The organism is Planococcus citreus (genome assembly GCF_003664125.1).
Classification (GTDB): Bacteria; Bacillota; Bacilli; order Bacillales_A; family Planococcaceae; genus Planococcus; species Planococcus citreus.
This window is the reverse complement of the sequence record NZ_RCCP01000002.1, coordinates 288,358-346,028: the sequence shown is the minus strand read 5'-3', so window position 1 is coordinate 346,028 and position 57,671 is coordinate 288,358. Positions and strand designations below refer to the sequence as shown.

Annotated in this window: 55 protein-coding genes and 2 other annotated features (2 of these 57 only partly in view); of the genes, 50 read left to right on the top strand and 5 right to left on the bottom strand. The window is 49.9% G+C overall.

Features of this window, described 5'->3' with window-relative positions:
- The 8 genes from hemA to DFR62_RS09915 all read left to right on the top strand — a co-directional run.
- Positions 1–434: the end of a glutamyl-tRNA reductase gene (hemA, locus tag DFR62_RS09950; RefSeq protein WP_121300173.1), read on the top strand. Its footprint begins 949 nt before the window's first position; the window shows 434 of its 1,383 coding nt (coding positions 950–1,383); the start codon falls outside the window, past its left edge; it ends in the stop codon at positions 432–434.
- Positions 435–595: 161 nt separating this feature from the next.
- On the top strand, positions 596–1,426 hold the full coding sequence (ccsA, locus tag DFR62_RS09945; protein ID WP_101190150.1) for a cytochrome c biogenesis protein CcsA: 831 nt from the start codon (positions 596–598) through the stop codon (positions 1,424–1,426).
- A gap of 18 nt (positions 1,427–1,444) precedes the next feature.
- Complete coding sequence (hemC, locus tag DFR62_RS09940; protein ID WP_121300171.1) at positions 1,445–2,374, top strand: hydroxymethylbilane synthase; 930 nt, start codon at positions 1,445–1,447, stop codon at positions 2,372–2,374.
- A complete protein-coding gene (locus DFR62_RS09935) occupies positions 2,349–3,053 on the top strand; it encodes a uroporphyrinogen-III synthase (protein ID WP_121300169.1) in 705 nt (234 codons plus the stop codon). The genes hemC and DFR62_RS09935 overlap by 26 nt, the downstream gene beginning before the upstream one ends.
- Positions 3,050–4,030 (top strand): porphobilinogen synthase, encoded by a 981-nt coding sequence (hemB, locus tag DFR62_RS09930; RefSeq protein ID WP_121300167.1) that lies wholly within the window; start codon positions 3,050–3,052, stop codon positions 4,028–4,030. Before DFR62_RS09935 ends, hemB begins: the two co-directional genes overlap by 4 nt.
- 1 nt (position 4,031) lies before the next feature.
- Positions 4,032–5,318, top strand: a complete 1,287-nt coding sequence (gene hemL, locus DFR62_RS09925) for a glutamate-1-semialdehyde 2,1-aminomutase (protein WP_121300165.1) — start codon at positions 4,032–4,034, stop codon at positions 5,316–5,318.
- A gap of 425 nt (positions 5,319–5,743) precedes the next feature.
- Positions 5,744–6,811, top strand: a complete 1,068-nt coding sequence (locus DFR62_RS09920) for an AbrB family transcriptional regulator (protein ID WP_241663062.1) — start codon at positions 5,744–5,746, stop codon at positions 6,809–6,811.
- A 21-nt stretch (positions 6,812–6,832) separates the two neighbouring features.
- Positions 6,833–7,050: a binding site (T-box leader), on the top strand.
- Between the two features lie 81 nt (positions 7,051–7,131).
- Positions 7,132–9,765 carry a valine--tRNA ligase gene (locus tag DFR62_RS09915; protein WP_121300163.1) on the top strand — a complete coding sequence of 878 codons (2,634 nt, stop codon included), beginning with the start codon at positions 7,132–7,134 and terminating at the stop codon, positions 9,763–9,765.
- A 268-nt stretch (positions 9,766–10,033) separates the two neighbouring features.
- Here DFR62_RS09915 and DFR62_RS09910 read toward each other — a convergent pair whose 3' ends face one another.
- On the bottom strand, positions 10,034–10,828 hold the full coding sequence (locus DFR62_RS09910) for an ATP-grasp domain-containing protein (RefSeq protein WP_121300161.1): 795 nt from the start codon (positions 10,826–10,828) through the stop codon (positions 10,034–10,036).
- Complete coding sequence (locus tag DFR62_RS09905) at positions 10,825–11,688, bottom strand: ATP-grasp domain-containing protein (RefSeq protein ID WP_121300159.1); 864 nt, start codon at positions 11,686–11,688, stop codon at positions 10,825–10,827. Before DFR62_RS09905 ends, DFR62_RS09910 begins: the two co-directional genes overlap by 4 nt.
- A 73-nt stretch (positions 11,689–11,761) precedes the next feature.
- Between DFR62_RS09905 and DFR62_RS09900 the strand changes: the two genes are divergently transcribed.
- The 15 genes from DFR62_RS09900 (at position 11,762) to DFR62_RS09830 (ending at position 27,162) form a co-directional block, all read left to right on the top strand.
- The gene (locus DFR62_RS09900; RefSeq protein WP_121300157.1) at positions 11,762–12,949 is read left to right on the top strand and encodes a bifunctional folylpolyglutamate synthase/dihydrofolate synthase; all 1,188 of its coding nucleotides are present in this window, start codon (positions 11,762–11,764) and stop codon (positions 12,947–12,949) included.
- A 46-nt stretch (positions 12,950–12,995) separates the two neighbouring features.
- Entirely contained in the window at positions 12,996–14,699 is a 1,704-nt protein-coding gene (locus DFR62_RS09895) for a sensor domain-containing diguanylate cyclase (protein ID WP_121300154.1), read from the top strand.
- 222 nt (positions 14,700–14,921) lie between these two features.
- Entirely contained in the window at positions 14,922–15,440 is a 519-nt protein-coding gene (locus DFR62_RS09890) for a type IV pilus modification PilV family protein (protein ID WP_158290783.1), read from the top strand.
- Positions 15,440–15,898 (top strand): prepilin-type N-terminal cleavage/methylation domain-containing protein, encoded by a 459-nt coding sequence (locus DFR62_RS09885; RefSeq protein ID WP_101805384.1) that lies wholly within the window; start codon positions 15,440–15,442, stop codon positions 15,896–15,898. Before DFR62_RS09890 ends, DFR62_RS09885 begins: the two co-directional genes overlap by 1 nt.
- A 10-nt stretch (positions 15,899–15,908) precedes the next feature.
- A complete protein-coding gene (locus DFR62_RS09880; RefSeq protein ID WP_121300150.1) occupies positions 15,909–17,441 on the top strand; it encodes a hypothetical protein in 1,533 nt (510 codons plus the stop codon).
- Between the two features lie 33 nt (positions 17,442–17,474).
- Positions 17,475–17,888 (top strand): hypothetical protein, encoded by a 414-nt coding sequence (locus DFR62_RS09875; RefSeq protein ID WP_121300148.1) that lies wholly within the window; start codon positions 17,475–17,477, stop codon positions 17,886–17,888.
- A gap of 1 nt (position 17,889) precedes the next feature.
- Positions 17,890–19,323 carry a VanW family protein gene (locus tag DFR62_RS09870; RefSeq protein ID WP_121300146.1) on the top strand — a complete coding sequence of 478 codons (1,434 nt, stop codon included), beginning with the start codon at positions 17,890–17,892 and terminating at the stop codon, positions 19,321–19,323.
- A gap of 22 nt (positions 19,324–19,345) precedes the next feature.
- A complete protein-coding gene (locus DFR62_RS09865) occupies positions 19,346–21,004 on the top strand; it encodes a GspE/PulE family protein (RefSeq protein WP_175578501.1) in 1,659 nt (552 codons plus the stop codon).
- A gap of 1 nt (position 21,005) precedes the next feature.
- A complete protein-coding gene (locus DFR62_RS09860) occupies positions 21,006–22,058 on the top strand; it encodes a type IV pilus twitching motility protein PilT (RefSeq protein WP_121300144.1) in 1,053 nt (350 codons plus the stop codon).
- The gene (locus DFR62_RS09855) at positions 22,059–23,270 is read left to right on the top strand and encodes a type II secretion system F family protein (RefSeq protein WP_121300142.1); all 1,212 of its coding nucleotides are present in this window, start codon (positions 22,059–22,061) and stop codon (positions 23,268–23,270) included. It begins immediately after the preceding gene.
- Positions 23,271–23,405: 135 nt separating this feature from the next.
- Positions 23,406–23,873, top strand: coding sequence for a prepilin-type N-terminal cleavage/methylation domain-containing protein (locus tag DFR62_RS17585; protein WP_121300140.1), 468 nt, complete (start codon positions 23,406–23,408; stop codon positions 23,871–23,873).
- A gap of 34 nt (positions 23,874–23,907) precedes the next feature.
- Positions 23,908–24,843: a type IV pilus biogenesis protein PilM gene (gene pilM / locus DFR62_RS09845; RefSeq protein ID WP_121300137.1), complete on the top strand. Its 936-nt coding sequence runs from the start codon at positions 23,908–23,910 to the stop codon at positions 24,841–24,843.
- 2 nt (positions 24,844–24,845) lie between these two features.
- On the top strand, positions 24,846–25,580 hold the full coding sequence (locus DFR62_RS09840; protein ID WP_121300135.1) for a PilN domain-containing protein: 735 nt from the start codon (positions 24,846–24,848) through the stop codon (positions 25,578–25,580).
- Positions 25,577–26,332: a pilus assembly protein PilO gene (locus tag DFR62_RS09835; protein WP_121300133.1), complete on the top strand. Its 756-nt coding sequence runs from the start codon at positions 25,577–25,579 to the stop codon at positions 26,330–26,332. Before DFR62_RS09840 ends, DFR62_RS09835 begins: the two co-directional genes overlap by 4 nt.
- Positions 26,333–26,406: 74 nt before the next feature.
- On the top strand, positions 26,407–27,162 hold the full coding sequence (locus DFR62_RS09830; RefSeq protein WP_121300131.1) for a prepilin peptidase: 756 nt from the start codon (positions 26,407–26,409) through the stop codon (positions 27,160–27,162).
- A gap of 158 nt (positions 27,163–27,320) precedes the next feature.
- On the opposite strand, the gene DFR62_RS09825 is transcribed toward DFR62_RS09830, so the two are convergent.
- On the bottom strand, positions 27,321–28,871 hold the full coding sequence (locus DFR62_RS09825; protein WP_425273630.1) for an AbgT family transporter: 1,551 nt from the start codon (positions 28,869–28,871) through the stop codon (positions 27,321–27,323).
- A 352-nt stretch (positions 28,872–29,223) separates the two neighbouring features.
- Here DFR62_RS09825 and DFR62_RS09820 point away from each other — a divergent pair, with 352 nt between their 5' ends.
- The 14 genes from DFR62_RS09820 (at position 29,224) to pheA (ending at position 40,006) form a co-directional block, all read left to right on the top strand.
- Complete coding sequence (locus DFR62_RS09820) at positions 29,224–29,835, top strand: Maf family protein (RefSeq protein ID WP_121300127.1); 612 nt, start codon at positions 29,224–29,226, stop codon at positions 29,833–29,835.
- Positions 29,825–30,517, top strand: coding sequence for a RadC family protein (radC, locus tag DFR62_RS09815; RefSeq protein ID WP_121300125.1), 693 nt, complete (start codon positions 29,825–29,827; stop codon positions 30,515–30,517). Before DFR62_RS09820 ends, radC begins: the two co-directional genes overlap by 11 nt.
- A 94-nt stretch (positions 30,518–30,611) precedes the next feature.
- Positions 30,612–31,640 carry a rod shape-determining protein gene (locus DFR62_RS09810; RefSeq protein WP_121300293.1) on the top strand — a complete coding sequence of 343 codons (1,029 nt, stop codon included), beginning with the start codon at positions 30,612–30,614 and terminating at the stop codon, positions 31,638–31,640.
- Positions 31,641–31,686: 46 nt separating this feature from the next.
- Positions 31,687–32,574, top strand: coding sequence for a rod shape-determining protein MreC (gene mreC, locus DFR62_RS09805; protein ID WP_121300123.1), 888 nt, complete (start codon positions 31,687–31,689; stop codon positions 32,572–32,574).
- Positions 32,571–33,101, top strand: a complete 531-nt coding sequence (gene mreD, locus DFR62_RS09800; protein WP_058380998.1) for a rod shape-determining protein MreD — start codon at positions 32,571–32,573, stop codon at positions 33,099–33,101. The genes mreC and mreD overlap by 4 nt, the downstream gene beginning before the upstream one ends.
- Complete coding sequence (gene minC / locus DFR62_RS09795; RefSeq protein ID WP_058380997.1) at positions 33,101–33,790, top strand: septum site-determining protein MinC; 690 nt, start codon at positions 33,101–33,103, stop codon at positions 33,788–33,790. Before mreD ends, minC begins: the two co-directional genes overlap by 1 nt.
- A gap of 1 nt (position 33,791) precedes the next feature.
- On the top strand, positions 33,792–34,595 hold the full coding sequence (minD, locus tag DFR62_RS09790; protein WP_058380996.1) for a septum site-determining protein MinD: 804 nt from the start codon (positions 33,792–33,794) through the stop codon (positions 34,593–34,595).
- 1,098 nt (positions 34,596–35,693) lie between these two features.
- Positions 35,694–35,767 (top strand) — a sequence feature (ribosomal protein L21 leader region).
- A gap of 14 nt (positions 35,768–35,781) precedes the next feature.
- Entirely contained in the window at positions 35,782–36,090 is a 309-nt protein-coding gene (rplU, locus tag DFR62_RS09785) for a 50S ribosomal protein L21 (protein WP_068488425.1), read from the top strand.
- 2 nt (positions 36,091–36,092) lie between these two features.
- A complete protein-coding gene (locus DFR62_RS09780; RefSeq protein WP_121300121.1) occupies positions 36,093–36,422 on the top strand; it encodes a ribosomal-processing cysteine protease Prp in 330 nt (109 codons plus the stop codon).
- Positions 36,423–36,434: 12 nt separating this feature from the next.
- The gene (gene rpmA / locus DFR62_RS09775) at positions 36,435–36,725 is read left to right on the top strand and encodes a 50S ribosomal protein L27 (RefSeq protein ID WP_068461850.1); all 291 of its coding nucleotides are present in this window, start codon (positions 36,435–36,437) and stop codon (positions 36,723–36,725) included.
- 127 nt (positions 36,726–36,852) lie between these two features.
- Complete coding sequence (locus tag DFR62_RS09770; protein WP_244201656.1) at positions 36,853–37,311, top strand: Spo0B domain-containing protein; 459 nt, start codon at positions 36,853–36,855, stop codon at positions 37,309–37,311.
- Between the two features lie 56 nt (positions 37,312–37,367).
- Positions 37,368–38,657, top strand: coding sequence for a GTPase ObgE (gene obgE, locus DFR62_RS09765; protein ID WP_121300119.1), 1,290 nt, complete (start codon positions 37,368–37,370; stop codon positions 38,655–38,657).
- Between the two features lie 16 nt (positions 38,658–38,673).
- Entirely contained in the window at positions 38,674–39,126 is a 453-nt protein-coding gene (locus tag DFR62_RS09760; protein ID WP_058380990.1) for an ACT domain-containing protein, read from the top strand.
- Between the two features lie 19 nt (positions 39,127–39,145).
- Positions 39,146–40,006 (top strand): prephenate dehydratase, encoded by an 861-nt coding sequence (gene pheA / locus DFR62_RS09755; protein ID WP_121300117.1) that lies wholly within the window; start codon positions 39,146–39,148, stop codon positions 40,004–40,006.
- 52 nt (positions 40,007–40,058) lie between these two features.
- Here the strand turns inward: pheA and DFR62_RS09750 are convergent, their stop codons facing one another.
- A complete protein-coding gene (locus DFR62_RS09750; RefSeq protein ID WP_121300115.1) occupies positions 40,059–40,592 on the bottom strand; it encodes a transcription repressor NadR in 534 nt (177 codons plus the stop codon).
- A 398-nt stretch (positions 40,593–40,990) separates the two neighbouring features.
- On the opposite strand from DFR62_RS09750, the gene ruvA reads away from it, so the two are divergent.
- The 13 genes from ruvA to dtd all read left to right on the top strand — a co-directional run bounded on the left by ruvA (position 40,991) and on the right by dtd (position 56,089).
- Positions 40,991–41,587 (top strand): Holliday junction branch migration protein RuvA, encoded by a 597-nt coding sequence (gene ruvA / locus DFR62_RS09745; protein WP_058380987.1) that lies wholly within the window; start codon positions 40,991–40,993, stop codon positions 41,585–41,587.
- A 16-nt stretch (positions 41,588–41,603) separates the two neighbouring features.
- Positions 41,604–42,602 carry a Holliday junction branch migration DNA helicase RuvB gene (ruvB, locus tag DFR62_RS09740; protein WP_058380986.1) on the top strand — a complete coding sequence of 333 codons (999 nt, stop codon included), beginning with the start codon at positions 41,604–41,606 and terminating at the stop codon, positions 42,600–42,602.
- A gap of 23 nt (positions 42,603–42,625) precedes the next feature.
- Positions 42,626–43,678: a tRNA preQ1(34) S-adenosylmethionine ribosyltransferase-isomerase QueA gene (gene queA, locus DFR62_RS09735; RefSeq protein WP_135449348.1), complete on the top strand. Its 1,053-nt coding sequence runs from the start codon at positions 42,626–42,628 to the stop codon at positions 43,676–43,678.
- The gene (tgt, locus tag DFR62_RS09730) at positions 43,675–44,817 is read left to right on the top strand and encodes a tRNA guanosine(34) transglycosylase Tgt (RefSeq protein ID WP_121300110.1); all 1,143 of its coding nucleotides are present in this window, start codon (positions 43,675–43,677) and stop codon (positions 44,815–44,817) included. The genes queA and tgt overlap by 4 nt, the downstream gene beginning before the upstream one ends.
- Before the next feature lie 40 nt (positions 44,818–44,857).
- The gene (gene yajC, locus DFR62_RS09725) at positions 44,858–45,115 is read left to right on the top strand and encodes a preprotein translocase subunit YajC (RefSeq protein ID WP_121300108.1); all 258 of its coding nucleotides are present in this window, start codon (positions 44,858–44,860) and stop codon (positions 45,113–45,115) included.
- Between the two features lie 420 nt (positions 45,116–45,535).
- Positions 45,536–45,856 (top strand): post-transcriptional regulator, encoded by a 321-nt coding sequence (locus tag DFR62_RS09720; protein WP_121300106.1) that lies wholly within the window; start codon positions 45,536–45,538, stop codon positions 45,854–45,856.
- Between the two features lie 63 nt (positions 45,857–45,919).
- Positions 45,920–48,196: a protein translocase subunit SecDF gene (gene secDF, locus DFR62_RS09715; protein ID WP_121300104.1), complete on the top strand. Its 2,277-nt coding sequence runs from the start codon at positions 45,920–45,922 to the stop codon at positions 48,194–48,196.
- Between the two features lie 107 nt (positions 48,197–48,303).
- Positions 48,304–48,744 (top strand): LapA family protein, encoded by a 441-nt coding sequence (locus tag DFR62_RS09710; RefSeq protein WP_121300102.1) that lies wholly within the window; start codon positions 48,304–48,306, stop codon positions 48,742–48,744.
- An 84-nt stretch (positions 48,745–48,828) separates the two neighbouring features.
- The gene (gene recJ / locus DFR62_RS09705; protein ID WP_121300100.1) at positions 48,829–51,171 is read left to right on the top strand and encodes a single-stranded-DNA-specific exonuclease RecJ; all 2,343 of its coding nucleotides are present in this window, start codon (positions 48,829–48,831) and stop codon (positions 51,169–51,171) included.
- Positions 51,162–51,674: an adenine phosphoribosyltransferase gene (locus tag DFR62_RS09700; RefSeq protein ID WP_058380980.1), complete on the top strand. Its 513-nt coding sequence runs from the start codon at positions 51,162–51,164 to the stop codon at positions 51,672–51,674. Before recJ ends, DFR62_RS09700 begins: the two co-directional genes overlap by 10 nt.
- A gap of 89 nt (positions 51,675–51,763) precedes the next feature.
- Positions 51,764–53,317, top strand: a complete 1,554-nt coding sequence (locus DFR62_RS09695; RefSeq protein WP_121300098.1) for a glycosyl hydrolase family 28-related protein — start codon at positions 51,764–51,766, stop codon at positions 53,315–53,317.
- A gap of 117 nt (positions 53,318–53,434) precedes the next feature.
- Entirely contained in the window at positions 53,435–55,627 is a 2,193-nt protein-coding gene (locus tag DFR62_RS09690; protein ID WP_121300096.1) for a RelA/SpoT family protein, read from the top strand.
- A 9-nt stretch (positions 55,628–55,636) separates the two neighbouring features.
- Entirely contained in the window at positions 55,637–56,089 is a 453-nt protein-coding gene (gene dtd / locus DFR62_RS09685) for a D-aminoacyl-tRNA deacylase (RefSeq protein ID WP_121300094.1), read from the top strand.
- A gap of 415 nt (positions 56,090–56,504) precedes the next feature.
- Here the strand turns inward: dtd and DFR62_RS09675 are convergent, their stop codons facing one another.
- Positions 56,505–57,671, bottom strand: partial view of an N-acetylmuramoyl-L-alanine amidase family protein gene (locus tag DFR62_RS09675; protein WP_121300090.1) — the 3' portion only. It continues 402 nt past the right edge of the window; the window shows 1,167 of its 1,569 coding nt (coding positions 403–1,569); its start codon lies beyond the right edge, outside the window; the stop codon is at positions 56,505–56,507.

Genomic DNA, 57,671 nt, shown 5'->3' with positions numbered 1-57,671 from the left:
CGGCGAAACAAATCACCGGCATGATCGAGCAAGAAGCAGAGCAGTTCAATGACTGGCTTGGCACGCTCGGCGTCGTTCCGGTCATTTCCGCACTGCGTGAAAAAGCGCTCGGCATCCAGGCGGAAACGATGGAAAGCATCGAGAACAAAATGCCGGATTTGACGGATCGTGAGAAGAAGATCCTCAACAAGCACACGAAATCGATCATCAACCAATTATTGAAAGAGCCGATTTTGCAGGCCAAGGAAATGGGTACGGCCAAGAAATCACGCGAACAGCTTGAATTGTTCATGCAGATTTTCGGCATTGAAGATGAAGTCGAAGAACAGCGTGAAAAACAAGCGCTTGCGACGCGCCAAAAAGCGGAGCGTGCACGCCTTGAAAAGCAGCAAGAAGCACTGCAAGGACAAGAAAATCCAGGCTATACTGTATAAAAGCATTTCCAATTGGCGTGGATTTTCATCTCCATCGCCGTAAATGACCCAACTGGGCCGCGAAAGCGGGATAGAGCTATCTTATAATGAGGCGTTTTCGAATCTATATGTTAAAATGTAGAGGCGAAACGCCTTTAATTATGGAAACGAAGGGGAATAGGATGGCTGATATAACAATGGCAAGGCTGCATGAAGCTATGGTTATACTATATGCTATCAGCCTTGTCTTTTATTTTGTCGATTATTTATATACTACGAAAAAAGCCATCCGGATCGCCATGTCACTTCTTGGGGCCGTGTGGTTATTGCAGACCGTGTTCCTGGTGCTCTATATCATAGAGACGCAGCGCTTCCCGGTACTGACTTTGTTTGAAGGCATTTATTTCTATGCGTGGCTATTGGTTACGCTATCGCTCGTCTTGCGGATTTTCTACCGCTTCGACTTTGCGGTATTTTTAATCAATATCATCGGATTCATCTTTATGGTTATCCATACTTTTGCGCCGGTCCAGATCGAACGGTCGCCGGTCGGGGAAGCTTTGGTGTCGGAGTTGTTGTTCATCCACATCACGTTCGCGATTCTGTCCTATGCGGCGTTTTCTCTGTCGTTCGTCTTTTCCGCGCTTCACTTGCTGTTATACAGGCTGTTGAAGCAGAAAAAATGGACAAAGCAATGGAGCAGCTTGCCGTCACTCGGGCAGACCGAACAGGGCATGACCATTTCCATCCTGGTCGGGATCCCGATGCTGTTTGTCTCGCTCGTTCTCGGCTTCCAATGGGCAGTGGTATCATTGGAGGAATTTTCCATTTTAGATGTAAAAATCGTGGGTTCGTTCATCCTGTTGATTGTCTATAGCTTCATTCTATGGCGTCACCGGCGGGGGAACTTGAATGGCATGAATTATGCCTGGGCCCATTTGTATGCATTTTTGTTATTGCTGCTTAATTTCTTTTTCGGCAGCCGGTTATCGGAATTTCATTTTTGGTATTAATAGAAAGGTAGGATTCAGTTGAGAAAAATCATTGTAGGGTCAAGAAGAAGTAAGCTTGCGTTGACGCAAACCAACCAATTCATCGAGAAAATGAAAGCGGCAGGTGCGCCGTTTGAATTCGAGATCAAGGAGATCGTCACTAAAGGCGACCGCATCCTGGATGTCCAATTGTCGAAAGTGGGAGGCAAAGGGCTGTTCGTGAAAGAAATCGAGCAGGCGCTTTATGCCAAGGAAATCGATTTTGCCGTCCACAGCATGAAAGACATGCCGGCTGTTCTTCCCGAAGGTTTTGTCATCGGCTGTATCCCGGACCGTGAAGACCCGCGCGATGCATTCATCGCGAATGATCATGTGAAATTAATGGATCTGCCAGTCGGCGCTGTCGTCGGCACAAGCAGCTTACGCCGAAGCTCGCAGCTTCTTTTACTACGCCCGGACCTCGATGTCCAGTGGATTCGCGGAAATATCGATACACGCCTTGCTAAGCTCCATGCAGGGGATTTCGATGCCATCATCTTGGCAGCAGCCGGATTGAAACGCATGGGCTGGGGCGATGACATCGTCACTGAATTCATGGATACAGAAGACTGCCTGCCGGCGATCGGCCAAGGCGCACTAGCTATCGAATGCCGTGAAGACGATGAAGAGCTTCTTGCGGAACTCGCAAAAGTGAACGATAAAAAAACAGAACTTGCCGTCACGGCGGAACGTAAATTTCTGAAAGACATGAACGGCAGCTGCCAAGTGCCGATTGCGGGATACGCAACGGTTTCAGGTGATGAAATTTCGTTCACAGGATTAATCTCAGCTCCAGAAGGCGACCAAGTGTATAAAGAATCAGCGGCCGGCAAAGACCCGATTGAAGCGGGTCGTATCGTAGCTGAAAAAATCAGTGCACAAGGCGGATATGATTTGATCCAGCGTGTCATCGCCGAAAGCAATGTGTAAGAAAAAACCGGTCATCATTTTTACCGGCAGCCGGCTGCCGAAAGAAGCGGTAGAGCTGGCGCTGCAGAACGGGGCGCAAGTGGAATATTTTCCGTTGATCGAAACGGTGCTTCGAAAAACGGATGCGCCTGATTTCGGGCGCTACGGCTGGCTTATTTTCACGAGCCGCAATAGCGCAGAAGCTTTTTGCAAACTGCATCCCGAAACGAACGCGAAAATAGCGGCTGTCGGCGACAAGACCGCTGAAATGCTAGAAGAACACGGCTATACGGTCGATTTCATCCCATCAACGTTCAGTGCCGATGTCTTTGTCCAGGAATTTCCGGACATCGCCGGCAAGGAACGCTGTTTGTTTGTCCGGGGGGCTCTCGCCAAAGACACGATTTTGTCGATGCCGCTTGCGATTGATGAATGGACCGTCTACGATACCGTCAAAAAGAGCAGCAATGCACAAGCGCTCGCGGGCATGTCCGATGTCACGATTATTTTCGCCAGCCCTTCGGCAGTTTCCGCTTACACGGATGCGGGCGGAAATTTCAAGGACATCCAGATTGCCGCGATTGGGCATATTACCGAACGAGCCATCATGGAAGCGGGGGGAGAGGTTCATTTCCGCCCTGAAACCTATACGTATCTTGAAATCATCCAGACAATAGCGAAAGGAAGTTGCAACTTATGAAAGACTTGAAATTCGATCGCCACCGCCGATTGCGCGGTTCTGCGAATCTTCGTGCAATGGTCCGTGAAACCTCGGTACATAAAGAGGATTTCATCTACCCGATTTTTGTCGTGGAAGGCGAAAACTATAAACAAGAAATTTCTTCAATGCCAGGCGTCTACCATTATTCAATTGACCGCCTTGGCGAAGAATTGGACGAAGTGGTCGAACTCGGCATTCCGTCCGTCATTCTTTTCGGTGTTCCAAAAGATAAAGACCCAGTCGGTTCGCAAGCTTATCATGACCACGCGATCACTCAAGAAGCGATTCGTTTTACCAAACAGCGCCATCCGGAACTCGTCGTTATCGCCGATACATGCCTATGTCAATACACAGACCATGGCCACTGTGGCGTCATCGAAGACGGCGTCATCTTGAATGACGAGTCGCTCGACTTGTTGGCGCGTACAGCGGTATCCCAAGCGAAAGCAGGGGCAGACATCATCGCGCCATCGAACATGATGGACGGGTTTGTCGCAGCGATCCGCTACGGTCTTGATGAAGCCGGATTCAGCCATATTCCGATCATGTCATACGGCGTGAAATATGCTTCCGCTTACTACGGCCCGTTCCGCGAAGCGGCGCATTCTACGCCTCAATTCGGGGACCGCAAAACCTACCAAATGGACCCGGCAAACCGCATGGAAGCACTTCGTGAAGCGTCATCTGACGTCAATGAAGGCGCAGATTTCATGATCGTCAAACCGGCATTGTCTTATCTTGATATCATCCGCGAAGTACGCGATAACTTCGACATCCCCATCGTCGCTTACAATGTGTCCGGCGAATACGCAATGGTTAAAGCAGCCGCACAAAACGGGTGGGTTGATGAAGAGAAAATCGTTCTTGAAACTTTGCTCAGCATGAAACGTGCGGGCGCAGATATTCTGATGTCGTACCACGCAAAAGACGCGGTACGCTGGCTGGAGGGGAAATAATATGGGATACGAAAACTCTAAACAAGCATTCGAAGAAGCGAAAACATTGATGCCAGGCGGCGTCAACAGCCCGGTGCGAGCATTTAAATCGGTCAATATGGACCCGATTTTCATGCAATCCGGCAGCGGCGCGACCATTACGGACGTCGACGGCAATACGTATATCGATTACGTCTTGTCTTGGGGCCCGCTGATTCTGGGCCATGCCCATCCTGAAGTGGTGAAAGCCATCCAGGAACAGGCAACACTTGGCACTTCATTTGGCACACCAACGACCCTTGAAAACGATATGGCAAAACTCGTCCAAGAGCGCGTGCCGTCAATTGAAATGGTCCGTATGGTATCGTCCGGTACAGAAGCGACGATGAGCGCATTGCGCGTGGCACGTGGCTATACTGGTCGTAACAAAATCTTGAAATTCGAAGGCTGCTACCACGGCCATGGCGATAGCTTGTTGATTAAAGCAGGATCTGGCGTTGCGACACTCGGCTTGCCGGATTCACCAGGCGTTCCTGAATCTGTGGCAAAAAACACGATCACGGTTCCTTATAACGATTTGGAAAGCGTGCGTCTAGCATTCCAGGAATTCGGCGATGACTTGGCTGCTGTGATCGTCGAGCCGGTTGCCGGCAATATGGGCGTCGTCCCGCCAGCTGAAGGGTTCCTTCAAGAACTGCGGAACTTGACTCATGAAAACGGCACCGTCTTGATCTTCGATGAAGTCATGACCGGCTTCCGCGTCGGCTATAATTGTGCACAAGGCCATTACAGCGTCACGCCGGACATGACATGCCTTGGCAAAGTCATCGGCGGCGGATTGCCTGTCGGCGCATTCGGCGGCAAGCGTGAAATCATGGAGCAAGTCGCACCGAGCGGCTCGATCTATCAGGCGGGCACACTGTCCGGAAACCCGCTCGCGATGCGTGCAGGCTTTGAGACATTGTCGCGTTTGAACGAAGCAAGCTACGAAACATTCGTCGAACGTGGTGATCAGCTGGAAAAAGGTTTCCGCGAAGCGGCTGAAAAATACAATATCCCGCATACGGTCAACCGTGCTGGTTCGATGATCGGCTTCTTCTTCACGAATGAGGAAGTGACGAACTTTGAAACGGCTTCGAGTTCCGACCTTGAGTTGTTTGCGGAGTACTATCGTTTGATGGCGGAAGAAGGCATTTACTTGCCACCATCCCAGTTTGAAGGCATGTTCCTATCTACTGCCCATACACCTGAACATATCGAACGCACAGTTCAAGCATTCCATAATGTGTTTGCGAAACTAGCGAGATAAATGAAACAAATCGTCCTTGAAGGCCATTATGAATGGCTTTTGGGGGCGTTTTTTTGTAGTTGAGTTAAATTTTAATCATGGCTTGTGCATTAATAATAGAGAGTGTGGGGTTTGGAGATTGCGCTTCAGGGGCACGCTTTCCGGAGGGCTCGCATTGAGCCGCTTCGTCACTACGTTCCTGCAGGGTCTCAATTGTCTCGCTATTCCTCCAGGAGTCGGCCCCTTCCGCTCCATCTCTGTATGTAAAATAAACCATATCGTTGTTTTATTCAGAGTTTAATTTTATTACGTACATACCATGATAAAAAAGCTGATTCGGAGTTGCTTCAATCGATATTCTCAAATCTAATACGCTTCAATATTTTTGAGAAGTGCATTTTCTGTCTAATAGTCTGGTAATATAAAACTAATGGAAATTTTAATTAGTGAAAGTTGGTAACGCATTGAAACGTTTTCTGGTAACTTTGGCCATCGCGCTTGGCGCTGGCTTTTTGTTCAGCTTGACCGGCTTGTTCCTGCCGTGGCTGTTGGGTCCGATGGCGGCTTTTCTCATTTTGCGGCAAGTGACCAATATGAAGTTCCACTGGCCGAAAGTGTTCCGGACGCTCGGGCTTTTGTTGCTCGGCGTCCAGATCGGCGCAGCTTTTACGCAGGAGTCGGTATTGTTGATGGCGGCGGATCTGCCGTATATGTTCATCATGACGATCGCGGTCGTGGTATTTTCTTTGGGGCTCGGCTTTGTGTTCCAGCGCATGACGCGCGTGACGATGTCGACGGCGTTGCTCGGTTCGATGCCCGGTGGTTTGTCGCAAATGGTGCTCATTTCTGAAGAAGTGAAATCCGCCAATGTGACGATCGTGTCGGTCATGCAGACTTTTCGCATCCTGCTCATCGTCTTCACCGTACCGCTCACTGCAGGACTCCTGTCGGGGCGTGCTTCCGGTGACATCACAGAGACGGCCTTCCGGTTCTCGCCGTATGCATTCGGCATCGCGCTAGTCTTCGGTTACGTCTTGTACTGGATCATGAAGCGCATTTCTTTTCCAGCGCGCGAATTGATGGCGCCGGTTCTTGCGATGGCTGTCGTCCAGACTTTGACCGGCAGCGATTTAATCGATTTGCCGGGACTCGTCATCATCATCGCACAAGTGTTGATCGGGACGCATCTCGGCTTGTCGATGGAAAAGCTCGGCGATTCCTTGGACGGGCGGATTGCAGGGGCAGTGTTCCTCAATACGGTACTGCTTATCGCATTTTCCGCGGGTCTTGCCTACGGGTTGGAACTGCTATTGCCGGAGTATCTATTCCTCGACTTTTTCTTGAGCGCAGCCCCTGGCGGCATGGCCGAGATGACCATTACTGCGCTTGAAGCGGGGGCGGATGTGCCGCTGGTGACGAGCTTCCATCTGTTCCGGCTGTTCTTCATCCTGCTCGTTGCGGCGCCGCTCGTGTCTTACTACGTGAAAAAGCTTGACGCTAAATCAGGCTATTGAGTACAATAAGCTTAACAGGATATTGATGCGTTGATGAGGATAGTAAAGTGTCCGGGACATTTCAGAGAGGAAGCCGAGTGGTGAGAAGCTTCCATGTTCCGCATTTGAATGTCACCTCGGAGCAGTTGCCGTGAAATGAGTAGCGGGAACCGGATGCGAATCCGTTATCGAACTTGAGAGCCAGGCGAATTTTGCCTGTGTATAAAGGTGGTACCGCGAAAAACTCCTTCGTCCTTTACGAGACGACAGGAGTTTTTTTGTATTCATTTTCAAGTTCGACAGTAAACAGAGCCGAATGTTGGCCAAGAGGAGGAATTTGGATGAGCAAGCAATTATCAACGAAATACGAACCGCAAGCAATCGAACAAGGGCGTTACGACTGGTGGGTGGACAATAAATTCTTCGAAGCGAAACCGGAAAGCGGCAAAACGCCATATACGATCGTCATCCCGCCGCCGAACGTAACAGGCAAGCTACACTTGGGGCACGCTTGGGATACGACCTTGCAGGACATCATGACACGAATGAAGCGCATGCAGGGCTATGACGCCTTATGGCTGCCAGGGATGGACCATGCCGGTATCGCGACACAGGCGAAAGTCGAAGGCAAGCTGAAAGAAGAAGGCCGTTCACGCCACGATATGGGCCGCGAAGCGTTCCTTGAAGAGTCGTGGAAATGGAAAGAAGAATACGCAGGCCATATCCGCCAGCAATGGTCGAAACTTGGCCTAGGCCTCGACTATTCACGCGAGCGATTCACCTTGGACGAAGGCTTGTCAAAAGCGGTGCGTGAAGTATTCGTCAAATTATACGAGAAAAAATTAATTTACCGTGGTAAATACATCATCAACTGGGACCCAGCAACAAAAACGGCGATCTCGGATATCGAAGTTATCTACAAAGACGTACAAGGCGCGTTTTATCATATGCGTTATCCGCTGGCTGATGGTTCTGGCCATATCGAAATCGCGACGACACGCCCTGAGACGATGCTCGGCGATACAGCAGTAGCGGTTCACCCGAGAGATGAACGCTATCAGCATTTGATCGGCAAAAAAGTCATCTTGCCAATCATCGGCCGTGAAATTGAAATCGTTGCCGACGATTACGTGGATCGCGAATTCGGAAGCGGCGCGGTTAAGATCACGCCTGCGCATGACCCGAACGACTTTGAGATCGGCAATCGCCACAATTTGGAACGCGTCCTCATCATGCACGAAGACGGCTCGATGAACGAAAATGCCGGCAAATACGAAGGCATGGACCGCTTCGAATGCCGTAAAGCGATCATCAAAGATCTGCAGGACATGGAAGTTTTGTTCAAAATCGAAGAACACTTGCATTCAGTTGGGCATTCCGAGCGCAGCGGTGCTGTCGTAGAACCGTATTTGTCGACGCAATGGTTCGTGGACATGCAGCCACTCGCCAAAAAAGCGGTCGACAGCCAGAAGAGCGATGACGGTGTCAATTTCGTGCCGGACCGTTTCGAAAAAACCTATTTGCACTGGATGGAAAACATCCGCGATTGGTGCATCTCGCGTCAATTGTGGTGGGGCCATCAGATCCCGGCTTGGTACCATAACGAAACCGGCGAAATCTATGTTGGCCACGAGGCACCGGCGGACGCGGAAAACTGGACGCAAGATGAAGACGTATTGGATACGTGGTTCTCATCCGCCTTATGGCCGTTCTCGACACTCGGCTGGCCGGAAGAAAATGATGAGTTGAGCCGTTACTACCCGACCGATGCACTCGTGACGGGCTATGACATCATCAATTTCTGGGTATCGCGCATGATTTTCCAGGCGCTTGAATTCACTGGCGAGAAACCGTTCAAAGACGTGCTCATCCACGGCCTTGTACGGGATGCAGAAGGCCGCAAAATGTCGAAATCACTGGGCAACGGCGTCGACCCGATGGACGTTATCGCAGAATACGGCGCAGATTCCCTGCGCTACTTCCTGGCAACGGCATCATCTCCAGGGCAGGACTTGCGCTACTCGAATGACAAAGTCGAATCGGTTTGGAACTTTGCCAATAAAATATGGAACGCCTCGCGCTTTGCGATGATGAACATGGAAGGCATGGAGCACAAAGATATCGATTTGTCTGGCGAGAAATCCGTGGCGGACACATGGATCTTGACGCGCCTCAACGAAACGATCGAGCAAGTGACAGGCCTTGCGGAACGCTACGAGTTCGGGGAAGTCGGGCGCCTGCTTTATAACTTCATCTGGGATGATTTCTGTGACTGGTACATCGAAATGGCGAAATTGCCATTGTACGGGGAAGATGAACAAGCGAAAGCGATGACGCGTTCCGTTCTCGCTTATGTGCTCGATAACACGATGCGCTTGCTTCACCCGTTCATGCCGTTTATCACGGAAGAAATCTGGCAGAACTTGCCGACAGAAGGCGAATCGATCACGATTGCGGCTTGGCCGACAGTGAACGCTGAACTTAGCGACAACAAGAAAGCTGACAGCATGAAGCTATTGATGGACGTTATCCGTTCGGTCCGCACAATCCGTGCCGAAGTCCAGACGCCGATGAGCAAGAAAGTGCCGATGACGATCAGCGCGAAAGACGAAACAACTTTATCGGTGCTCGAAGAAAACGCAGCGTATATCGAACGTTTCTGCAACCCGGAGACGTTGACGATCGGCCACAACATCGAAGCACCAGAGAAATCGATGTCAGCGGTCGTGTCCGGAGCGGAATTGTTCATGCCGCTCGAAGGCTTGATCGACATCGAAGAAGAGTTGAAACGCCTGCAAAAAGAACTCGATAAATGGGCGAAAGAAGTCAAGCTCGTCCAAGGTAAATTGTCGAATGAACGCTTCGTGTCGAAAGCACCGGAAGCGGTAGTGGCAGAGGAACGCAAGAAAGAAGCGGATTACCTCGAGAAGCACGCGACGGTTGAAAAACGCATGGAAGAATTGAAGAATCTGTAATAGGAAAAAGCGATTCCCTTTAAGTGGGAATCGCTTTTTTTCAGCTTGTCAAGAAAGATAGGAAGCCATGTTTTCCGAAGCTTATCGCTCGCTTTCCGTGGGCTCGCGCCCAAGCCTCCTCAGCCGCAACTGCGGCCTGCGGGGTCTCGGTCGTCTCGCTGATCCACTGGAGTCGAGCGAACGCTTCTCCAAATACTTAGATAGGTCATTGATTTTGAATGTCGGAAAAATGATCCTAGTTTAATTCGTAACTGGGTAATAACCTCATTTAGTTCCGGTCGCTGTCACGGAACGGATAGTTTTGTTCCAAGTTTGTAAAATGCTGTGCCAAGAGCTCGGCGATATTATCATCGTGTGTTTGGTAAAAAGAGCGGGCGCCGACTGGGTCTTCAAATTCATTGAACACATGGCGGCCGTCTTCCAATAGCAAAAAGTCGATGCCGATGTAATCGCTGTTCAAGGCTGTGGCGATTTTTTCGACGTCGTTTCGCTGTGCAGCCGTCAGCTCGAATCGTTCAACGGAAGCACCGAGCGAATAATTCGCTTTAAATGAATCAGTGGCGCTGCGTTTGACCGCGCCGACGATATTCTTGCCGATAACGTACGCCCGGACATCGGCAATATGCGGAACCACAGGCTGATAGAGGAGCAGGGATTCAATAGCAGGCATATCGACCGGCGATTCGACATGCCACACTTCAGCACCGCCGTGGCCGTCCGCCGTTTTTGTGATATACGGGAGAGCGAGCGGCGTTTTTTGTGTCGGGATCACCGGCACTCCGAGCAATTGAAAAAATTGATAGCTCTGCCATTTATCGTTGGCGATGCGGTTCACTTCAGCGCGGTTGATAAGACGTACGCCGTTGTCTTCTAAAAAACGCGCAGCATGTGGCTGGCGTACACGAAAAAACACTGAGTGGCCCTGGACTCGCTTGAGTAACTGTTCCAGCCCATCCTCACTCCAATCATCCCAGGTGAGCAACTCAATTGAAAAATAGCGCTTCAATTCATCGATAAATCCCTGGTTATGCTGTGCAGCCGCGGATTCATACAAAACGATCATGCCAAATCCTCCTGGATATAGCGGATCATCGCATCTGCGACGTTGACGCCTGTGACATTGAGGATATTGCGGATGTGTGCAGCGGCGTTGACTTCACAGACGAGCGTTTGGCCATTGGGTCCATATAACAGGTCGACGCCGGCAAATACGGCACCGACTGCTTGAGCCGCATTTAGTGCGAGTAGTTGTTGCTGTTCGCTCAGTTCAACTGGGAAGGCACGCCCGCCGTTTGTGATATTCGCACGGAAATCAGTATCGGACTGGCGTTTCATCGCGGCAACGATCTTTCCTCCGACGATATTGACGCGGATGTCGCGCCCGCGGCTTTCTTCGATGAATTCCTGGAATACGTAATCGATGCCGGACAGGCTTTCTACTTTCTCATAAAACTGCTCTTCGGTTTCGATCAAATACACTTTCATGCCGAACGATCCGTGTCCTTCCTTGATGATCATCGGCAAGCCGAGTTGATCCAAGACGCCTTCGTAATAACCGGAACCTTGGATTGTGAAGTTTGGATACACTTTCGGTGCGACGATCGTCTTCGGCATCGGAATCTTTCGTTCTGCCAGACGGATGTATTGCGTGGCTTTATTATCACATAAATCGATGATCGCCGGATCATTGTAAACGGGAACGCCCCGGCTTTTCAGGAAATACCCGAGCAAAATGTCTTTGTCGAGCAGCACCGCAAAATCGGGAAACTCTTGCTGCTCGGAGAGCGACATTTGGATTTCGTAATTTTTCTTGATTGATACTTGGATGCCCTGGCGCTCAGCGGCTTCAGCCATCAATTGCGCCTGGTCTTGAAATTTATCGGAAACGAGGCTTCCGTTATAGATAACCCAACAACTCAGCATTTCCATTCCACCTTCATGATATACTCATACGTAAAAAGTGTATCATGTTTACTAATAGAAAGAGGTTTTTTAAATGATTACAGGACTCGATCCTTATAAGGAAAAATGGGGCATCCGGTCGGACGCATCGATCAAGCCTGGCCTAGAAGCGATGGAAGCAGCGCTTTTCGAATTGGGCAACCCGCATAAAGGACTGCCGTTTATCCATATTGCCGGCACGAATGGCAAAGGTTCCACTGCCGCTTTCGTATCGTCCATCCTTATGGCACACGGAAAACGCGTCGGCAATTTCTTCTCGCCGGCGATTGAGGATGTCCATGACCAAATCCAACTCGACCGCATGCCGATCGGAACGGCGGAATTCGATAAAGCGATGGAAAGGCTTTCGAAAGTGGAAACGGCGCTTACGGATTTTGAATTGCTGACGGTTTGTGCCTTGCTCATTTTCGAGGAGGCAGCACCGGATTATATTATCATCGAAGCGGGAATGGGGGGCAGGTTCGATAGCACCAATGTCATCGATCCACTTGTGTCCATCATTACAAGCATTTCCAAGGAACATACTATGTTTCTTGGAGACAGCATCGAAGAAATCGCCTGGCATAAAGCGGGGATCATCAAGAATGAAAAGCCTGTTGTCATCGGGCCATTACCGGAAGAAGCCCGCAAAGTAATTGAGGGAATAGCGCAAGAACACCATGCGCCCATCATAACAGTGCAAGAATACGACGGCCCCCTGAAGCTGAAAGGCCAGCATCAGCGAATCAATGCTTCTTTGGCATGGACAGCTGCACAACAAGTGCTGGGGCAATTGTTCGATGCAGAAAAAACAGCCGCAGGACTTGCACAAGCCACAATCGCGTTCCGTTTTGAGGAAATTTTTCAGCATGTCATCTTTGACGGGGCGCACAATGAAGCGAGCATCAAAGCCTTAGTTGAAACGATACAGGAAAATTATCCAGATAAAAAAATTCATATTGTTATGGGCTTGATTCAAGGGAAGGACTATTTATCCATTTTAAGGCTGTTGGAAAAAATAAGCAGTCACTTTACTTTTATTGATTTCTCTGATGAGCGCGCCATGCCAGCCCATATTTTATTTTCAGAAAATATAAGTAAAATAAAGACAATTCAAAATGATTATGATATATTACCTGTACAGAATGATTCAGAAGTGACAATAGTCACGGGTTCTCTTTACCTATTGAGTCTGCTAAAACAACGAAATTATCAGATGTTCCGGCATTATAATAGCCCGTGACCAGCAAGACAGGGACAATGCGAGAACATAGCAAGGGAGACGAGCGATGGACCCATTATCAAAAAGAAGGAACATCCTTTGGGCGGCATGGCTGTTTATTGTTCCGCCAGGACTGTTTCTCATTTATCAATACTACCCACCACCTTCCTTGGAATTGGCCGATGTTTTAGCATATTTGGCCTTTTTCGTGCTGGCATGCTTGTTCCCGATGAACATCAGCGGCGTGCCAACTTACCTCGTCCAATGGCTCACAGTGGCCGTCTTTTTGAAATATGGATTGTTTGTCGAAGTTATCCTGTCCCAATTAACGATGATCATCGTCATTTTAAGGCTGCGGACTTCTGAAAGCCTGTCGGTACGGATCCCGTTCAATTCGATGATGTTCTTCGCGATTTCAGCGATTGCCGGCTTGACGTTCCTCTTTGCGGGAGGGGAGATCGCTTCTTTGAATCTGGCGGATGTCATTGTATTCGGCTTGTTGTTCCAAACCGTCTCTTTTATTGCCAATCAATTCATCCTCTATGGCTATGCGCGGATCCTTCGCGAGCATAAAGACTTTTTCTCACTTGATACGATCTGGGATTTTGCCATCACTTTCTTGGTGTTTCCGTTCTCGATCGCCCTGTACATGTCAGAAGCCTATTTTGGATTGACAGCTTTATTGTTGCTGGGCATCCCATTTTTTACGATGACTGCCATTATCCATATGTACACCAATTCGGAAAAAGTGAACAACGATTTGAAAAAAGCGGGCGTGATCGGACACCAATTGGCTGCTCGTTTGTCGTCAGATGAAGTATTTGACCAATTTGTCATTCAAGTTGCCAAACTTTTCAAAGTGGATTTTGCTTATGTCATTGATTTCCGCGATGGGCAATTGCTGATGTTAAGGAAGTTCGAGGAAAATCAATTCCAGCCGCTCGACACACAACCGATCAATTACGACCAAGGAATCGGAGGCAAGGCAATTATTGAAAACGATTCGTATATGTTTAGCAGCAAATCCCAATGGAAAAGCATACCGACGGAATACATCCATCCCGATTCGGAGAGCCTCATGGCGATGCCCATTTCGCGAAACAATAAAATCGAAGGCGTTTTGGTTCTCGCCGCCCGCAGAAAACATGCTTTCCACAACCATCAACTTCAAATTCTGGACATCCTAAGCACTTATTTTGCCGTATCCTTGGAAAAAGCAGTGCTCGTCCAAAAAGCGATCGCCAAGAGCGAACGCTGCGGACTGACCAAACTATATAATTACCGCTATCTTGATGAAGCGATCGGCAAATGCATGGATCAAGTGAATAACGGCGAACTCGATAATTTGTCCGTCATCATGATGGACATCGATTACTTTAAAGCGATCAATGATAAATACGGCCACCAAAGCGGCAATGAAATTTTAGTTGAGCTTGCCAATTTACTGACGGACATGGTCGGCAGCGAAGGGACGGTAGCCCGTTACGGCGGCGAAGAGTTTGTCGTTTTGCTTCCCGGCTATAGCAAGGAAGTTTCGATGCTGTTCGCGGAGAACATCCGCAAAGAAATTGAGAAGCACCAATTCACCATCCACAGCGATTTGGATGACAACAGAGGCACTGTCGGCATCCAAATCACCATGAGCATCGGCGTCTCTTCAGCGCCGGATGACAGTGACGATGCCATGGCAATGATCCGCAATGCCGACCGGGCATTATATATCGGAGCGAAGCAAGCAGGGCGCAATAAGGTTGCTGCCTATACAAAATAAGGCTACAGAACGGCTTTTGCCGATTCTGTAGTCTTTTTCTCTCAGGAAAGATGGGAATAAAAGCTAAAGTTTTATTAAAAAGTATAGATTATCCTGTAAAAATACCGTGTCAAAACCAAGTAAACATGCAATAATATAGGCGTAGCAGGATTTAGATAGAAAGACTTCACAATAAGGAAATTAAATACAATAAACGATGCAATTTTAGGGGGAATGCAGGAAATGAACAAGCTGAAATCGCAACAAGGCTTAACGCTCGTCGAAGTGTTGGCGGCGCTCGTCATCCTCGGCATCGTCTTCGTCGGCATCATGACCGTATTTCCCCAAATGACCTTGTTCAACAACAAGACCGAAGCGAAGCTCGACACGATGAACTTGGCCAGGCAGGAGATGGCGAATATCACCAATGCTGACTGGCTGGGCGACCGCGACGAAGCGGATCCAGTCATCTATGAAAAATTCATTGATAAATACGAAGTGACGATGAACAGTTTGAGTTATACAAAAGTCTCTGAGCAAAACGGTTATGCCCGGTTCGAAAAGCAGGATGGCTACACATACGAAGTAGAACTTGCACTCGCCTGTACGCCTTTTTTGACTGAGAGCGAGACGAGCCTTTTAAAATGCGATGATCCTACTCTCGCCCAACTGCACAAAATGCATTTAAAGATTTATCAAGACGGCCAAGTGAATAGTGAAACATATGGCTATCTTCAATACCGTGTAGAGGAACAAAATTGATGGAGAGGCTAAATGAGAAAGGGGTAAGCCTTGTCGAAGTACTGGCAGCGCTTCTCCTTGTATCCATCATTGCAACTGCGGCTTGGACGGCATTATCCATCGGAATGAAACACACCACTGCAGAAACGAGCAAAACAGAAATCCAGCAAGATGCCAATATCATTATTACGAAGTTATCGGCCGCTCATCGCCAGAATGAGACGTATTCACTCAAATTTGAAGGCGGCCAATTAATGATGAAAACTGAAGATGCAACAGGAGTGGGAGTTTTTGAACGAGTGCTCGATAAGGAATATGACTACACCGGCACTGTAATAGCCGGCAATCCAGACCTGACTGTTGAAACATTGATCGAACCGAAAAAAGAACACGCCAATATCCATTTAAATTTAACGAAAAACGGCCGAAACTTGAGCATCCAGACGACGTTGACACGCATCCGCACTGACCGGCCATAGGAGGCGCTATATGGAAAAGGTAAAAAATGAAAAAGGCTATGCGCTTGTCATCGTCCTGCTCATCATCGTGCTGTTTATGGGGTTAGCGGCCACGTTCATGGCGGGCTCATTGAATCATGCGAAACAGGAAAAAGTTGTGGATACGGGAAACCAAGCGGTCGCAGCCGCTGAAATGGGCACTATCTATTATAGTTCGGACTTTGAACGCGAATTGAAACTATTGAAAGAAGAAATGCAACAGGAAACGCAGTTGCGACTAAATGTCCTCATTTCTTGTGTAGAAGAGCCGCTCGGTGCTTTATGTGATACTGAAATGGAAAGAACAGCGTGGGAAGAGGAAATCGATAGAGAAATGAAAGAACTCTACGTCGAGAAAATACTTGAAAAAAGTACTGAACTGGATGATTTGAAACTGGCTGGAGAAGAAACGCCGTTTGCGGGAGAGCAATTACAATACCATGTACAATCGGCGACTGCAGTGAAATTAAATATGGCACAAAACAATGTCGATGATCTGCATATCATTGATAAAGATGTGAAATGGGTGAAAATCGAATTGAACGTTGAAGGACGGGCAATCGACAATCAAAAAGAACTAACCGCAATTTTTCAAGTAGAGATTCCGGATAGCTTTCTCAATTCGACGGAAACCCGCAAAATCAACACCATCGTTATAACTGAAGACGAAGATTTAACTTATGATAAAGTCTTCTCATCAACTCCTCCAGCTATTTCATGCGCTGACCTTTTAACAGCTGTTCGAGAAAATAAAGCCAACGCCCCATATGAATGCAAAGCTAGTGGAACCGAAACATTAGAAGGATTTTTGGCATCATTGGATGAGGATATGGACCCAAAAGATTTTCGTGTTTACACGGATAATTATTTAGGTTTTGTTTGCAGCACTAATTGCAATAATACAGATTTTCAAGGCATTAACATCGTTGTGAACGAGACTGATGTCGGGGCTACGAACAATATGAATAATTTAGTTAACGCAAATTTATTCATCAATGGGAAACTGTCAGTTGGAAACAACATAATCAATCTTGGCAAGAATGGCGAGAAACAGACAATTGTCGTCAAAGAACTTGATGTCGATGTCAACCTGAAAAATATGTATAACACTAACTTTTTGGTGCTTGGATATAAAAATGCCGAACCTCTTGGACGACTTGAATGGAAAAACCATATTGAAATATCGAATCATTCCAATTTCTGTTTAGATATCGATCGGATTAATGAAGATGATTTAAAAAGGCTTGGGCAGGAAGTGACCTTTTCTGACAGTGGACATTTAATTTACTACACTGCAAGTTCAACGAAGAAGTTCGAACTATTGGATACGCAAAATCAACCTCGTATGGTTACCGTTAATGGTGATGAGCAAACAATGACCAGCATATATGTAACCGGAGTCAATGACTACTCGACATTCCTGGAAAACTGCGGCATCTCGATGAAAGAAAGCAAGATTGTCCCGATCGACGTCTCGGTTCCAGAACCGATCGGATCCGGTTTCGGCCTGGAAGTTGAATATTAATGAAGAAATGCGCAAGGTCTAGGGGGAGAAACAATGATTAAATTATTGATTTGGCTCATGATTACAGCTGTGGTCATGGCAGGAGTAGTCTTTTTCAAAAAAATAGAGAATAAGAAAAAGGCGTATATTGTGGCAATCGGAAGCCTTTTCGCTGCAGCTGTGGCGCTTTGGATGCAAGGGAATTTCGCTTGGCATATGAGCCTGCTCGCAATTCTCGGCTTGTCGCTCGTGACAGCGCTTCTTTTCATGAAAATGGAAGAACGCGAGCAGCAGGAAAAAGAGCGGTTAAAACAAGAACGCAAAGATCGCAAGAAGCAAGCAGTCGAACCGCCGAAACCCGCAATAGAAGCCGAAAAGGCGCCAGAACGAGAAACAGAACCAGTTAAAGAGAAATCCGAGAAGGTATTTGGCATGGAGTCCATCGGCCCGGTCGGAAAGGGGAATTAAGATGGACAATAAGCAATTCGGAAAAATGTTTGGCGGCGTATTCGGAGCCGCCCTTGTCGTATTTGGCACAGCCAATGCGGGGGCGTATGCGGTCGATGAATGGGTGTTCCCGTCGGCAGAATACGGCGATTATACGTATATCGGCACGACCGACGTATCGAATATGGCGGTCGCGGATGCCAAGACTTTGTTTTTGAGCCAGGCTTCCGCGGTCCGGGAATCCTCGGAACTGCATGTCACGTATTTGGACGCGACTGCAAAATACCCATTGAAAGACGTTGAAATTTCATTGGATGAAACTTTGGAAAGAGCACAGAGCGGCGCACAAAATGATTTCGTATTTGATCTGTCGGAAACGACGACGCGTTCGTTCTTGAAAAAGCAGTTCACCGATGTGCCGTTTACAGAAGCGGATATCGCGAATATTCACCAGCAGCTTGAAACGGCGCTTGAAGGCGGACAGTCGGTGACGCGTGTCGATATCAGCAGCGATTCTCTTGAAATGAGCCCGGAAGAAGTGGCCCAATCGAGTTTCTCCCATAGTATAAACAGCGCCGGTGCAGAAGAATTGATCGAGGTTATCGACGGCACAGTCATAGCTCCAGGTGAGCAATTCGACTTTCTATCAAAACTTGAAGAACTGGCTTTGCTCGATGCGACCGATGCGGAACTGACAGAAATCGCTTCGGCCATTTACGGAGCCATATTGCGGACGAATTTCCTCATTGAACAGCGCAGCATCGGCGAACAAGTGCCGGAAAATGTGCCGGCCGGGGAAGAAGCGGCGATTAACCGGTCATTGGGTGTCGATTTCGCCTTCTCCAATCCGAATGCCAGTTCATTCACATTGAATGTCTATCTGCAAAATGGTGAACTGACGGCATCGATCCACGGACAGCCATTTGTCCACACCTATTACATCTCGAGCGCAGCCGATAAAGAAGTAGAACCGCGTCTCATCAAGCAATACAGCGCATTCGTCTCGAGCGGCAAAAAAGTGAAAGAACAAGGCCGTGACGGCAAGCGCATCGAAGTGGTGAGAAGTGTGTTGGAAGGCGATAAAGAAGTGCGCGTCGAACCGGTGTCGAGCGATTTCTATCCGCCGGTCCACCGCGTCGAAGTGTATCCGCTCAACGTACCTGAAGCACCAGCGACCGATGCCAACGGTGAACCGATTCCGCAGCCAGGAGATGAAGGCTTTATTGACGCAAACAACAACGGCATCCATGACCCTGCAGAACAAAGTGCGGAAGACGAAACGGTTGTTGGAAATGAAGAAGGCGCTTATGCTGGAGCGGGACAAGCGACTGACGGCTCCACTCAAGATGGCGGCACAAATACAGACGGTGAAAATGACGAGACAAATAGTGAAAACGATCCATCGCAAGACGATGAACCAGTTTACGATAAAGCGGGGAAACGAGTCGACAAATGACGTTAGAGCAGGGGGGATTTGAATGGTAATTAAACGGAGAAGGCTCGGTGATATCCTCGTCGAGCAAGGCTTATTGACACAGGAAGATTTGCAAGGGACGCTCGATTCGAAACAGAATGACCAGAAACTCGGCGATGCCTTGTTGTCTCGTGGGCTCATCACTGAACAGCAATTGATCGAAACGCTTGAAGTGCAGCTCGGCATTCCGCATGTCTCGTTGTTCCGCTACCCATTCGACCCGATGCTGTTCAACGTCGTGCCGAAGGAATTCGCGAAGCGCAAATTACTCGTGCCATTGAAAACAGAAGGCGACCGCTTGTTTATCGCGATGACCGACCCGACCGATTTCATCACAATTGATGATTTGCGTTTAGCAACGGGCTTCCAGATCGAACCGACGATTGCGTCAAAAGAAGATATCATGAAAACAATCGCCAAGTATTACGAAGAAGAATCCTACGATGAACTCTTAGAGGAAATGCCGGATGCGAAAGAAGACAAAGAAGACGCCTTGACCGACCTCGATGCGCCGATTGTACGCCTTGTCAATCAGCTGCTGTCGAATGCGGTCGCGATGAAAGCATCCGATGTCCATCTCGACCCGCATGAAGGCAAATTATTGGTGCGTTACCGGATTGATGGAACGCTCCGGACAGAGCGGGTATTGCCAAAAACGATGCAGCAAATGGTCACCGCGCGCATCAAGATTTTGGCGAATCTCGACATTACCGAAAACCGCATCCCGCAAGACGGCCGTATTAAAACGACTGTCGATTTCCGCGCGATCGACCTTCGCGTATCCTCGCTTCCGACAGTGTTCGGGGAAAAAATCGTCATGCGGATTTTGGATTTGAGCCAGAACTTAACCGATATTTCCAAGCTTGGTTTCAACGAGACGAATATGGAACGCTTTATGCGCGAAATCGATAAACCGAACGGCATCGTATTAATTTCCGGCCCGACCGGCTCCGGGAAATCATCTACATTATATGCGGCGCTCAATAAGCTGAATTCCGAAGAAGTGAACATCATCACCGTTGAAGACCCTGTCGAATATCAATTGGAAGGTATCAATCAAATCCAAGTGAACGCCAATGTAGGTTTGAGTTTTGCGGCAGGATTGCGCTCGATTCTGCGCCAAGATCCCGATATCGTCATGGTCGGGGAAATCCGCGACAAGGAAACAGCAGATATTTCCATCCGAGCCTCGCTCACGGGGCATTTGGTACTGAGCACGATCCATACGAATGACTCGATCGCATCGATTACGCGCCTACTCGATATGGGCATTGAACCGTTTCTCGTGACTGCTTCGCTCAATGCGGTCATCGCACAGCGGCTCATCCGCCGTGTGTGCCGAGATTGCAAGGAAATACAGCCGGCAAGCGTGCGCGAACAAGAGATTTTCGCGAGAAGGGGCTTGTCGATCGACACGATTTCACGGGGCGCCGGCTGCCCGCAATGCAATATGAGCGGCTATAAAGGGCGCATGGCGATCCACGAAGTGCTCGTTGTCGATGATGCCATCAAAGACGTCATTAACCGCGGCGGCACGGCTGCCGAGATCCGCAAAATCGCCGTGGCCAATAAAACGATTTTCCTTATTGATGATGGTCTATTAAAAGTAAAGGAGGGCATGACGACGACGGAAGAAGTGCTCCGCGTTGCCATGAGTGACTAATATGACTGAAACCGCTATTGATTTTATCGATAAAGTTTTGACCGCAGCGCGTGAACTCGACGTATCCGATATCCATATGACTACCGGCATCCCGCCGGTTTTCCGCATGCACGGCTCGCTCAAGCGCTACGGGGAAGAGCGGCTGTTACCCGAAGACACTGAAGCGATCGCGAAAGCCTTGATGCCCGAAAGTTTGTGGGACACTTTCCTGCAAAAAGGCGAGATGGATTATTCCTACTCGATCCCTGGCGTCGCGCGTTTCCGTGTCAACTCGTTCCACCAGCGAGGCTCCATTTCACACGCGTTCCGGACCATCCCGACGGTCATCCCGTCGATCGATGATTTGAAAATGCCGGATACGTTGAAGAAATTGTCCGATACGCATCAAGGTTTGATTCTCGTTACCGGCCCGACAGGTTCCGGTAAATCGACGACTTTAGCTGCGATGATCCGCCATATGAATGAAAACATGACCAAGCATATCATCACGCTTGAAGACCCGATCGAGTATATGCATAAGCACGGCTCATCGGTCATCGACCAGCGCGAAGTCGGCTTTGATACGAAATCATTCGCCAACGGACTTAGAGCCGCACTGCGTCAAGACCCGGATGTCATCCTGGTCGGTGAGATGCGTGACCTCGAGACGATCACAACCGCAATCACGGCCGCAGAAACCGGCCACTTGGTCATGGGCACACTCCACACCTCGAGCGCCGCATCAACCGTCGAACGGATCATCGATGTATTCCCGCCGGAGCAGCACGCACAAATCCGCACGCAGCTCGGCGGCATCTTAAAAGCAGTCATCTCTCAGCGCTTGCTTCCGACAGCGGACGGCAAAGGGCGCGTCGCCGCGACCGAAATCATGATCCACAACACAACGATCGCGAACTTGATCCGTACCGAGAAAGTCCACCAAATCCCGAACGTCATCTTGACGAACCGTGCGGCGGGGATGCATCTCATGCAGACATCCGTCCAGGAGCTTTTGAATAAAGGACGCATCACGAAACAAATTGCTGCGCCTTATTTGATCGGAGGCGAAGAGTAAGTGGCGCGCTTTAAATACGAAGGACGCGACCGGAAGAAAATCCGCGCCGGCTACGTCACTTCCGGAAATCGCCGGGAAGCGGTGCAAAAACTGCGCGAAGAAGGCATTCGCGTCATCGATATCCGCGAAGTGCCGGTTGGCGCATTGCAAAAAGACATTTCGTTCGGCAGCCCAGTCAAACGAGACCAGTTCATCATGTTCTTGCGCCAGTTTTCGACTTTGATGCGCGCAGGCGTCACCATCGTCGATTCGGTGAAGATTCTGTCCCAGCAAGTCGAATCCAAACAATTGCGTAAAACGCTCGCGGAAATCGAAGAAGAATTGCGTAAAGGAAATTCCTTATCCGATTCGTTGTCGAAATATCCGAAGATCTTTGAACCATTAACGGTCAACTTAGTGCGCGCAGGGGAACTGTCCGGGAATATTGATGATTCACTCGACCGGCTTGCGACACATTATGACAAAGCGTACCAGACGAGGCAAAAAGTCATCTCGGCGATGAGTTATCCGGTTGTTGTCGGAATTCTCGCCATCGGCGTTGTCATCTTCCTGTTGTCGACGATTGTGCCGATGTTCGTCGATATGTTCCAAGGCTTTGGCGGTGAATTACCGATTGTCACGCAAGTCGTAATGGGGGCGAGTCGGTTCACGGTCCAGTATTGGTATTTGCTTGTGTTGTTTGCGTTAATTTTCGCCGGCACAATTTGGCTTATGAAACGCAGCGAACAAGGGCGTATGGTGCTCGATACAGTCGTGCTGAAAATCCCGATCTTCGGCAAGCTCTTGCAGAAATCCGCACTCGCCAGGCTCACCCGCACGCTCAGTTCGTTGTTCACCAGTTCGGTGCCGATCTTGCAGGCGATGACGATGACCGAAAAAGTCGTCGGCAATGCCGTCATGTCGAAAGTGCTGCTCGCGTCGCGCGATTCCTTGGAGCGTGGCGGTTCATTAACGGCGCCGATGAAGCAGCATTGGGCTTTTCCGCCGCTCATCCCGCATATGATTTCAATCGGCGAACAAACTGGATCGCTCGATCATATGCTTGCCAAAGTAGCGGAATTTTACGAGAAAGAAGTGGAAGCGGAAACCGACAGACTGAAAGCCTTGATTGAACCTTTAATGATCGTTGTACTTGCGGCTCTCGTCGGGACTATCGTCTTGGCAATTATGATGCCAATGTTCGAGATGTTCAATAATGTAGATAATTTGTAGGTATTTTAGCAATATTATCAAGAAAAAATTTCTAAAAAAATATTAAAAAGATATTGTTTAATCTGCGACCATTGATATAATTAAGCTGTACTGAAAGTGGTACTTACTTAACAAAATAATAAGGGGGAAAAGAGAATGAAAAAATTCTTACAAAAGAAGTTGAAAGATCAAAAAGGGATGACGCTGATCGAGCTTTTAGCAGTTATCGTTATCATCGCAATCATCGCGGCTATTGCGATTCCGGCGATTGGTAATATTATTGAAAATAGCCGTGTTGGAGCAATTAAGGCAGATGCATCGAATGTTTTAAATGCTGCTAATTTGTATGAGCTAGATGAAAATGTACCTGCTACAGCTGGTACTGTTTTAGTGAGTGAACTTGTTAGTGAAGGATACCTTGATGATGCTGGGGAAATTCCAACAGCTGGTTCAGTTCTTTTAGCTAGTAATACACTTACAGCAACAGCTACAAATGGAGGTCTTTCTGTAGCTTTTGATGGCGCAGATAATTCAGCAGTAAATACAATGCCGAACAATCAAGAAGGTGAGTATACTCCGGCAAGTGGTGATGGTGTAGGCAAAATTACGGTAACTCGCAATTAACTAGATTTCAACAAAAATATTAGGAGCTGATCAAATGGCCTTACCGTTTTTCCAGAAAAAAGCGCGCGTAGCGACAATTACAATAGAAGAAGATGCAATCCGCTATGTTGAGCTGAAGTCTGTGGAACCGGTGTCCTTGAGCCAGGCGGAAGAATTGTTTCTTCCGAAAGGGATCATGGACAGCGGCAAAATCGCAGACCCAGAAGCGCTCGCTGTGGAACTCGGTAAGGCGGTCGATCAGTGGGGTCTCTCCAAAAAGTCAGTCCGATTCCTCGCCCCTGACGAATTTGTTATCATCCGCAAAGTCCCTTACCCCGAAGACGTCGAAGCCGACGAATTAAAAGGGCATTTCTTTATCGAGATCGGTTCCACCCTGTACTTGCCGTTCGAAGACCCGGTATTCGATGTGGTCCCATACCATTTGGATTCCGATGAACCGGAAGCGATCATCATCGCTTCGAAAGAATCGGTCATCAAAGATTACGAAGACGTATTCGATGGTGTGAAACTGAAACCGCTTGTCGCCGATATTACGCCGCTCGCGCTATACCGCTTGGCGTACCTTGAGCACGATTTTCCGGAAGATGAACACATCATGCTCATCGATATGCAAGGCAAGAAGATGACGGTGTCGATTTTCCATGAGCATTTCCCGATGTTCATGCGGCCGGTCGACCTCGATGTGCTTGTTGCAAATCCGGAAGATCCGGCGCAGCTGCTTGCGGCCGTCGAAGAAGAAGCCGAAAAGCTCGGCAATTTCTACCGCTATAATATGAATGAAGGCGAACAAGGCATCACGAAAGTCATCTGTAACGGGGAGTTTGGCGATTGGCACGCATTTTGCGGGCGTTTGTCCGACCGGTTCCTGATAGGCGTCGAGCCGCTCGTCAAAGACGGCATCGAAGCCGACGGCAAAATCGTGCCATCGCGCTTTAACCGGGCGATCGGCCTGGCGTTGAAAGAGGTGTAGGCATGTTAGTCGATATTAATTTACTCCCACAAAAAGAACGCGACCGGCCAGCTGTTTTAATCGCGGCGGTCGCGATTTTATTATTGGCGATCATCATCTGGGCAGTCTTTGCCATGATGGCAAGAGCCGAAGCGAATGAACAACAGGCATTGCAAGTCCAGGCGCAAGGCGTCATGGCTGAACAGGCGCAAATCCGCAATGAACTCGAAGCCCGCCAAGGCATGAACGAAGAACAGCAATTGCAGGCGACTGTCGAATGGGCGGAAAGCTACCAATTCGATACGATTCCGCTATTGGAAGAACTCGTATCGCTGCTTCCGGCACGCGGCTTTTTCCAGACCTTCTCGTATACAGGGCTGGATCAGGCGCAGCTTGTCGTCCAGTTCGACTCTTCACGCGAAGCGGCTTATTATTTGGCGCAGTTGAAATCATCTGAACTGCTCACTTCCGCCACACTCGATAACGTCGCAACCGAAATTTTTGACGAAGCAGAAGAAGAGGAAATCATTGTCGACCCGAGCAAGCCGCGCTATTTGGCGACTTACACGCTCTTGTTCCAGGACGAACGCATCCCGGTAGAAGGTGAAGAAGCAGAAGGTGAAGTGGTGGACGAGGCGGCACCGACTGACGAACCGGCCGAACAACCAGCGGATTCAACAGAGACGGAAGAAACCGATGTTGAAGTCGATGTGGATGTCGAGACAGACGATGCAGAATCGGGAGATGAAGCCGCATGAGCAGCATGACAAAAAACCAAAAAGAAAAAGCGCTCATCGCACTCGCCGTCTTGTTCCTGTTGGCCCTCGGATTTTATTCGTACTTCTTACTATATGCGCCGGCGAAAGATGCGCGCGAACAAGCCCAGCAATCGCTGCGCTCGGAACGCGATGTATTGATGGCCTTGCAGACACAAGTGAAGGAATTGCCGGAAGGCGAAGCTGTCAGCACCCTTGAACTGCAGAAGAAAGTATCGATTGATCCGCTGTCCGAGTTGATGGTGCTGCAGATCGAAGAAGCTGAGCTCATCTCGGGAACACTCGTCGAAGCAATCCAGCTCGCAGAAGCGGATGTCGCACTTCCGGTTCCGGTTGAAGGATTGGAGAACTTGAAAGAAGTGGAAACCACTGTCGCGTTTACGGCAGAAAACTATAACGAAATTACGGACTTCATTTCTGAAATCGAGGAAATGGAACGCATACTCGTCATCGAGTCAATCAATTTCGGTGCCAATCCCGAAGTGAGGGAAGTCGTCGAAGAAACCGAACGGCTGCAAGTGACGCTGTCGTTTGCGGCGTATTACCGCCCGGACCTCATCGCTTTGGAAGATACCGTCCCGAAAATCGATGCACCGGCACCGGCGGATAAAAAAGACCCGCTGCCGGCGAACGATGGCACGGAATACGCTGATGACAATGAAGAAGAAACAGATTCCGACGTGGATGTCGATGTTGACGTCACAGTCGAAGAAAGTGCATCAGGGGAGGAGTGAAGGAAATCATCGCGATTTCCTTTTCTTCATTTCTGTGATTTAATTAAAAATCCAATTAGTAAAAGAGGGACGTTATGATTGCTGTATATTCCGTTTTTGCTTCTGTCTTCGGTTTGGTGTTCGGCTCGTTCTATAATGTCGTGGGCTTACGCGTGCCGAAAAACGAATCGATCGCTTATCCGCCGTCTCATTGCACGACCTGCGACCGGCGTTTGACCGTACTCGACCTGGTGCCAGTGTTTTCCTACTTATTCCTGCGCGGCAAATGCCGGAAATGCGGCTCAAGCATCCATTGGGTTTATCCGTTAATGGAAGCAATCACGGCCGTATTGTTCACCGCCGTCTTCCTGAAATTCGGCTTTACGCCGGAACTGATCATCGGTTTGTTGTTCGTATCGATGCTCGTCATCATCACGGTCTCGGACATTGCCTATATGCTCATACCTGATAAAGTGCTCTTGCCGTTTGCGGCGGTGCTGCTGGTATTGCGTTTTGTGATTCCGCTCGATCCATGGTGGGATTCATTGCTCGGTGCAGCAGTCGGATTTTCGGTGTTGTTGTTGATTGCGACTTTGTCAAAAGGCGGCATGGGCGGGGGCGACATCAAACTGTTTTTCGTCATCGGCCTCGTGCTCGGAACCACCGGGACTTTGCTGACTTTATTCTTCGCATCGTTCATCGGCGCCGTGGCCGGCATCATCTTGCTGAGAGTGCGTAAGCAAGGCCGAAAAACACCGATTCCATTCGGCCCGTCAATCGCTCTGTCCGCCGTCCTCGTCTATCTGTGGGGAGAACAATTCATCGGCTGGTATATGAATTTATTTATGTAGATTATAACTTTATTATGTAAACTAAAATTACCAACAGTTCTTGAAAGCCGTAAGAGGAAGGCGAAGCTATTTCTAGAGGTGTTTTGCTTACTATCGTTCTAAACTTATAAAATACAAAAAAAGCGACAGAACCGATTTGGTTCTGTCGCTTTTTACTATTATCCGTTATAGCGGATTGGTGAAGCCGGCCCAAGATCAAGACCGAACAACATCCAAACGATTAACATCAATGTCCAGAAAATCATGAAGAAAATCGAGTACGGGAACATGACCGAGATCAATGTACCGATGCCCATTTTCTTGTCGTATTTCTGTGCGAATGCGATAACGATCGCGAAATACGTCATAAGCGGCGTGATGATGTTCGTCGATGAATCGGCGATACGGTAAGCCATTTGCGTCAATTCCGGCGAATAGCCGAGCTGCATCATGATCGGTACGAAGACCGGTGCAAGCATCGCCCATTTCGCGGAAGCGGAGCCGATGAACAGATTGATGATCCCGACGACGATGACGAAGCCGATGATCAACGGGATGCCCGTCAAGCTCATGGATTCCAGTGCTTGTGCACCGTAGACACCGAGCACCATGCCCATATTCGATTCAGCGAAGTAAGCGACGAATTGTCCGGCAGTGAACGCTAGGACGATGAAGACGCCCATCGATGCCATCGTGTCAGACATTTGCGCAGCGACGTCTTTGTCGCTCTTGATGTTCTTCGTTGCGATACCGTATGCAAGGCCTGGCAAGAAGAACAGGATGGTGATGATCGGTACAAGCGAGCTCATGAACGGAGATTGGACGATTCCGCCATCTTCTCCGCGCAATACGCCGCTTTCCGGAACGATGAGAAGAGCCGTCAAGATGACGCCGACTAGCGTCGTGATTCCAGCCCATAGCAAGCCTTTTTTCTCAAGCGTTGTCAGGCCGGTCATTTCTTCACGGAACTCGCCTTTGTATTCGCCAAGGCGTGGTTCGACGACTTTTTCCGTTACGACAGCACCGACAATGGTGAGCAAGAATACAGAAACGATGATGAAGTAATAGTTCATCGCGATGTTCATGCCTTCAGCATAGCCCGGGTCGATGATCGAAGCGGCTGCGATGGTCAATTCGCCAAGCATCGCGTCCGTTGCCGATAAGAGCAAGTTGGCAGAGAATCCGGCAGAGACACCGGCAAACGCTGCGGCAAGACCGGCAAGCGGGTGGCGCCCGAGTGCGATAAAGATCACCGCGCCGAGTGGAGGCAAGACGACATATCCAGCGTCAGACGCGACACTCGACATGATCCCGGCGAAAACTAGTCCGCCAGTGATGAGGAATTTTGGAATCGACAGGACAAATCCGCGCAACACTGCGGAGATAAGGCCGGTGCGTTCCGCAACCCCAATCCCGAGCATCGTGACAAGTACGACGCCGAGTGGTGCGAAGCCGATGAAGTTATCGACCATGCTCGCGAAGATGTATTGAATGCCTTCTGCGTTCAATAAGTTCTTCACTTCCACGATTTCGCCTTCTTGGCCTGGGTGCTCGACAGAAATGCCGAGATTCGCCAGCAAAGCGGAAACCGCGAGGACGATGATTGCGAGAACCGCAAACAAGGTCACCGGATGCGGCAGTTTATTACCGATCGTTTCGATACGGTCGAGGGATTTTTGGAACAATCCTCGTTTTTGTTTTTTCAAAATAGACAAACTCCCTTCCAACATAAATATGAAAACAACTATCAAATTATTGTGTAATAGTAATTTTCAAAAAATTAAAGACTCTACCCATTATAAAACCTTAAGAAACATAAGAAAAGCAATTTAAGGAAGTGCCAATTGCGCTAATTTTGGATAATGTTTGACAAGTCTTGAGAATGCACTTAGGACGGGGCTAGAGAAGTGTGCAATAACATTAATAAAACAATAAAAAAATTGAAATACCCCAAGTTCACATGAAAGCGCTATCTTAAAAAACGATATTTATCAGCTGTTTTCGGATGAAATTCAGTATTTCACCATTTTGCCCCGGCTTTTTGATAATGGTATGATGGCTTGAAAAAAGGAGGTATTTTTTATGAAGTTCACAGCTAAACATCCACTCATCCTGGCCTCGCAATCGCCGCGCCGCCAAGAATTGCTCGGCCTGCTCGGAATTCCGTTCGACATCGTGCCAAGCGATATCCCGGAACCGGATCCACAAGGCTTCAAGTCGCCAGTCGATTATGTCAACGCATGCGCTGTCCAAAAAGCGAATGATATCGCAGGGAACCACCCTGAAGCGCTCGTCATCGGCTCGGATACAGTCGTCGTATTAAACGAGGAAATTTTATTGAAGCCAAAAGACAAACAGCAAGCGTCTGCGTATTTGCACAAGCTGTCTGGGAAGACCCATGAAGTCATCACTGCCGTCTGCGTGCGCTGTGGCGATGAGGAAGTATCGTTTCATGAACGCGTACAAGTACGTTTCTACGAATTGCCAGAGTCTTGGATCGACGCCTATACGGATACAGAAGACCCTTACGACAAAGCAGGGGCATACGGCATCCAAACGGTGTCGGGCTTGTTTGTGGAAAAAATCGAAGGCGATTATAACGCAGTCGTCGGCTTGCCTATTGCGAAGCTGCTGCAGCACTTGACGCACGCGGGCTACCTAAAAGTCGAAGGAGCGCATGACTATGCCAAATGACCAAGCGATGATGATCCGCGATGTTCATATTGCCGACCGGCCGCGCGAACGGCTCATGAAACAAGGAGCGGTGAGCTTATCCAATCAAGAGCTCATCGCGATCCTGTTGCGGACCGGCACACGCGAGGAATCGGTTTTGCATCTCGCGAACCGTGTGCTCAAGCAATTCGAACATCTCCACGAACTGAAGCATGCCGCCATTGAAGAAATGACGGCAATCAACGGCATCGGCGAAGCGAAAGCCGTCCAGCTGCTCGCTGCCATTGAACTGGGACGCAGGCTCGCTTCCAAACAGACCGATGAACGCTTTACGATCCGTTCCCCGAAAGATGCCGCTACTTATTTGATGGATGACATGACCTCGCTCAAGCAAGAGCATTTTGTCTGTTTATTCCTCAACATCAAAAACCAAGTAATGCACCGCCAAACCATTTTTGTCGGCAGCCTCAATGCCTCCATCGTCCATCCCCGCGAAATTTTCCGCGAAGCCGTCAGACGCTCGACCGCATCCATCGTCTGTGCGCACAACCATCCTTCTGGCAACCCCGCACCGTCTCCTGAAGACATCGATGTCACCAAGCGGCTCATGGAAGCCGGCTCGATCATCGGCATCGAACTGCTCGACCACATCATCATCGGTGATCATCAATTCACTTCATTAAAAGAAAAGGGGTTCATGTAGCACTGTATATTTTTTTCCGGATGTTCTATAATGGGTGGTATTGCGCAAAGCTGTTGCCGGTACCCCCGGTTTACATAAGAAAGGACCGATTCATGTGTTTGGATTTGCTTCAAAGGATATCGGCATCGACCTCGGAACGGCGAACACGCTCGTCTATTTAAAAGGGCGCGGCATCGTGCTTCGGGAACCATCGATTGTCATCAAGAACACCCGCACGAATGAAATCGTCGCTGTCGGCAAACGCGCGCGCGATATGATTGGCAGAACACCTGCCAATATCGTCGCACTGCGGCCGATGCGCGATGGCGTCATCTCCGACTACGACACGACGCTCGCGATGATCAAGCATTGCATCAGTGAAGCGACCGGCAAAGCGCCGGGCAAATGGCGCGGCGGCAAAGTGATGATCTGCGTGCCATACGGCGTCACTTCGATTGAACAGCGCGCCGTTATGGATGCCGCGCGTGCAGTTGGGGCAGCGGAAGCTTATACGATCGAAGAGCCCTTCGCTGCAGCAATTGGCGCAGGGCTTCCGGTATGGGAACCTGTCGGCAGCATGGTCGTCGATATAGGAGGCGGAACGGCGGAAGTCGCCATCATCTCGCTCGGCGGCATCGTATCGAGTGAATCGATCCGCGTCGGCGGGGACGAGATGGACGAGGCGATCAAGCATTACGTCCGTAAGCGCTATAATGTCGTTATCGGTGAACGCACGGCCGAAAACCTGAAAATGGGCATCGGCACAGCCGCTGTCTTAAATGAGGAAGAAGCTGAGCTGGATATGGAAATCCGCGGCCGCGACCTCGTGACCGGATTCCCGAAAACCTTGACGATTACTGCAAAAGAAATGGAACAAGCGTTGAAAGAACCCGTGACGCGCATCGTCGAAGGGCTAGGCAACACGCTTGAGAAGACGCCGCCTGAACTGGCGTCCGATATCATGGACCGCGGCATCGTTTTGACGGGCGGCGGGGCGTTGTTGAAGAACCTCGACAAAGTGATCGCGGATGCTGTCGGCATGCCGGTGTTCACGGCGGACCATCCGCTTGATTGTGTCGCACTCGGAACCGGGCGCGCACTTGAAGACTTCGACCGTTACCGCACGGCGATCGAAAGACGCTAAGTTTTACTGCTCTACACGAGCCAATCAATAAGGAGGATGGCCTCATATGCCACAATTTTTATCGAACAAGCGGCTTATCCTGCTGTTGATCGGCGTCATCCTGCTCGTCGCCTTGATTTCCTTGACGCTCCGGGACCGCGGCCAAGTGTCGCTGCCCGAACAGATCGTCAAGGAAGCGGTAGGCGCCGGGCAATCGGTATTTTCACGGCCCGCACATTTTGTGACCGGTGTATTTGACAATATCGACTCGCTGATCAACACATTTGAAGAAAACCGCCTGCTGAAAGCACGCCTCGAGGAATTTGCGGGCGTGCAGGCAGAAGTGACCGACCTTCGTTCCGAAAACGAGGAACTGAAGGAACTCGTCGGCAAAGAAGAAGATTTACGTGAATACAACCCGATCCAGGCGGTCGTTATCGCCCGCAACCCGGATCAATGGGAAGAAAAAATTATCTTGAACCGCGGCACCAACCATGGCGTCAAGGAAAATATGGCCGTCATGACCGCCGGCGGCTTGATTGGCAAAGTGACGATCGTCACGCCGACCACGTCGACGGTGGAACTAGTGACGACACAAAACCCGAACTACCGCGTATCGGCGATGGTGCTCGGCGAGGATGATGTATTCGGCTTGATCGAAGGCTACGATGCTGAGCGCCGTGAGCTGCTGCTCAAACGCATCGATTTCTCGGTCGACTTGAAAGAAGGCGACCAAGTCGTCTCGAGCGGGCTCGGTGGCATTTTCCCGAAAGGCATCGTCATTGGGGAAATCACGGAAGTGACGATCGATGAATTCGGCTTGACGAAATTGGCGTATGTCAAACCGGCAGCTGACTTCTCGATGCTCAATCACGTCGTCATCGCAGACCGCCTCGCTCCAGAAGTCGACGGCGAAGACAACGGAATGACAGAAGAAGAGGAAGAGGAATCATGATCCGCTTCCTCGTGCCTATCGTCTGCCTCGTGCTGTTTTTCGTCGAACCGATCTTCGGGCTGTTTTCGCCCTTGTCGATCGGCGGATCGCTGTATTACGTCGTCCCGCGTTTCCTCATTTTATTCCTGATCTTTTTGACCGTTTTCTATGAATTGCGCCATGCGTTGTTTTACGGTTTGTTCTTCGGCCTCTTGTATGATGTCTTTTACATTGATATTATTGGATTATATTCTTTTCTGTATCCGGCCGTCTGCCTGATCGCCGCGTACTTTTTCAAAAAGATTCCACAAAATCTGCTGTCGGCAACGCTGCTGGCACTTGGTCTTTTGCTCGCGATGGAAGTGGCACTTTACCTGTTCTTCCAATTGATCGGCTTGACCGACGCGCCAGCCGGGACGTTTTTGACATCCAGATTGTGGCCGACCTTAATCGCCAACGCCCTGTACTTAGGATTGCTTGGCTGGGTGTTCAGGTCGATGATGGTCACGCAAGATCCACAGCGTGGCACTAAGTTCGGGTTATATTAATGAAAGCGCAGGTGACAGGTTTTTTGAAAAATATCGTGAATATTAAAGGAACGAACAAAGGGCTTCTCATCCAGCTCAATGATATGGCCTCCTATACGGAAATCCTCGATGAGCTGAAGAAGAAAGTATCCGACCCTGCGCTCGAAGGGGACGCGGAAGTACAGGTTCAATTGGCGAATCGCCATTACAGCAAAGCCCAATTGGAAGAAATCAAGAAAGTCATCCATGACAATTCGAAGATGAAAGTGATCGGCACGAAATGCGATGTCGTCACCGTCGAAGAATGCAACCGGATGATCGCTGAGCGCCAGTCGGAAACTTACGTCGGCATCGTCCGCTCAGGGCAAGTCATCAAGGCAAAAGGCGACCTCGTCGTCATCGGCGACGTCAACCAGAACGGCCGCATCGAAGCGGGCGGCAACGTCTATGTGCTCGGGCGCCTTAAAGGCTTTGCCCACGCAGGAGCTAGCGGCAATAAGGAAGCAGTCATTGCCGCATCGTGGCTTGAAGCAACGCATCTGAAGATTGCCGATGAACTCGAGACGATGACCGATGAACTCGACAGCTTGTCGGAGCAGCCTGAAATGGAATGCGCCTATTTACATACCAGCGGCAAAATCATCATCGACCGTTTGCAGGAACTGAGATTCCTGCGGCCGCAAATTTCTACGTTTAAAGGAGGAAGCTAGTGTGGGAGAAGCTATCGTAATTACATCAGGCAAAGGAGGCGTCGGCAAAACGACGTCTACTGCGAACCTCGGCACTGCATTGGCTCTTCAAGGCAAAAAAGTGTGCTTGATCGATACCGATATCGGGCTTCGCAACCTGGATGTCATTTTAGGCCTCGAGAACCGCATCATCTACGATTTGATCGATGTGCTCGAAGGCCGTTGCAAAATCCATCAGGCGCTTGTGAAAGACAAGCGTTTTGAAGACAAATTATTCCTGCTTCCGGCAGCACAGACGGCCGATAAAAATGACGTCAATCCGGAGCAGATGAAAGAATTGATCGAAGGGATGAAAGCGGACTACGATTTCATCATCATCGATTGCCCGGCCGGCATTGAACAAGGCTATAAAAATGCTGTCGCCGGTGCAGATCGCGCGATCGTCATCACGACTCCGGAAATCTCCGCAGTGCGTGATGCTGACCGCATTATCGGTTTGCTGGAACTGGAAGAAAACCTCGAAGCGCCGAAACTCATCATCAACCGCATCCGCCCGCATTTGATGGAAGCAGGAGACGCGCTTGATGTCAACGAGATCACGACGCATTTGTCGATTGACCTGCTCGGCATCGTGCCAGATGACGAACGCGTCATTTCGAGCTCGAACAAAGGTGAACCGGTTGTCATGGACCCATCGAACCCTGCAGCACTCGGCTACCGCAATATAGCGCGCCGCCTGCTAGGTGAATCGGTTCCACTTATGACCATGGACAAGCCAAAACCCGGCATGTTCGGCAAACTCAAATCCATTTTCTCAAGCAAATAAAGTTCTATAGTAGAAACGCCACTGCATTTGCGGTGGCGTTTTTTGTTTTGTAGAATTTAATAAAGAAGAAGTGTAGTGGATGGCTTGCGCTCCGGGCGGATGCTGAGGGGTGGGAATCGAGCCTCCTCGTCGCAAAGAACACGCTCCTGCGGGGTCTCTCAAACCCACTGATCCCTCAGGAGTCACCGTCCTGCGCTCCAGCCATTGTTGTAAGCGGGATCTTTACAACCTCACTGTCGGTTTAAAGTAAGAGATATAGTTAACAATTCATAACATATTGTTTAAACAGGGATTTTTATAAACGTAGAATCTTGTTAGTGCTAAACCAACAAAATGCATAGTCTTTTTTCTATGACGGAAAGCATGGCAAGAAGTCTAGCAATGGCAGAAACCCTAAATCATGAGCCAATATTCCAAAATGACACGTATTCTCTCAGTCATAACACCGCTCAAATTGGATCTCGCAAAGCACACATCATGACAGGGAAGCGATTCCTCCACTAGCCGGCAACTACCTATAGAAGTAGATCTATCTAAACAAACATGAATCAATGAAATCTCTAAGCCGACCAGCGCCCAGCGTGAGCCGATGCCGTAAGACAAGCGTTCTTCTTGGCTTATGGCAAGAGGCCAATCCAAAGCAGGGAGGCGGAATTCTATAATGACGAAAGCTCGAACACAAAGAATCTCTCCGCATACCTCACTATTCAACTCATGCAAACTATAGGGAAGCGATTCCCCCACTAGCCGGCAACTAACTATAAAAGCAGATCTATCTTAACAAACAAGAACCAATGAAATATCTAAGCCGACCAGCGCCAAGGGTGAGCCGAAGCAATGAGACAGATGTTCTTTCTGGCTCATTGTGAGAGGCCAACCCAAAGCAGGGAGGCGCCTTTCAAAAGTGAAATGAAATCGAACACAAGCAACATTGCCATACTCTTCATCCTGAAAGTCACAAACTAGTAAAGTAGGGATATTTAATTCCTTTAACCACAATCCCAAAAGTGAAAAGCACACATCACCAACTCTTTTCAGTTCTCTGTTGACGCGGGTCTCTCCCGCATGATATTATTCTAATGTTATGTTTGTAGCGCACCCGTGCTACAACCGCTCGAACCAGGTCTTAAAGCATCGCGAGATCACCTGGATAGGCGAGTCTTAGTCTAAGAGGAGGTGCAAGGATATGTACGCAATTATTGAAACTGGTGGAAAACAAATCAAAGTGGAAGCTGGCCAAGAGATCTACGTTGAGAAAGTGAACGCAGAAGCTGGTGACACAGTAACATTTGACAAAGTTCTATTTGTAGGTGGAGACGATACTAAAGTGGGTGTTCCTTTCGTAGAAGGAGCAACTGTTACAGCGAAAGTTGAAAAACAGGGCCGCGGCAAGAAAATCACTGTCTTCAAATACAAAGCGAAAAAGAACTACCACAAAAAACAAGGTCATCGTCAGCCATTCACGAAATTGACTGTTGATGCAATCAACCTGTAAAAATGATCCGGGTGACTATTCATCAAACCGGCAGCTATATTAAAGGCTTTGAAATGTCGGGACATGCGGATTTTGCCGAACACGGCAAGGATCTGGTATGTGCCGGGGCTTCAGCTGTTTCCTTCGGGGCAGTGAACGCCATTATGGAATTGACGGGAATTGAACCGGACATCGAACAGGCGGATAGCGGTTTTTTGAAAATCGCCTTTCCGGAGAACATGGACAAAGAGACGGATGAGCAGGTTCAACTGCTTGTACGCGCTATGGTCATTTCTCTGGAAACGATTGAACATGAATATGCAGACTTTATAAAAATAACCTTCACAGCTTAGGAGGTGGGACATATGTTGAAATTAAATCTTCAGTTTTTTGCATCCAAAAAAGGTGTTGGTTCAACGAAGAACGGTCGTGATTCGGAATCAAAACGCCTTGGCGCAAAACGCGCTGACGGACAAATCGTAACTGGCGGATCTATTCTTTACCGTCAACGCGGTACGAAAATCTATCCAGGCGAGAACGTTGGACGCGGCGGAGATGACACACTTTTCGCGAAAATCGACGGAACAGTACGCTTCGAGCGCTACGGCCGCGATAAGAAAAAAGTGAGCGTCTACCCGGTTGCTCAGGAAGCTTAATAAAAAACGAAAAGGGCTGCTTTCGCAGTCCTTTTTCTTTTGAAACAAGACTAGCCAAAACCCGCGCCGGGAAATCCGGCCGGAAACTTGGTATAATGGCTAAAAGTGTGTGAAAAGGAAGTGCATTATGGACGACAGGCTAACGGTGGCACAATCGCTTCGGCATGCGCGCCATGATTTTTTGAATGAGCTGCAGATGATCAAATTGAATTTGGATTTGGGGCGCACAGACAGAGCCCAAGCGCTCATTCGTACGTATGCCGAAGCGGCTATGCACCAAAGCCGGCTGTCGGCTCTCTCTATGCCTGAAACGGAAGAGTGGCTATTGACGGCCGGCTGGCGTTTTCCGGAATTGCGCCTCGCGGTTTTTTGTGAAGCCGAGCGGGCGCCGCGCGAATTGGATGCGGTGCTCTGCAGCTGGCTCGAAACATTTGCGGACAATGCAAAAAAAAGCGTTTTCCGACGCCTGGCCATATCCGGTAGAGCTGCACATAATGGAAGCGGACGGCCGGTTTTCGCTGGAACTGTCAGGTCCCGGCGACTGGTCATCACTGATTTTGGATTCACCGCAATTAGCAATTGGTAAAGCGTGCGGATCGGATCGCTCGAAAGTTGAGATCCACGCACAGATGGAGGGATAATATGTTTGTCGATCACGTAAAAGTATATGTAAAAGGTGGCGACGGCGGGGATGGCATGGTAGCATTCCGCCGCGAAAAATATGTACCGAACGGCGGGCCAGCCGGAGGCGACGGAGGGAAAGGCGCTGATATCGTCTTCCAAGTCGATGAAGGCTTGCGCACGCTAATGGATTTCCGTTTCAAACGGATCTTTAAAGCTGAGCGCGGGACGCACGGCATGAGCAAAAACCAACACGGCGCAAAAGCGCATGACACGATCATCAAAGTTCCACCGGGCACTGTCGTCAAAGACGCAGAAACTGGCGAAACGATTGCCGATTTGGTCGAAGAGGGCCAATCCGCAGTCATCGCACGCGGTGGGCGCGGCGGACGCGGAAACTCACGTTTTGCGACGCCTCAAAACCCGGCTCCTGAACTTTCGGAAAAAGGCGAACCAGGCTTAGAGCGCAATGTCATCCTGGAATTGAAAGTATTGGCGGATGTCGGCCTGGTCGGCTTCCCGAGTGTCGGGAAATCGACGCTTTTGTCAGTCGTTACTGCGGCTAAACCGAAAATCGGCGCGTATCATTTCACGACGATCGTCCCGAATCTCGGAATGGTCCAAACAGAAGACCAGCGCAGCTTCGTCATGGCCGATTTGCCAGGATTGATCGAAGGCGCACACGAAGGAATCGGCCTTGGCCATCAATTCCTGCGCCATATCGAACGGACGCGCGTCATTGTCCACATCATTGATATGTCGGGTATGGAAGGCCGCGATCCTTATGAGGATTACGTGACCATCAACGAAGAACTGAAGCAATACAATATGCGCTTGACTGAACGCCCACAATTGATTGTGGCGAACAAGATGGACATGCCGGATGCGGAAGAAAACTTGGAAGAGTTCCGCAAGAAATTGCCGGAAGACGCGAAAGTGTTCCCGATTTCCGCGTTGTCGAGAAAAGGTTTGAACAACCTGATGTTTGCGGTAGCCGACTTGCTTGAAGTGACGCCTGAATTCCCGATGGAAGACGAGGCAGATCCGGATGCAGCGGATACGGTTCTTTACAAGCACGAATTGCAAGGCGACGGATTCGATATCTCACGCGACCCGGATGGTGCTTTTGTCCTTTCCGGATACGCAATCGAGCGGATGTTCAAGATGACCGACTTCTCTCGTGAAGATTCGATTCGCCGATTCGCCCGCCAAATGCGCGGCATGGGCATTGATGATGCTCTTCGCGAGCGCGGGGCAGAAAACGGCGACACGGTCCGTTTGCTTGAATTTGAGTTCGAATTCACCGACTGATGCGGAGGGTACTTGAATGAAGGATATTTCGGAACAACGCTATTACCTGGTGCGGGAAGATGTACTGACGGAAGCGATGGTCAAGACGCTGGAAGTGAAAAAATTGCTTCAGCGGGACCGCATGTCCATTTTGGATGCGGTCGCACAGACCGGATTATCGCGCTCGGCATTCTATAAATACCGTGACGCGGTTTTTCCGTTTCATTCCATCGTCAAAGAGCGGATCTTGACAGTTTTCCTTCAATTGGAAGACCGTTCGGGCACGCTTGCGACTTTGCTTCAGTCTGTCGCGGAAATGGGCTGCAATATTTTGACCATCCACCAGACCATTCCGATCCAAGGGCGTGCGAACGTCACTTTGTCACTTGATGTGACGGCGATGGACGTCGACTTGGACATGTTCTTGCAGCAATTGAAAAAACTCGACTTTGTTGAGTCGGCCGATGTGGTATCGAGCGGTTCGTCATAAATGTAGGGGGAATGAGTCGATGACTAAAGAGAAAAAGAGAATTTCATTTTTAGGCCCGGAAGCATCGTTTACGCATTTGGCCGCTTCCAAAGTATTTCCGGAAGAACAGCTGATGCCGTATACGACCATTCCCGAATGCATCGAAGCGGTCGCAGAGGGCACGGTCGATTATGCGGTCGTGCCGCTCGAGAACGCGCTTGAGGGATCGGTGCCGTTGACGGTGGATTATTTATTCCACGAAGCGGAGCTGTATGTGACGGCGGAAGTGCTGTCACCGATTCAGCAGCATTTACTCGTCCATCCGGAAAACCGCGGCGCGGAATCGTTCGAAGCGATTTATTCTCATCCGCATGCATTGGCGCAATGCCATAAGTTTTTGTACTATACGTATAAAACGACGCCGCTCCAGCAATACAGCTCGACGGCTGCCGCCGCCAAAATGGTGTCGGAATTGCCGGAGCGCAATATTGCGGCGATCGCCAATGACTATGCGGCGGAAAAATACGGTTTGGACATCGTGCAACGCGACATCCATGATTTCCATTTCAACCACACGCGCTTTTTCGTGTTGTCGAGAAGCAATCATAAATTGACCGACCCTGGACACGAAGCGCAGATCAAGACGACCTTGATGATCACCCCGCCAAAAGACGACCGGTCAGGTGTTTTGCACCAAGTGCTGTCGGTTTTTGCGTGGCGTCAATTGAACTTGTCGAAGATCGAATCGCGTCCTTTGAAGACAGGGCTCGGCAATTATTTCTTTATCGCCGACGTGTTGGAAGACGAGAATGCGGCGATGATGCGCGGTGCGTTCGAAGAGCTCACGGCTCTCGGCTGCGGCGTTAAGACGCTCGGTTCCTACTACACGTACAATTCATAAGAAGCACGCACAAAAAATCCCCGGACGCCTCATTGGCATCCGGGGATTTTTCTTATTCCGTTTCTTCGAGCAAATAGCCGTGCTGCTTCATCGCGTCAACTGCTTTTGCAAGTGTTTCAGGAAGATCTGCCGTGATCGTGTGGATATGCGTGCCTTCGGTCAGCTCGAGCAGGTAACTTGCACCGGTATCGCTTATGCGCTGCATGAACAAATCGACATCAAGCGGCGTTGAGACGTGGATCCCAGCCGTCAGTTCACCATAAACAGGGTGTTCGATCGAGACGTCTTTGACCGTGACACCGCAGTCGACCAATAACCGCAGCTCCGCTTCCGTTTCCTCCGGCTGATGATTGCAGGCGATGCGCCGGCTCACTTGTTTCTTGCCGCTCGGGTCCAAGTATAAATAGCCTTGGCTTGTCGCGATGATCGGTTCGCCTTTCGCCTTCAATAAAGTCATGTCGCCAACCACCACTTGACGCGACACTTGCGCGAGTTTTGCGAGCGCGCTGCCGGTCATCGGCCGACCCGCCTGCTTCAGCTCATCCAATAAAACATTCCGGCGTTCTTCACCGTATAACTTTTTCATGAAAACCCTCCGTTGATTACCAAATTACATATTGTACTCTGAAATTGCCTTTCTGTAAAAATCATTTAAGGCCACTCTTGGTGTATTCAGCAATATATATAATGTAGCAAAACTGCGAAGACTCCCGCGGGAAAGCGAGAAAGCCGAGACCCCGCAGGTCGCAAAGCGACTGAGGAGGCTTGGCGCTCGCCCGCAGGAAAGCGAAGCAGATTTGCGGAATGCGTTGAGTGAGTGAATTTGACTTCACCATATAATTTTATTTTAACATAAAGAGAAACTTCAATCAGCGGGGAGCTCTTTTAACGCTTCACAATGTCCAGCCGGACTGGATAGCTTTCTTCGTAGGAGCGGCCGGAATATGGTATAATCAATAGGTTGAAAATGAAAGGGCGAGTGCAATGTACGATTACATAAAAGGGCAAGTCACCCGCGTGACGCCTGAATATTTAGTAGTGGAACAGCAGGGAGTCGGTTGGCAGATCTTTGCCCCGAACCCGTATTCATTCGGATCGGATGAACTGCAGATTTTTGTGCATCATCACGTGCGGGAAGACGCGCAATTCCTGTTCGGTTTCCCGACGCTCGAGCAGCGGGAATTGTTCCGCAAGCTCATCAGCGTATCCGGCATCGGCCCTAAAGGCGCGCTTGCTATCTTGGCATCCGGCCAGCCGCAATTCGTCATCGAGGCGATCGAGCAAGAAGATGAGAAGTATTTGGTGAAATTTCCTGGCGTCGGCAAGAAAACCGCGCGTCAGATGATCTTGGACCTAAAAGGCAAGCTGACGGATTTCTTTGGGGAATCCTACGCGGAAGCGGGGCAGCCGGACTTGTTCGGCGGCGACGAATCAGAACTTGAGGAAGCGATGCTTGCACTGGGCGCTCTCGGTTATTCCGAACGCGAGATCACGAAAGTGAAGCCTCAATTGAAAGGCCTGGAACTCGACACTGAAGGCTATATGAAAAAAGCGCTTCAACTATTATTGAAACAAACTTAACGAGGAGGCGAACGCCATGGAAGAACGCATCATCGACGGCGAAATTTCAGAATTTGATGAGCGCTTCGAGCAATCGTTGCGTCCACAGCGTTTGTCGCAATATATCGGCCAGCAGAAAGTAAAGCACAACCTGGAGATTTTCATCGAAGCGGCGAAAATGCGCAATGAATCGCTAGACCATGTATTGCTTTACGGGCCGCCGGGTCTCGGGAAAACGACGCTAGCGACCGTCATCGCGAATGAAATGGAAGTCGGCGTGAAGATGACTTCAGGCCCTGCGATTGAACGGCCCGGTGATTTGGCGGCGATCGTTTCATCACTCGAGCCCGGGGACGTGTTGTTCATCGATGAGATTCACCGCTTGAACCGCTCGATCGAAGAAGTGCTGTATCCGGCGATGGAGGATTTCTGTCTCGATATCGTTGTCGGCAAAGGCCCAACTGCGCGCTCCGTGCGGCTTGATTTGCCGCCGTTCACGCTGATCGGGGCGACCACGCGTGCAGGGGCGTTATCGGCACCGCTGCGCGACCGTTTCGGTGTGTTGTCGCGGCTCGAGTATTACGACACGGAAGCCTTAACGGATATCGTCGAACGTAGCGCCGCTTTGTTCGAAGCGGATATCGACCCGCATGCCGCCATCGAAATCGCACGCCGTTCCCGCGGGACCCCGCGTATCGCGAACCGCTTGCTGAAGCGTGTGCGCGATTACGCGATGGTGCGCGGCAATGGCTCGATCACCACCGAAATGGCCGAGCAAGCTTTGGAGATGCTGCAAGTCGACCCGCTCGGCCTGGACCATATCGACCATAAGCTTTTGACCGGCATGATCAGCCGTTTCCGCGGCGGGCCTGTCGGCGTGGACACGATCGCCGCAAGCATCGGCGAGGAATCGACGACGATTGAAGATGTCTACGAGCCGTACCTCTTGCAGATTGGCTTTATTCAACGGACGCCGAGAGGGCGCACTGTGACGCCTCTTGCATACGAACACTTTAAAATGGAGATGCCTGAATGACTAAACTAACAAATGAACAGCAATTGAATGTAAATGATTTTGATTTTGAACTGCCGGAGGAATTGATTGCGCAAACGCCACTTCTTGACCGGACTTCGAGCCGCCTGCTCGTGATGGACAAAGAAACAGGAGCGGTCGAACACAAACATTTCCGCGACATCCTCGGCCATCTGCATACTGGCGACACGCTTGTATTGAATGATACCCGCGTGCTTCCGGCGCGCCTTATGGGGACGAAAGAAGAGACCGGTGCCAACATCGAAGTGCTGCTGTTGAAGCAGACGGAAGAAGATGTGTGGGAAACGCTCGTCAAGCCGGCCAAGAAAGTGAAAATCGGCACGGTCGTGTCATTCGGCGACGGCTTGTTGCGCGCTGAATGCACGGGCGTCCTGGACCATGGAGGCCGCCATTTCAAATTTATCTACGACGGTATTTTTTATGAGATCCTTGACCAATTAGGTGAGATGCCGCTGCCGCCATATATCCGCGAAAAGCTGGAAGACCAGGACCGTTACCAGACGGTGTTCGCGAAAGAGCGTGGCAGTGCCGCAGCACCGACTGCTGGGCTACATTTTACCGATGAATTATTGGGAGAAATCCGCAACAAAGGCGTCAATATCGTATTCATTACCTTGCACGTCGGGCTCGGCACATTCCGCCCGGTGTCAGTGGAATCGATCGAAGACCACGAAATGCACGCAGAATTCTACCGCATCACGAAAGAAACCGCGGATTTGATCAATGATACGAAACAAAAAGGCGGCCGCGTCATTTCCGTCGGCACGACGTCAACGCGCACGCTCGAGTCGGTCGCCAAGAAATTCGGCGGCAAATTACAGGAAGACAATGGCTGGACGGATATTTTCATCTACCCAGGCTATCGTTTTGAAGCGGTAGACGGACTCATCACTAACTTCCATTTGCCGAAATCGACGCTCGTCATGCTCGTCAGTGCCATGTCGAACCGAGATGCCATTTTGAATGCGTATAATGAAGCTGTCCAAGAGCGCTACCGCTTTTTCAGCTTCGGTGACGCAATGTTTATTGAACCGCAGAAAAAGGAGACCGAATCATGACCCATGCAGTAACATACGAACACATTAAAACTTGTAAACAAACAGGTGCCCGCCTTGGCATCGTCCACACGCCGCACGGCTCTTTCGAAACGCCTGCCTTCATGCCAGTTGGCACACAAGCGACCGTCAAGACGATGAGCCCGGAAGAATTGAAGGCGATGAACGCCGGCATTATCTTAAGCAACACGTATCACCTGTGGCTGCGCCCAGGGAACGACGTCATCAAGGAAGCGGGCGGCCTTCATAAATTCATGAACTGGGACCGTCCGATCCTCACAGATTCCGGTGGCTTCCAGGTATTCTCGTTGAGTGAGTTCCGCAATATTAAAGAAGAAGGCGTTCATTTCCGTAACCATATGAACGGCGATAAACTGTTTTTGAGCCCGGAAAAAGCGATGCAAATCCAGAATGACCTCGGTTCGGACATCATGATGGCGTTTGACGAATGCCCGCCATACCCGGCGACGCATGACTATATGAAATCCAGTGTCGAGCGTACGTCGCGCTGGGCGGAACGCTGCCTCGAGGCACATGCGCGCCCGCAAGACCAAGGCTTGTTCGGCATCATCCAGGGCGGTGAGTACGAAGATTTGCGCCGCCAAAGCGCAGAAGACCTTGTCGCGCTCGACTTCCCGGGATATGCGATCGGCGGATTGTCGGTCGGTGAACCGAAAGACGTCATGAACCGTGCGCTCGAATTCACGACGCCGTTCATGCCATTCGACAAGCCCCGTTATTTGATGGGCGTCGGCTCGCCTGATTCCTTGATCGACGGCTCGATCCGCGGCATCGATATGTTCGACTGCGTATTGCCGACTCGCATCGCCCGTAACGGTACCTTGATGACAAGTGAAGGGCGTTTGAACTTGAAAAACGCGAAGTTCAAGCGTGATTTCACTCCGATTGATGAGAAATGCACATGCTATACATGCACCAATTACACGCGTGCGTATGTGCACCACTTATTGCGTGCAGATGAAACCTTCGGAATTCGCCTTACGAGTTATCATAACCTGCATTTTCTGTTAAACTTAATGGAACAGGTGCGTCAAGCGATCCGCGAAGACCGCCTGGGAGATTTCCGCGAAGAATTTTTTGAAGCGTACGGATTCAATAAGCCGAATGCAAAAAATTTCTGAGTTCGAAACGATAGAGAACACGAAAGGGGGAAATTGAACAATGGAAACATTAATTGCGTTATCGCCTTTACTATTGATGTTCTTGCTGATGTGGCTCTTCATCATCCGCCCGGCGCAAAAACGCCAAAAAACGACAGCTAACATGCAGTCGGAATTAAAGCGTGGGGACCGCATCGTGACGATCGGCGGCTTGCACGGCCAAGTCGACGCAGTAGACGACACGACGATCTACATCACGGTGGCAGACGGCACGCGCATGCAGTTTGAGCGCCAGGCAATCGCCCGCGTCGTTGAATAAGAAATTTGCGAAAACCGTCTTCCTTTCGGGAGGCGTTTTTTTCGTCCATTGGGAAATCCACTATACTCTAACTGAACAAAGCTATTTATAGCCTTTATAAGAACAATATTATGCAAAATAAATGAAGCTGTAGATTAAGTAGCCTATTTTGGTTAGTTTCTTATCTAATGTATATACTCAAATTAAAGAGCGGAAGGCGGCGACTCCTGCGGGAATAGCATGAGTCTTGAGACCCCACAGGAAGCGAAGCGACCGAGGAGGCTCAAGCCATGCCCGCGGAAAGCGTCCGCCTGGAGCGATTTCATTAACTTATTTTAACCAAAATAAATTAAACAATTTTCCAAAAATTTTCATGCATTTGTTCTAAAATTTCCATCTGGGAGTTACAATGGAAACAGAACTGCAGAAAGGAGAACCGACATGATGAGCTATCCGGAAAAATACGAGCAGGTGCTGCCAGCATTGGAGAGTAAATGCAGCGAATTCACGTATTTGCAATATGAAACATTCACCCCGGAAGCCTTGTGGGATTATTGCCTGAAAAAAGCGTGGAAAAAGAAAAAAGTCGAAGACATGCGCTTGCATGAGATGGTGTCGGATATTATGGATCTGACAGCCTCCGATTTTGTCGCTTACCATCAGGTGGAAGGCTTTAAAACCGCAAACTTTTTCTCGGAAGACAGCATGGAGGACCTGCAGCAGCTTCTTCGTCCAGCGCGCCAGAAACCGCGCGGGATTTGACACCTTTTGGCACGTCACCGATAATGTAAGTGCTGTGTTCTATATTGAGGAGGAACTATACATATGAAAGCAAGATCTCGCATCATCGCCTTTTTCCTGCTGGTATTCATGCTCATCGGGCTGATTGGCACAACCAGCCTGCCGATCGCCAAAGACATCAATCTTGGGCTGGATCTGCAGGGCGGCTTCGAAGTTCTTTACCAAGTCGAACCGCTCGAAGAAGGCCAGGAAATTACAGAAGAAGTCGTTTCCGATACGACGGATGCACTGAGAAGCCGCATTGATGTGCTCGGTGTCAGTGAACCGAATATTCAAATCGAAAGCGGCAACCGGATTCGCGTCCAATTGGCAGGGGTTGAAGATCAATCATCTGCCCGTGAGCTGCTTTCGACCGAAGCGAATTTATCGTTCCGCGATGCGGAGGATAATGTCATGCTATCCGGTAACGACCTCGCGCAAGGCGGTGCCACGGCCACTTTCAATCAGGAAGGACAGCCGATCGTCACGCTTGAGTTGAACGAACCGGGCAAATTCGCCGAAGTGACTGGCGAAATTGCCCAAAAGCCGGCACCGGATAATGTGTTAGTCATCTGGCTAGATTTTGAGGAAGGTGTCGATTCCTATCAGGAAGAGCGCTTGAAAGCGGATCCGAAGTTCGTTTCCGACCCGCGCGTTTCACAGCGCATCAATTCACCGAGTGTTGAAATCTCCGGTTCCTTTACCGTAGAGGAAACGCAGAATTTGGCAGGTATCTTGAATGCCGGGGCATTGCCAGTGAAATTGGAAGAAATTTATTCGACTTCAGTCGGCGCGCAATTTGGTGAACAGGCGCTTGAACAGACGACATTCGCAGCCGGCATCGGCATCGCGGCTGTCCTCATTTTCATGCTGTTGTTCTACCGTTTCCCTGGCGCGATTGCCGTCATCACGCTTTCCGCTTACGTTTATTTGATCCTCGTGATCTTCGAATGGATTGGCGGCGTGCTGACCTTGCCGGGGATTGCAGCAATCATGCTCGGTGTCGGGATGGCAGTTGATGCCAATATCATCACCTATGAGCGGATACGCGAGGAGCTGCGGACTGGCCAGTCTGTGCGGGATGCGTTCCGTGCCGGAGCTAGATCGTCGTTCTCTGCAATCATCGATGCCAATATCACGACGCTTCTTGCAGCGGCCGTCTTGTTCTATTTCGGCACCAGCTCTGTCAAAGGATTCGCGACGATGTTGATCATTTCCATTCTCGCGAGCTTCCTGACAGCCGTATGGGGTTCTCGCCTGATGCTCGGTCTTTGGGTGTGGAGCGGATTCTTGGATAACAAGCCAGGCTGGTTCGGCTTATCGAAGAACAAGATTCATGCAAAAGAAGAAGACTTGCATATCACGGATTTGACAACGCCTTACGACCGCTTTGATTTTGCCGGCAACCGCCGTAAATTCTTTGCTGCGTCACTTGCGCTCATCTTGTCAGGGATGGTCGTGCTATCGATTTTCCAATTGAATTTGGGAATTGATTTCTCCAGCGGTACACGCGTGGAAGTTACGTCCGAATCCTCATTATCACAAGAGGAAGTGGGAAGTTTCCTTGAAGACGCAGGTTTCCCATCGGATGACATTGTCATGGCAGGTGAAGGTTCTTCCATCGGGGTTGTTCGTTATGCAGAGGAATTCAGCCAACAGGAAATCGATGAGTTGAAATCTGCGGCCATAGATGAATACGGAATCGAGCCGAACGTGTCGACGGTTTCCCCGACAGTCGGGATTGAACTTGCACAAAATGCTTTGTATGCACTTGCCATCGCGGCAGTGGGCATCATTATCTATGTGGCATTCCGATTTGAATGGCGCATGGGTGTTGCTTCTGTCGTAGCATTACTGCACGATGCATTCTTCATTGTTGCCGCATTTAGCATTCTGCGTCTTGAAGTGGATATCACCTTTATCGCGGCCGTGTTGACAATCATCGGGTATTCAATCAATGACACGATTGTCACCTTTGACCGCATTCGTGAAAACATGCGCCGCGTCAAAAAAGTGGAGACGGTCGATCAATTGGAGAGAATCGTCAATACTTCGCTTCGACAGACCTTAACGCGTTCCATCAATACAGTCATGACCGTATTCCTGGTCGTGCTGGCGCTTCTGATTTTTGGCGCTGCATCGATTACGAATTTCTCGATCGCCTTATTGATCGGCTTGATTGCAGGGACGTATTCTTCAATCTTCATCGCTGCCCAGCTATGGCTCGTGTTGAAAAAACGCGAGTTGAATAAAAAAGGGCCAATCGATATCGAGAAGAAAGAACAAGAGTCCAAATGGGGCTCCGACGAACCGGTCGTTTAAGTTTAATAGGACAAAGGGACAGGGTATAGAGTATTAATACCTTGTCCCTTTTTTTGTGCAATAAACCGGCAAGGTGTACGAAGTTTGAATAAGAAAGGATGGTTCACATGAAAATGCAATGGCTTTTATTGCTCGGTCTCGTTTTTGCTATCATCATCGCGATTTTTGCCGTATTCAATGTCGATAATGTGCCGGTCAATTATGTGTTCGGCGAATCACAATGGCCGTTGATCCTGGTCATTCTCGTGTCTGCATTGCTTGGCTTCCTATTGTCGAGCATTCTCGCCATGACACGCACGTACCAATTAAAACGCAAGGTGAAGACGCTCCAAAAAGAAGTGGCGGTCAAGGAATCGCTTATCGCCACGCAGCAGAACGAAATTGCTGAATACCAGAAAGCGGGCGTCACGCCTGATGCCATGGTCGTCACCGGGGAAGAACGGACGCACGATGCAGACGAGTCGCTCCGGTCGCAGCCCAAACGCGACGAGTTCGGTGTCAACGACACAGAAGACCGCCGAGCTGACACGCGCCGCGACGAATTGTAAAAAATGAACCTTTCGGCTAAGCGCCGAAAGGTTTTTGTCTGTCCACTGATGTTGTATAATGTACGGGTGAGGAAGTGAAGACCAATGATAGAATCGAAAAAAAGATGGCAATTGACAACACCGGATGAACAAGCGGTCCAGGAATTACAAGCGGCGCTTTCCTTGTCTTCCGTGCTGGCGAAAATCCTCGTCACACGCGGCATCGACACGGTGGAAAAAGCGCAGGAATTTCTGGATGTCGAATTATCCGGCATACATAATCCGTTTCTGATGAAGGATATGGACGTCGCTGTGGCGCGTATCCAACAGGCGATTGAAGCGGAAGAAAAAATCCTCGTCTACGGCGATTACGATGCCGATGGCGTTACGAGCACAACGGTTATGATGACGGTGTTGGAAGACTTGGGCGCGGATGTGTCGTTCAAGATCCCGAACCGCTTTGACCATGGCTACGGCCCGAATGCAGAGCTGTTCAAAGAAGCCCATGCTGAAGGCATCAACTTGATCGTCACCGTTGATAACGGCGTGTCAGGAATCGAGCCGGTGCGCTTGGCGAATGAACTCGGGATGGACGTCATCATCAGTGACCATCACGATATCGGCGATGAACTCCCAGCAGCACTCGCAGTTATCCATCCGCGGCATCCAGAAGGCAAGTACCCTTTCGGTGAACTAGCCGGTGTCGGCGTTGCATTCAAAATGGCGCAAGCGCTCTATGGCGATATTCCGGACCATTTGACGGAACTTGTCGCCATTGGCACGATTGCCGATTTGGTGCCGTTGCACGGCGAAAACCGCGTGCTCGTCAAAGAAGGCTTGCGTGCTTTGCAAGATTCGCCTATGCCAGCCATTGCGGCGCTCGCGGATGTAGCGGGCGTCAAGCAGCGCGACATTACGGAAGAGACAATCGGCTTCATGTTCGGCCCGCGAATTAATGCGATTGGCCGTCTGCAATCAGCAGACCCGGCCGTGCGAATGTTCATGACTGACGATCCATCGGAAGCGAGATCCTTGGCAGATGGATTGGACGTCTTGAATAAAGAACGCCAGGCGATCGTCAAGGCGATTTCCGAGCAGGCAATCGAGCAAGTGGAAGCGCGCTACGGGGAACAGCTGCCACACGTCATCGTCGTGGCGCAGGAAGGGTGGAACCCTGGTGTTGTCGGCATCGTCGCCTCGAAACTGACCGAGAAGTTCTACCGCCCGTCGATTGTGTTGTCGCTCGATTTGGCGAACGGCAAAGCGAAAGGCTCGGCGCGTAGCATCGAAGGCTTCCATTTATATAATGAACTCGCCAAAAACCGCGACATCCTGCCGCATTTCGGCGGCCACCCGATGGCAGCGGGCATGACGCTTGCTGCGGAAGATGTCGACGAATTGCGCGAACGTTTGAACGAACAAGCGAAAGCGTCATTGACCGCAGAAGATTTGGTGCCGATCGTGTCGATCGATATCCCTGTCACACTTGATGAAGTGAATACGGATACCATCGAAGGCATGCGCCGTCTCGCGCCATTTGGCATGGGCTTTGCCAAGCCGAAATTTTATTTGGAAGGCGTCAAGGTCGCCGGCATCCGCAAAATTGGCGCCAGCCAAGCGCATTTGAAGATGGAGCTGGCACAAAACGGTTCCACTTTGGATGCAGTCGGCTTCGGCATCGGCGAGCTCGGCGATGAACTGACGCCTGATGTGAAAATCGATGTCATCGGCGACCTGCAGATCAACGAATGGAACGGCCGCAAAAAACCGCAGCTGCTAGTCGAGGATATCCGCACGGACGAATGGCAATTATTCGATATCCGCGGCATCCGCCAAGTCAGCCGCTGGTCGAAGCTCATCCCGAAGCAAAACCAGGTATTCGTGGCTTTCCAGAAAGAAACGGAAGCGGTATTCAGTTCATTGCTAGAAGGGCCGATCGTTGGCGCACAAGCTCTCGCTGAATCGGATTCTGCGAAAGATCATCTTGTGCTATTGGATCTGCCCGATTCAGAAGAGCAGTTGTCGACTGTTCTTAAACAGCTGCGGCCAAAGCGTGTCTATGCCCATTTCTATGCGCAGGAATCCCAATATTTCGAGCGCATCCCAGACCGCGACCAATTCAAATGGCTGTTCGGGTTCGTCAAGAAACGCGGGATGTTCGACTTCAAAAAGAACGGTGAAGAACTGGCCAAACATAAAGGCTGGAGCCGGGAAACATTATTTTTCATGCTTCAGGTGTTTTTTGAACTCGGTTTTGTTACACTTAACAATGGAATTACCGAGATTGCACAGGCTCCGGGAAAACGTGATCTGTCAGAAGCGCCGTCTTATAAGAAGCGCGAGCGGCAAATTGCCTTGGAACAAAAGCTCTTGTATGCATCCTATCGGGATCTAAAAGACTGGTTTGACGCCCAAGTGTCAGCCAAGGAGGAAGAATTATGGATTTAAAGCAATATATAACCATCGTAGAAGATTGGCCGAAACCAGGAATCAAGTTCAAGGATATTACATCTTTGATGGACAGCGGCGAAGCCTATAAATACGCAACGGACCAAATCGTCGCTTATGCGAAGACGGTCGATGCAGAACTTATCGTCGGACCGGAAGCACGCGGCTTTATCATTGGCTGCCCTGTCGCTTACGCGCTAGGAATCGGCTTTGCGCCAGTCCGCAAAGAAGGCAAATTGCCGCGTGAAGTGATTCGCGCACAATACGGCCTCGAATACGGGACAGACGTATTGACGATGCACAAAGATGCCATCAAACCGGGGCAGCGCGTCTTGATCACAGACGATCTTTTGGCTACCGGCGGAACGATCAACGCGACGATCAACTTGGTCGAACAGCTTGGCGGCGTTGTTGTCGGCTGCGCATTTTTAATCGAATTGACTTATTTGGATGGCCGCAAGAACCTCGATGGCTACGATGTCACGACTTTGATGCAATATTAAGAAAATCACCTTGCCTTTTTGGGCAAGGTGATTTTTTTTCTGATGGTAGGGTATGGTAGAGAAAGAAACTAGCGAGAGAGGTGATTTCCATGATCGAATTGGACAGACGGTATGACCCTGTGCAAAACAATGAATTGATCGGGCAGCTGTTAAACGATGCAACTCCTCTAGAACAGACTACCAGGGAGACCGAAGCGCTGTTCAATGACATCAAGAAAGATCTCCCGCGTGTACGCATCAAACGGCCTGTCCATTTTTTCGAGAAGCTCTGGTCTGTTTTTGCCGATGAGTATGAAGTTGCGGACGATAACGGTTATGGCACCATCGTGTTTGGCCAGGACTTGTTTCCGGAATGGAAAGGCAAGTTGGACCGCGAATACAAAAAGCTCGATTCGACGATCAACCGGCGTGTCAACATACGCGATTACGGGGCGATCGGCGACGGCATCACCGATTGCACCGAAGCATTCAAGAAAGCGATTGGCAATGGGCGTGTGGAAGTGACGGTCCCGCCTGGCGTCTATCTCGTCAAAGGCATCCGCGTCCCTTCATGGAGCCGGATCGTCGGGGCGGGCAAGACTGCCTCGGTCATCAAGCTGCATCCGAAAGCACCGAAGCGTTCGCGTTTATTGACGAACTCCAATTATGTGACCGGCAACCGCAATATCTCGATCGAAAGCTTGAGCCTCGACTGGAATGTGGAACGGCTCGGCCAGACCGAACGCACCAATGCGTGGGGCAATTATTCAAGCTGTGTCACTTTTGCGGGCGTCACGTACGGCTGGGTACGGGATGTCGAAGCGATCAATCCCGGACTGCACTGCGTCGACATCAGCTCGCCGCTCTATAATTACGCAGGCGACGGCATGCGCGGGAGGGGCGGCAGCAAATACATCTGGGTCGATAAAGTGAACGGTTTCGGTTTCGGGGACGACGGCTTAACGACCCATCATAGCGATTATGTCTTCGTCTCGAACTGCCATTTTTCCGACCCAAGCGGAAAAGCGCATAAAAAAGGCTACTCCAACTCCAATGGCATTGAAATCGATGACGGCTCGAGGCACGTCTGGTTGTTCAATAATTCCACATCGCGCTGCTTCGGCGGCATCGAAATCAAAGCGCACGCCAATTCGTCGGCAGCGTCCGGCGTCTTCATTTCCGGCCATTTGTCGGTCAATGACAACCGCTCATTCAACTTCCGGCATATCGGCCATCACTTGCGGGAAGATCCCGAATCCTTATCGGCCTATAATATCAAAGCGCAGCGCCTCGTTTCACTGGCACCTGTCGAAACGCGGCTTTATAAAGATTCATCGCCGCGCTCGCTAGTCATTTCCGGCTACCGCAATGTTGCGATCAACCGCTTCCTGTTCGAAGGCGATCCGCTCTACGATTATAAAGGGCGGCCCGCCTCCGCCATACAGTACCGGGCTGAGCACATTTCGCTGTCGAATGGCGTGGTACGCGGCTTCCGGACCGCGGGATCTGACATTTCCATCATGGGCGGAAAGCAAAGCGCGCGCAACGTCCGTGTCAAGAATATTATGAGCGTCGATTCATCGAACAAGACCGTCGCAGTGGGCGATGACAGCAAATGGATCATGGTCGACGGCATCCGTAAACAGAAAGCAGACCGCCTGTAGCCCCTGGGGTATTTCCCGGAGATAGATGAAAACACGCAAAAGCTTTACTTTTTAGCGGAAAGTTATCTATAATAAAGAAATACTCTTCTGGAAATAAATAAAGCAAGGTGGGCAATTATGGCGAAAGATCAAGTGAGAACAGTTGAAGATGTATTCGAAATGGTTGCGTCCTATATGAATGCAGAGCACGTAGAAACGATTAAGAAGGCTTACCAGCTTGCCTATGAAGCCCATGATGGCCAATTCCGGAAATCCGGCGAACCGTATATTGTGCATCCGGTGCAAGTGGCCGGGATCCTCGCAGAATTGCAGATGGATCCGGCCACAGTCGCAGCGGGTTTTTTGCATGATGTCGTAGAAGACACCGACGTCAGCCGCGAAGACATCGTCCGCGAATTCGATGAGGAAGTCGCATTATTGGTCGATGGCGTGACGAAACTCAGCAAGATCAAGTATATGTCGAAAGAAGAACAACAGGCGGAAAACCACCGCAAGATGTTTGTAGCGATGGCGCAGGATATCCGCGTCATCCTCATCAAACTGGCTGACCGTTTGCATAATTTGAGAACCTTAAAATACCAATCGGTCGAAAAGCAGCGCATTAAAGCGAACGAGACACTGGAGATCTTTGCGCCGATTGCACACCGCTTAGGGATCAATACGATCAAATGGGAGCTTGAAGACACGGCTCTTCGTTATTTGAACCCTCAGCAATATTACCGCATCGTCAATCTAATGAAGAAAAAACGCACGGAGCGGGAAGATTATTTGAATAATGTCATGGGCGAAATCCGCGTCCAGTTGGATGAGGTTGGCATTGAAGCCGATCTATTCGGGCGTCCAAAGCATATTTACAGTATTTACAAGAAAATGGCGATGCAAAACAAGCAATTCAATGAAATCTATGATTTGCTCGCTGTGCGCATCACGGTCGACAGCATCAAAGACTGTTACGCGGTGCTTGGCATCATCCATTCCACATGGAAGCCGATGCCGGGGCGCTTCAAGGATTATATCGCTATGCCGAAACAGAATTTATACCAATCGCTCCATACGACGGTCATCGGGCCGCAGGGCGATCCTTTGGAAGTGCAGATCCGTACTGAAGAAATGCACCGCATCGCCGAATACGGGGTCGCGGCGCACTGGGCTTACAAAGAAGGCAAGACTTCCGACAAGCCGCTCAGTTCCGTGGATTCCCGCCTGTCGTGGTTCCGCGAAATCCTTGATTTCCAGAACGAATCCGACAATGCGGAAGAATTCATGGAATCACTGAAATTCGACTTGTTTTCGGATATGGTCTACGTGTTCTCCCCGAAAGGCGACGTCATCGAAATGCCAGACGGCTCTTGCCCGATCGATTTTGCCTACCGCGTCCATAGCGAAATCGGCAATAAGACGATCGGTGCAAAAGTGAACGGTAAAATGGTATCGCTCGATCACGAACTGCATACCGGCGACATTGTCGAAATCTTGACATCCAAGCAATCGGTCGGCCCAAGCCGCGATTGGCTGAATATCGCCAAATCGACGCAGGCAAAAAACAAAATCAAGCAATTCTTCAAGAAGCAAGTACGCGACGACAACGTCCATAAAGGGCGCGACCTCGTCGAAAAAGAAATCAAAGCACAGGAATTCACCCAAAAAGAAGTGCTGACAGCGGAGAACATTAAACGCGTCATCGAGAAATACAATTTCGCCAGCGAAGACGATATGTATGCGGCTGTCGGGTTCAACGGCATCACTGCCCAGCAAGTCGTCAACCGTTTGGCGGAGCGCCAGCGCAAAAAGCGTGAGCAGGAAGAAGCCATCGAAAAAATCACCGTGGAAATGAAATCCAATCAGCCGAAAAAACAGACGGAATCCGGCGTCATCGTGCGCGGCATCGATAATATGATGATCCGTTTGTCGAAATGCTGCAACCCGGTGCCGGGCGACGCCATTCTCGGTTTTATCACCAAAGGCCGTGGCGTCTCGGTTCACCGCGCAGATTGCCCGAATATACAGGCAGATGAATCCGACCGGCTGATCCCGGTCGAATGGGAAAATGCGGGTTCGCCTGAAAATAAATCGTATCAAATCGATATCGAAGTGCAGGCATATGACCGCACCGGCTTGATCAATGAAGTGATGCACATGGTCAGCGAGACGAAGACGACGATTACCGCCGTCAGCGGGCGTGCCGACAAAGACAAGATCGCGACGATCAATTTGTCGATCATGATTCCGCATATCTCCCACCTGAACCGTGTCGTGGAACGCATCAAGCAAATTCCAGACGTTTATTCGGTTACACGCGTGACGAACTAAGGAGGAGCTATGAAAGTCGTATTGCAGCGTTCAAAAAAAGCGTCCGTCACTGTTGACGGGCAAATTACCGGGGCAATCGATTCCGGCTATGTTTTATTGGTCGGCATCACCCATAGCGATAGCGAAGCGGATGCAGTTTATGCCGCCAAGAAAATTACAGGGCTTCGCTTGTTCGAAGACGAAGACGGCAAGATGAATCGCTCGATCGAGGAAGCGGGGGGCAGCGTGCTGTCGATTTCCCAGTTCACCTTGTACGGGGACGTGAAAAAAGGGCGGCGCCCAAGCTTTGTCGAAGCGGCGCGCCCTGAACAAGCGGAACCGTTATGGCTGAAATTCAACCAGGAATTGGCAAGCCACGGCCTCCAGGTTGAAACCGGCGTATTCGGCGCAATGATGGACGTCCAGCTCGTCAACGATGGGCCGGTTACCATCATTGTCGATTCGGACGGGGCTAAGAAATAATGAGAAAAAGAGGTGAGCGCATGTGCTTGCCTCTTTCAACTCGTCGAGAAACTCTTGATAATCGTATTTTCCGAAGCTTATTGCTCGCTTTCCGTGGGGCGGGAATCGAGCCTCCTCGTCACTTCGTTCCTGCGGGGTCTCTCAAACCCGCTAGTCCCACAGGAGTCGAGCAAACGCTTCTCCAAATACTCAGTCAGGTCATTGATTAATAAATGTCAAAAAGCTAAGCTCTTTTTTGACTTATAACAGATTACAAACTTATTCAACTCTCTGGAAGAGGTAAGCGTATGTACTTGCCTCTTTTACAATAGAGAAAATAGCTGGAAATGATTCCTTGAAGCTTCCAGCGTCGAGTGATAATCCACTTAAAACAAAGAATGCCCCGCTTCTCATTTGAGAAGCGGGGCATTCGATTTTATTCGCTTAATTCAGAATCGAAATAGCTGATGATGCCGTTGTATAGGCCAAGTGCCGCTTGTTCACGGAATTGGTCGCTCGAGACGATGCGTTCTTCGTTGAAATTGCTGAGGAAGCCAAGTTCGACGAGCACCGCAGCCTGGCGGTTGTCCCGCAAGACGAGGTAATTGCCTTTTCTCGCGCCGCGGTCATCGAGCGTCAATTTACCGGCCAAACCGCCGTTGATGTGCTCGGCCAATTTTTGCTGGTACGGATGCTGGTAATACGAAGTGAAGCCGGAAACGGTGCTGTCTTCCGTAGCATCGTAATGGATGCTGATGAAAGCGTCCGCTGCCACTTGGTGGCTTTCGGAAACGCGGTGGCGAAGGTCGACATAAACATCGGACTGTCTTGTCATAACGACTTCCGCCCCTGCAGAGCGCAGGTGATGGGACAAAATTTCAGCTGTTTTCAAGGTCAGGTCTTTTTCGTTCGTTTTCCGGACGCCGACCGTGCCGCCGTCATTGCCCCCGTGGCCCGGATCCAAGACGATCGTCAAGCCGTTCAATGTGCCGGCTTTTCTGGCCGGTTGTTCTTTTTCGGCCTCGGCTGTTTCAGTGGCTGTTCCTGTACGCACGACCCAATCGGCAATATACGCTTGGCGGCCATCTTCAAGCGCCACTAAATACCATTGGCCTTCTTTGCCTGCGACCGATAGCTGCTTGCCGGCATCCGCCCGCGTAACCACTTCTGAAGAGGTGTTCGCTTGTGCGCGCAGATTCGTGCCGTCGGTAAGGACGGTCACTTGTTCATCGGTAGAGCTTGCTTGTTGTGCGGGCTGGTCGGACAATTCGCCGTAGAAGGCGTAGACCCAGCCGGTTTCACCTTCTGCAAGTTCAAGCTGGACCCAATTGCCGTCCATTCCTTTTACGTTGAACACTTGGCCTTCTTTAACAGAGGCCTGGATTTCCGCGTTTAAACTCGGTTCAGAACGGACATTCAGTGCGTCGACCGCGATGCGGAATGAAGACAGTTTTTCAAGAGCTTGAGCCGCTTCTGCCGGTTCTTCGGAAGAGGAGTCTTCCGGAGATGCGGCTTGTTGCTCAGTCAAGCTTATGTATTGTGTCGAGACGAAGCCGCGGACATTGCGGAATTGGACTTCTGTCCAGTCACCGTGGCTCGCAAT

Excerpts from the sequence above, each read along its gene's own strand:
- DFR62_RS09835 (WP_121300133.1), top strand. The coding sequence starts at position 25,577 with ATGAGCAGCATGACAAAAAACCAAAAAGAAAAAGCGCTCATCGCACTC.
- DFR62_RS09825 (WP_425273630.1), bottom strand. The coding sequence starts at position 28,871 with ATGTTGGAAGGGAGTTTGTCTATTTTGAAAAAACAAAAACGAGGATTG.
- secDF (WP_121300104.1), top strand. The coding sequence starts at position 45,920 with ATGAAAGCAAGATCTCGCATCATCGCCTTTTTCCTGCTGGTATTCATG.
- mreD (WP_058380998.1), top strand. The coding sequence starts at position 32,571 with ATGATCCGCTTCCTCGTGCCTATCGTCTGCCTCGTGCTGTTTTTCGTC.
- DFR62_RS09885 (WP_101805384.1), top strand. The coding sequence starts at position 15,440 with ATGGAGAGGCTAAATGAGAAAGGGGTAAGCCTTGTCGAAGTACTGGCA.
- DFR62_RS09860 (WP_121300144.1), top strand. The coding sequence starts at position 21,006 with ATGACTGAAACCGCTATTGATTTTATCGATAAAGTTTTGACCGCAGCG.
- DFR62_RS09780 (WP_121300121.1), top strand. The coding sequence starts at position 36,093 with ATGATCCGGGTGACTATTCATCAAACCGGCAGCTATATTAAAGGCTTT.
- dtd (WP_121300094.1), top strand. The coding sequence starts at position 55,637 with ATGAAAGTCGTATTGCAGCGTTCAAAAAAAGCGTCCGTCACTGTTGAC.
- DFR62_RS09710 (WP_121300102.1), top strand. The coding sequence starts at position 48,304 with ATGAAAATGCAATGGCTTTTATTGCTCGGTCTCGTTTTTGCTATCATC.
- yajC (WP_121300108.1), top strand. The coding sequence starts at position 44,858 with ATGGAAACATTAATTGCGTTATCGCCTTTACTATTGATGTTCTTGCTG.
- DFR62_RS09880 (WP_121300150.1), top strand. The coding sequence starts at position 15,909 with ATGGAAAAGGTAAAAAATGAAAAAGGCTATGCGCTTGTCATCGTCCTG.
- DFR62_RS09875 (WP_121300148.1), top strand. The coding sequence starts at position 17,475 with ATGATTAAATTATTGATTTGGCTCATGATTACAGCTGTGGTCATGGCA.
- recJ (WP_121300100.1), top strand. The coding sequence starts at position 48,829 with ATGATAGAATCGAAAAAAAGATGGCAATTGACAACACCGGATGAACAA.
- DFR62_RS09870 (WP_121300146.1), top strand. The coding sequence starts at position 17,890 with ATGGACAATAAGCAATTCGGAAAAATGTTTGGCGGCGTATTCGGAGCC.
- DFR62_RS09820 (WP_121300127.1), top strand. The coding sequence starts at position 29,224 with ATGAAGTTCACAGCTAAACATCCACTCATCCTGGCCTCGCAATCGCCG.
- hemL (WP_121300165.1), top strand. The coding sequence starts at position 4,032 with ATGGGATACGAAAACTCTAAACAAGCATTCGAAGAAGCGAAAACATTG.
- DFR62_RS09750 (WP_121300115.1), bottom strand. The coding sequence starts at position 40,592 with ATGAAAAAGTTATACGGTGAAGAACGCCGGAATGTTTTATTGGATGAG.
- DFR62_RS09720 (WP_121300106.1), top strand. The coding sequence starts at position 45,536 with ATGATGAGCTATCCGGAAAAATACGAGCAGGTGCTGCCAGCATTGGAG.
- pheA (WP_121300117.1), top strand. The coding sequence starts at position 39,146 with ATGACTAAAGAGAAAAAGAGAATTTCATTTTTAGGCCCGGAAGCATCG.
- DFR62_RS09900 (WP_121300157.1), top strand. The coding sequence starts at position 11,762 with ATGATTACAGGACTCGATCCTTATAAGGAAAAATGGGGCATCCGGTCG.
- minC (WP_058380997.1), top strand. The coding sequence starts at position 33,101 with ATGAAAGCGCAGGTGACAGGTTTTTTGAAAAATATCGTGAATATTAAA.
- hemB (WP_121300167.1), top strand. The coding sequence starts at position 3,050 with ATGAAAGACTTGAAATTCGATCGCCACCGCCGATTGCGCGGTTCTGCG.
- ruvB (WP_058380986.1), top strand. The coding sequence starts at position 41,604 with ATGGAAGAACGCATCATCGACGGCGAAATTTCAGAATTTGATGAGCGC.
- rplU (WP_068488425.1), top strand. The coding sequence starts at position 35,782 with ATGTACGCAATTATTGAAACTGGTGGAAAACAAATCAAAGTGGAAGCT.
- DFR62_RS09830 (WP_121300131.1), top strand. The coding sequence starts at position 26,407 with ATGATTGCTGTATATTCCGTTTTTGCTTCTGTCTTCGGTTTGGTGTTC.
- DFR62_RS09690 (WP_121300096.1), top strand. The coding sequence starts at position 53,435 with ATGGCGAAAGATCAAGTGAGAACAGTTGAAGATGTATTCGAAATGGTT.
- DFR62_RS09840 (WP_121300135.1), top strand. The coding sequence starts at position 24,846 with ATGTTAGTCGATATTAATTTACTCCCACAAAAAGAACGCGACCGGCCA.
- DFR62_RS17585 (WP_121300140.1), top strand. The coding sequence starts at position 23,406 with ATGAAAAAATTCTTACAAAAGAAGTTGAAAGATCAAAAAGGGATGACG.
- rpmA (WP_068461850.1), top strand. The coding sequence starts at position 36,435 with ATGTTGAAATTAAATCTTCAGTTTTTTGCATCCAAAAAAGGTGTTGGT.
- DFR62_RS09760 (WP_058380990.1), top strand. The coding sequence starts at position 38,674 with ATGAAGGATATTTCGGAACAACGCTATTACCTGGTGCGGGAAGATGTA.
- DFR62_RS09915 (WP_121300163.1), top strand. The coding sequence starts at position 7,132 with ATGAGCAAGCAATTATCAACGAAATACGAACCGCAAGCAATCGAACAA.
- DFR62_RS09890 (WP_158290783.1), top strand. The coding sequence starts at position 14,922 with ATGAACAAGCTGAAATCGCAACAAGGCTTAACGCTCGTCGAAGTGTTG.
- pilM (WP_121300137.1), top strand. The coding sequence starts at position 23,908 with ATGGCCTTACCGTTTTTCCAGAAAAAAGCGCGCGTAGCGACAATTACA.
- DFR62_RS09865 (WP_175578501.1), top strand. The coding sequence starts at position 19,346 with ATGGTAATTAAACGGAGAAGGCTCGGTGATATCCTCGTCGAGCAAGGC.
- ruvA (WP_058380987.1), top strand. The coding sequence starts at position 40,991 with ATGTACGATTACATAAAAGGGCAAGTCACCCGCGTGACGCCTGAATAT.
- DFR62_RS09700 (WP_058380980.1), top strand. The coding sequence starts at position 51,162 with ATGGATTTAAAGCAATATATAACCATCGTAGAAGATTGGCCGAAACCA.
- DFR62_RS09905 (WP_121300159.1), bottom strand. The coding sequence starts at position 11,688 with ATGCTGAGTTGTTGGGTTATCTATAACGGAAGCCTCGTTTCCGATAAA.
- mreC (WP_121300123.1), top strand. The coding sequence starts at position 31,687 with ATGCCACAATTTTTATCGAACAAGCGGCTTATCCTGCTGTTGATCGGC.
- tgt (WP_121300110.1), top strand. The coding sequence starts at position 43,675 with ATGACCCATGCAGTAACATACGAACACATTAAAACTTGTAAACAAACA.
- DFR62_RS09770 (WP_244201656.1), top strand. The coding sequence starts at position 36,853 with ATGGACGACAGGCTAACGGTGGCACAATCGCTTCGGCATGCGCGCCAT.
- DFR62_RS09910 (WP_121300161.1), bottom strand. The coding sequence starts at position 10,828 with ATGATCGTTTTGTATGAATCCGCGGCTGCACAGCATAACCAGGGATTT.
- DFR62_RS09695 (WP_121300098.1), top strand. The coding sequence starts at position 51,764 with ATGATCGAATTGGACAGACGGTATGACCCTGTGCAAAACAATGAATTG.
- ccsA (WP_101190150.1), top strand. The coding sequence starts at position 596 with ATGGCTGATATAACAATGGCAAGGCTGCATGAAGCTATGGTTATACTA.
- radC (WP_121300125.1), top strand. The coding sequence starts at position 29,825 with ATGCCAAATGACCAAGCGATGATGATCCGCGATGTTCATATTGCCGAC.
- DFR62_RS09895 (WP_121300154.1), top strand. The coding sequence starts at position 12,996 with ATGGACCCATTATCAAAAAGAAGGAACATCCTTTGGGCGGCATGGCTG.
- obgE (WP_121300119.1), top strand. The coding sequence starts at position 37,368 with ATGTTTGTCGATCACGTAAAAGTATATGTAAAAGGTGGCGACGGCGGG.